Below are 57,671 nucleotides of genomic sequence, written 5' to 3'. Positions count from 1 at the left end.
CAAACAGGTACTGGTTATTGTGGCGCTGGGAATTATCACCGTGCTGGCAGCCTGCCTTGGCCATCCTTTTGTGTGAAGATAGCAAGTATCCCTGTCAAAAACTTGATTTTAAGCCCAAAGACCTTTATCGGGACTAGCGCCTGAGTGGCTTTGTAATACCATGGAATAACTGGCAAACGGTCTTTGCCGGACATGCACGAAGCCACCAGCAAGCTGAGCAACGACAGACCTAGTTCCGAGAGCATATTGACAGCCAAAACAACCGCCCGCCCCCGCAAGACGACAACTCGCAGCCGGAAAAAGGCGGCGGTTTCCGCCAGTTCAACTGCATTGGATGTGCAGGACGCCGAGGTGGAAAACACACCTCCCGCGGCCGGCGCTCCCGCCGAGGACAAACCCGCCCCCCAGAAACGCGCGCCCCGCCGCCGTACAGCCAAAGCCGAATCGGCTGCCGTGTCTGTAGCAGACACCCCTGCGGATGAAAGCACCTCCACGGAAGCCGGAGCCGAAGCTGCTCCAAAAAAAACCCGCGCACCAGCCAGACGGCGCACAAAAGCCGCCACACCCCCCAAAGCCGCCCCGGCGGCAGAGGCTGAAGCCCCGGTTGCCGTGGAACTGCTGGTTCCCGTCACACCAGCCCCTGTTGAGTCTGCGTCTGCTCCGGTGGCAGAGAGTGTCGTAGAAGAACCCACCCTGACCTTCGCCGACCTCGAACTCTCCAAACCCATTCTGCAAGCCATTGAGGAAATGGGGTACAAACACCCCACCCCCATTCAGGCACAGGCCATTCCCGCCGTGCTCATGGCGCGCGATGTGCTGGGAGTTGCCCAGACCGGCACCGGCAAAACGGCGTCCTTTACCCTGCCTATGCTGGAGATCCTGAGCGACTCCCGCGCCCGCGCCCGCATGCCACGCTCGCTCATTCTGGAACCCACGCGTGAACTGGCCCTCCAGGTCGCGGAAAACTTTGTGGAATACGGCAAGCACCTCAAACTCAACCACGCCCTGCTGATCGGTGGTGAGAGCATGGCCGACCAGAAGGAAGTGCTCAACCGCGGCGTGGATGTGCTGATTGCAACCCCCGGTCGGCTGCTTGATCTGTTCGAACGTGGCGGCCTGATGCTGAACCATACCAAAATTCTGGTCATTGATGAAGCTGACCGGATGCTGGACATGGGGTTCATTCCTGATATTGAAAAAATCGTCGGCCTGTTGCCTCCTTCCCGCCAGACGCTGTTCTTTTCGGCCACAATGGCGCCTCCCATCCGCAAACTGGCCGATGCGTTCCTGCACTCCCCCAAGGAAATCACGGTTGCACGCCAGTCTTCCGTGGCCACAACCATTACAGCCGGTCTGATTATTGTTGATGAGTTCAGCAAGAGCGAAACATTGCGTCTGCTGCTCAAGGACCCCGAACTCCACAACGCCATTGTGTTCTGTAACCGCAAGCGTGACGTGGATGTTCTGACCCAATCCCTGACCAAGCACGGTTTTTCCGTTGGCGCCCTGCACGGAGACCTGCCCCAGTCCGTGCGTTTTTCCACTCTGGAAAAATTCAAGAACAACGAACTCAAGGTTCTGGTCTGCTCGGACGTAGCCGCCCGTGGCATTGATATTGGCGGCCTGTCCCATGTGTTCAACTTTGATCTGCCGTTCCATGCTGAAGACTACGTCCATCGCATTGGCCGCACGGGTCGCGCCGGACGTGAAGGACATGCCTTCAGCATTGCCACGCCGTACGACAAGACTCTGGCCGAAGCCATTGAGCAGTTGACCGGCAAGCCCATTCCCCGCCTGTCTGTTGAGGGTATACAGCAGCTGGAATGGTCGGAAGAAAAACGTCCGCGCGGTGGCGGCCAGTCCCGCGGAGGCCAGAACCGCAAGGACAAACCGGCTCCACAGCGGGAGCGGGAGCCCAACCGCACGCGGGATGCAGCACCGCGCGAGCGTGAGCGCGACCCCACCCGTGAGCGCGAACAGCAGCGTCCTGCACAGGTTGCACAACCTGTGCCCAACAAGCCCCAGCCCCATAAGGGTGGACGTAACCAGCGTGATGAAATTCCACCCGCACCCGCAGGCGAATTTTCAGGATTTGGCGACCAGACGCCTGCCTTCATGCTGCTTCCCCGCCGCAATTCCTCGCGCCCGGCCACACCGGGAGCGCCAGAACATACAGAAACAGCGCAGGAAAGCCTCCACGTCTCTGACGTAGCATTCTGACTTAAGGAAAATTAGTGTCCGACATACTGGAAGTCACCATCTCCCATCTTGCTACTCAGGGAGATGGTGCCGCGCGGCTCCCTGACGGACATACCGTCTTTGTTGCAGGGACTCTCCCCGGTGAGCAGGTCCGTATCCGCATCCAACCCAATGGGCGCGGCCAACTGGTTGAGATTGTAACGCCCTCCCCCCATAGAACGACCCCGCTGTGCCCATTGTTCGAACGCTGCGGTGGCTGCACCTTGCAGTATATGGACCAGTCCTCCCTTCTGGCATGGAAGACCGGACTGGTCAGCCACGCACTGGAAAAAGCCGGGTTTGACATCCCACAGGACATAACCGGCTTTCAGGCCCCCCCGCACAGCCGCCGCCGGGCCGATCTGGCAGTACGCCGGACAGAACAGGGCATTGTGATTGGCCTGCATGCCAAGGGTAGTCAGGACGTCACGGACATGACCAGTTGCGAAGTGCTGCACCCGGCCATTGTATCCAGCCTGCCTGCGTTGCGCGCCACCTTGCGCACCCTGAACGCCGTACACAAAACGGCTGACCTGCACATTAATCTGCTGGATTCGGGGCTGGATATTCTACTCAGTACCGATTCTCCCCTCATCGCCACGGATCGGCAGCGCCTGACAGCGCTGGCAGAAGAGCTGGATATTCCCCGCATAAGCTGGCAGCGCCTGAAAGCAATAACCCCGTATGAAACGGCGGTACAGCGTGCCCCTGTTTACCAGACCATTGCCGGGCACCGGCTTACACCTCCTCCCGGTGCCTTTTTGCAGGCAACAGCCCAGAGCGAAACAGCCATTCAGCAAGCCGTGCTGGAGGCATTACCTGCACGCCTTGGCAAACGTGCCAGCCTGATTGAACTGTATGCCGGGTGCGGTACGCTCACCCTACCTTTGGGGGACCGATGCCAGGTACAGGCTTACGAAGGGTACGAACCCGCTCTGGCTGCTCTTAAAAGTGTCGGCAAATCCCGTATTACCCCCATCTGCCGCGACCTGAACCGCCAACCCATTATGGGCAAGGATCTGGGTAAGGCAGACGTGGTTGTGCTGGACCCGCCCCATGCGGGAGCAAAGCTGCAAATGCGCCAGATTACTCTGGGCAAGCCAGACTACGTCATTTACGTCAGTTGCAACCCGACCGCGTTAAGCAACGATACGAGCCTTCTGGCACAGGCCGGTTACAAGCTGGAGACGGTTTCGGTCATTGACCAGTTCTTGTGGTCGCCCGAAACCGAAGCCGTATGCCGTTTTAAACGTGAAAGCTCTCGCCGCAGCCGCAACGCCCTTTCTCATTAGGGTTGATGAACACAAACCCTTCCTCCAGATCGGTTTCACGGTAATCCATCTGTGTCCCGATCAGGAAGAGTGTGGCCTTGCGGTCCACCAGCAGAGTCAGGCCATGGTCTTTGACAACCTCGTCCCCCTCCCCGCTCTGTGTCACAAACTCCATGTCATAAGCTTTGCCCGAGCAGCCTTTGGTAGAAACAGAAATACGCAGCAACTCGCCCGCGTGAGCCGTGGCATACAGATACCGCAGACGTGAGGCTGCGGTATCTGTCAGTCGCATAAGAGGGGGCAGTTCCCTTCTGGTTGATGAAATGGCCTCAGTCTGGGACATAACACTCCATCCTTTCCGTTAGAACATATTCAGGGCCAGCCGGGCTTCATCGCTCATACGCGACATATCCCACGGCGGATCCCATACGACTTCCACTTCGGCCGATTGAACCCCGGGCACTTTTTCCACCGCATCCTTGACCTGAATGGGCAGTTCCTGTGCGCTAGGGCAATTTGGGGCGGTCAGTGTCATTTCAATCCGCACGCGCCCGTCGTCATACAGATCAATGGCGTAGATCAGCCCCAGTTCGTAGATATTAACCGGGATTTCCGGGTCATGCACGGTGGCTATGGCTTCTATGACCGCATCTTCGGATGCCGGACCTGCCACCTTGCTTTCCCCTTCCTGATGAATGGCTTCACCATCAGGGGTCCAGCCTTCCACCTTGGCGGTAGCGCCCGCGGCCTGATCGTGCTCCGCATGCAGAACAGTTTCTAGCGGCATATCCTGTGGCGGCGTTACTGCCGGTGTTTGCGCCTGAACGCCTTCTTCAACCATCGACATGAGAAAAAGCCTCCTTCAGCGCAATCCAGGGCAGTTCTGCGCAGCGTATTCTTGCTTTATGGGAGCGCAATGGAGCAAAAACCTCCAGCGTGCCCAACGGGTCTGGCTGGCCATCCACCACCGGAAGCGATGGTAGGCCTACCAGCATGGCCGTGAATCGGTCCGACACCTCAAGTGCCTGGGCCACAGTACCCCCGCGCACATGCTCGGCCATAAGGTCCGCAGCCGCAGCACAAATGGCGCATCCGCGCGTGTTGTGCCTGATTTCCTGAATATGATGCCCGTTGAGCGCAATATCCAGATGTGTTTTGTCCCCACATAATGGGTTGCGACCATCACCCTGCACGCATGGCGTGCTCAGCCGACCGGCATAAAGGGGAGCGCGGGCACGCTCCATGATCAGCCTGTCATACAGGGCATCGCGCTCTGCGGTAGTGGTGTTCACACAAAAAAGTCCCGTATCCGCACCAGTGTATCCGCCAGCACGTCTATTTCTTCCTTCTGGGTGTAAATGCCAAAACTTGCACGGGCCGTAGCACTCAGGCCCAGACGGCGCATCAGCGGCTCGGCGCAATGGTGTCCGGCACGTATGGCAATGCCGTTACGGTCGAGCAGTGTTGCAATATCGTGTGGGTGCACATCGGCCATGGTAAAGGACACAACCCCACCGCGCACACGCGGACGGCCCACAATGCTCAGCCCCGGTACGGTCTCAAGCCGCGCAAGCGCATGGGCGGTCAGTTCCGCTTCATGTGCGGCAATTGCCTCAAACCCGATCCTGCTCACCCAGTCTATGGCTGCGCCCAGGCCAATGGTTTCCACAATCGCCGGTGTTCCCGCCTCAAACTTGTGGGGACAATTGGCCCATGTGGAGCGTTCAAATGTAACGGTTGAGATCATATCCCCCCCACCAAGGAAGGGAGGCATCTGTTCCAGCAGGTCACGCCGCGCCCACAGAACACCTATGCCGGTCGGCCCGTACAGCTTGTGGCCGGTAAAAGTATAAAAATCTGCCCCCAGTTCCTGCACGTCCGTTTTATGGTGTACAACGGACTGACTGCCATCGAACAGCACCAGCGCACCAGCCGCATGGGCTATATCCGCTATCTGCTTTGCTGGCGTTATGGTGCCCAGCACGTTGGACATATGCGTAATGGACACAAGTGCAACCTTGCCATCTGCCAGCAGGGCCCTGTACGCGTCCATATCCAGATCACCCTCATCGGTGATCGGGGCGACACGCAGTTCAATGCCAGCCCGGTCACGGAGCATCTGCCAGGGCACGAGGTTGGCATGATGCTCCATCTGGGAGATCAGAACCGCCTGACCAGGTTTGAGCAGCGCGCCAAAGGAATGGGCCACCAGATTGATGGCCTCCGTGCTGTTACGGGTAAACACGATTTCCTCGCGCGAGGGCGCGTTGAGGAAGTCGGCCACCAGATCACGCACACCTTCATACGCCTCGGTCGTGCGTTCACTCATCCAGTGCAGGCCACGGTGGATGTTGGCGTACTGGTGCCGCATGGTATGCGCCATGCTGTCGATCACGGCATTGGGCTTCTGGGCCGAAGCCGCACTGTCGAGAAAAACCAGCGGGCGGTCATGCACCTTTTCCCCCAGAATGGGGAATTGCTGACGAATGGCGTGTACGTCCAACTGTGCTGCTGTGTGTGTCGCCGGGGTATGCGTGTTCATGCGCCTTCTCCCCTGCCAGCAAACCGCGCCGCCATAACCGCACGGCAGAAGGCCTGTGCCGTTGCATCTTCCACAAGGGCGATGGTTTCATCCAGAAAGGCGTCAATCAGCATCTGGCAGGCTTCATGCTTGGGTATGCCACGGCTGCGCAGATAAAAAAGCTGGTCATCATCCAGCGCACCAACGGTCGCCCCGTGGCTGCACCGCACGTCATCGGCATAGATTTCGAGTTCGGGCTTGGCATCTATCTCTGCATAGGGGGAGAGGAGCAGAGCCTGATTCATCTGGTAGCCATCGGTTTTCTGGGCGATACGCTCAACCAGCACCTTACCCTGAAAAACACCGCGCGCATGGCCGTCCAGCACATTGCGCACCGTCTGGCGCGATGTGCAGTCTGATGCCGCGTGGGTAATAATGCTGGTAATATCCCCCACCTGCTGCCCGGTCAGCCGCTGCGCGCCGTTCACATGCACAACACCACGGGTTGCCGCCAGACGGGCGTGTACCTCGTGCCGCACAAGCTGGCCACCCAGACCCAGCACAAAGCTGTCATACACGCTCTGGTGGCCAACATGGGCGTACAGGGTGCCAAGGCTAACGGCCTGCTCGCCTTCGGTCTGCAAGGTCAGATGCTCCAGCGTTGCGCCATCTTCCACCCGGATATCCATGACCGGGTTATGAAAATACGCGCCCTGCCCTGCCTGCACGCAGATCAGCCGCAGATGCGATTCCTTTTCCACAACAACCGTATGCCTTGGGTGGAAGGAAAGCGGGTCCGCCCCCCCAACGCCAAGGGAGACGAGCATGACATGCCCCGCATCCACCCCGGCAGGCACACGCAGCACCAGACCATCTTCGGCCAATGCGGTGTTCAGGGCTACCAGCGGATCCCGGTCGGGAGCCGCCTGCAGACCAAACCGGGGAGCTTCCGCGAAAAAAGACAGGTCAACATCATCAGGCAACGCACTATAGGCAGGAGCGTGCCGACCATTGACAAAGACCACCCGTGGCAGGGCCGCCATGGCGGGATGGGCTTGCAATACCCGCTCCAGCAGGGCGCGGACCGTACTGGCCTCCACCTGCATGGGGGGGGCGGCATAGTCCTGCTTGCCCAGAGCGCGCAGGGTTGTGTAGCGCCATGCCTCTACCTTACGGTCAGGCAGGCCTGTTCTGGCCAGAGCCCCGGCGGCAGATTGCCGCTCTGCCCCGACAAGGGTGTTCAGCCGGTTTGCAAAGAGCGCCAACGGGCCAGACATATCTTTGCTCAGTGCGTTCACGCCACCTCCGCCAGAAACTTGGTGTAGCCTTCCTGATCAATCTGACGAGCCAGTTCCGGCCCACCGGACAGGATGATCCGCCCACGGGCCATGACGTGAATACGGTCTGGCACCAGATAATCCAGCAGCTTCTGATGATGGGTAATCACCAGCGCCGAGAATGTGGGAGCCCGCAGGCGGTTCACACCTTCTGCCACAATACGCAGGGCATCCACATCCAGCCCGCTATCTGTTTCATCCAGAATGGCAAAGGTTGGCTGGAGCAGGGTCATCTGCAACACTTCGTTGCGTTTTTTCTCACCACCCGAAAAGCCGACATTCACGTTGCGCTTGAGCATGTCCGGCGCCATGGAAAGAGCTTTGGCTGCCTCGCGCGCCATCTTCAGGAACGCCACCGCATCCAGCTCGTCCAGCCCCCGTGCGCGCCGCACGGCATTAACCGCTGTACGCAGGAAGTTGGCGTTGTTAACACCGGGCAGTTCAATAGGAGACTGAAACGCCAGAAAAAGGCCCGCAGCCGCGCGTTCCTCTGGCTCCATGGCCAGTAAGTCCTGCCCGTGGAAGGTGGCTGTCCCTGCTGTTACCTCGTATTCCTCCCGCCCGGCCAGCACGTAGGAGAGCGTGGATTTACCCGAGCCGTTTGGCCCCATGATCACATGCACTTCACCTGGCGGGATGCTCAGATCCACACCCTGCAGAATCTGCTTTTTCTGCCCATCCGCATCAATCTGCGCGCACAGGCCGGAAATTTCCAAAAACTGGCTCATACTCTGCTCTCCCTTAACCCACGCTGCCTTCAAGGCTGATCTGCAACAGTTTTTGCGCTTCCACGGCAAATTCCATGGGCAGTTCCTTCAGAACGTCACGGCAGAAACCGTTTACGATCAGGCCGACGGCGTCTTCCTCGGACAGGCCACGCTGGCGGCAGTAAAACAGTTGGTCTTCTGAAATCTTGGACGTTGTTGCTTCGTGCTCGATGCGCGCATTCATGTTGCGGCTTTCAATGTAAGGCACGGTATGCGCCCCGCACTGGTCACCAATCAGCAGGCTGTCGCACTGGGTAAAATTGCGCGCGCCAGAAGCCTTGGGCTGCACCCGCACCAAACCGCGATATGTGCTGTCCGACTGACCGGCACTAATGGTCTTGGCAATAATGGTGGAGCGCGTGTTGCGGCCAAGATGGATCATTTTGGTGCCGGTATCGGCCTGCTGGTGGTTATTGGTCACCGCCACGGAATAAAACTCGCCTACCGAGCCTTCACCTTGCAGAATGCAGGAGGGATACTTCCACGTAATGGCCGAACCGGTTTCCACCTGTGTCCAGGAAATTTTGGAACGTGCGCCACGGCATATACCGCGTTTGGTCACAAAGTTATAAATTCCGCCCCGTCCGTTCTCATCCCCCGGGTACCAGTTCTGCACCGTGGAATACTTGATGGAGGCATCATCCATGGCCACGAGTTCGACCACAGCGGCATGGAGCTGGTTTTCATCACGCATGGGGGCCGTACAGCCCTCAAGGTAGGAAACGGAAGCCCCCTCCTCCACCACAATCAGTGTCCGTTCGAACTGCCCGGTGTTTTTGGCGTTGATCCGGAAGTAGGTGGACAGTTCCATAGGGCAGCGCACACCCTTGGGCACGTACACAAACGAACCATCCGTAAACACGGCGGAATTAAGGGCGGAAAAGAAGTTGTCCCCCGCAGGCACCACAGTACCCAGATACCTGCGCACCAGATCAGGGTGTTCCTTGACCGCCTCGGATATCGGGCAGAAAATCACCCCCGCTTCCTCCAGCGTCTTGCGGAAGGTCGTGGCAACGGAAACACTGTCAAACACCGCGTCCACGGCTACGGGCATGCGCTCGCCTTCGGGCACTTCCACCCCGGCCAGCAAAGCCTGTTCGTGCAGGGGAATACCCAGCTTTTCATACGTGCGCAGCAATTCGGGGTCCACCTCGTCCAAGGACTTGGGACCGGGCTTTTTACGCGGCGCCGCGTAGTAATGCGCATCCTGATAATCAATGGGAGGATAGGCGACCTTGGCCCATTTGGGCTCCTTCATGGCCTGCCACGTTTTATAGGCGGCCAGACGCCATTCCAGCATCCACTCCGGCTCCCCCTTGCGGCTGGAAATCAGACGGATAATGTCTTCATTCAGCCCTTTGGGAGCCATATCCATTTCTATATCGGTTTCAAAGCCCCATTTGTACGTGGACTGACCCAGCTTCTCTACGGCTTCGCGCGTTTGTGTAACTGCTGGCATTGTTCAGGCCCCTTCCCGTACTGTGTGGGTCGCGTTGAGCATGTTGATCTGGGGAGGAACCGGGGAGCATGCCTCCTTGGGGCGCATGCTTTCCAGAGAAATTCCCTCCAGTGTTGAGCGTATTGCCGTGTTGATAACATCCCAGCTACCACACAGACCGCAGGACAGGCCGGTATCGCACTCACGGCCGCCAACGCAGGCGGTCAGGGCAATCTGGCCATCAACGGCTGCAATCACACTGGCAACAGACATATCCGCCAAGGACCGGGCCAGACGATAGCCACCTTTTGCGCCACGCTGGGACAACACAAAACCATGCGCCGACAAAACCTTGAGCACCTTGGCAACCGTGGGTTCAGGTACGCCCGTAATGGCGGCAAGAGCTGGGGATGTCACCACACCGTCCTGCTCCCCCAGTTTAACAAGTATGACGATCGCATAGTCCGCCAGACGGGAAAGTTTCAGCATAATCCGGCTTTCACCTAATTAAAGACCTGAATGGTCCTGTTTCGGATACATGGCGACAAGCGCTGCCAACGTCAACCTAAAACGTCCTGTTACAGGCAGCCCGCTCCGAGCTTTCAACGCATATGTGATCTGCGGTTCTCCGCCGGACTGCCTTTAATCCGGACTTACGCCCATTCCCGCCGCACAAGCCCTTCCGTATCTGCTCAAGTGCCATGTGGCCAACCGTTGCCTCGCACGGGCCTCCTCACACAAAAAACTTACTGCGCGTTAATCCCGAATGTCAGCCGGAGAACTGCAAACAGTAACGCCCCGACCGCAAACCCGACCAGTGTGCCGTTAAAACGAATGAACTGCAGGTCCCTGCCCACACGCAACTCCAGCTTTTCTGCAATTTCCATCGCGTTCCAGCCGGATACAACACGGGCAATAAACTCTGCCATCTGGTCCCTTACAAACGGCAGGGCCTTGCCAATTGTGCCGTCAACACGTTCCACAATGCGCTGGCGCAGCACCTCGTCATTTCGCAACTGGCCCGCCATACGCGCCAGTGCATCCCGCAGCAGGCAGGCCGTGCGCCCCTGCGGGTCCTCCACATCCGCTTCCACCATGCGCCGGAAACGCAGCCAGATATCCCCCCACCAACCCACAACGCTTTCGTGCGACAGCACGGAGGTCACTGCCTGCGTAAACTCCCGCCCACGCTCGGGGTCTGTTTCTATCCGGTCGATCTGGAGTCTCACCCAGCTTGTAAAGCCTTCACGCAGGCTGGAATTTTCCGGATCGATTCGGTCCAGTTCCTGTGCTGCGGCACTCAACACCTTGGTGGCAATCGACCCCCCGATGGCCCAACCCAGAATACGCCCCCCCTGCTCCCGCACCCGGTCCTCGATCATATCGCGCAGAGCGCCTTCCTTGGCCTTCAGCCCATCCTTGAGCTGACTGAGGAAGTAGGACAGCACCTCCTGATGCCGGTCATCATCGACCAGGCTGCGCAATGCCTTGGCAATAACGGGGGACAGATCGCTCCCGCCCAGAAGGCCGGGCATAATCCGGCCTATGGCGTTACTGGCCCGGCCATCTTCCAGCCGGTCCAGCAGTTGTGGCATGGAGCGCGCCATAGCCCCCACCACTGCGTCCTGAGTTGCGGGGTCTTCCAGCAGATTGGCAATAAACCCGGGCACATCCACCTTGGCCAGAACACGCTCAACCTCTTTGGCGGTAAACACCTGACTGGCCACGAACCGCCCAAGTGCGCGGGCAAGACGGTCTTTTTGCGCGGGCAGAATGGCAGTGTGCGGAATAGGCAGCCCCAACGGGTGACGGAACAGGGCCACGACCGCAAACCAGTCCGCCACCCCCCCGACAACACCGGCGCGCGCACCAGCGCGGAACATTTCCAGAAAAAAACCATCCTTCACCCAGCCCGCAGCCGGGGCGGCATAACCCAGAGCGGTCATCCCCCCCATAACAACCAGCAACCCGGTGGCTGCATTCTGGTATCGCCGGAGTGTCTGCCGGGCGGCAATGTCTGCTTCCGTGTCAGTATGCGCTGTCATAAAACCATGAATAGCACTCCCCTACCGCCACCCCAAGTGTGCGTGAGGCAGTTGCGCGCAGAAAGCAGACATGAAAAGCTGATAAACAAACCGTTGCCCTAACGTTTTGTTTCTTTTCCGATTCAATCCGCAAGGATATAGAGCGCGCCATGATCACGGATTTTTCTGCCCTTCCCCCCCGCATCGGGAGCGTGCTCGCCTCCATTGCCAACATGTCCTCCACCGGCACCCCGGCGGAAGGCACCAACCCCGTTATGGGCACGGCCCTGCGACTCAGTGAGGCTCTGGAAAGTGAAGCCATCACGTTTGAGGATGTCACCCAGATGGTGCGCACCCTGCGTGATCAGGCTTTCTTAAGCCGCTCACGCCGCCTGCACCGTTATGTGGGAGGTGCTACGCTCGATACCGCACAGGACAAGCTGCGCCATGTTGCAGAGCAGCTTTGCGCCAGCCTGCCTGCGGCTTCCTTTGCGGCCTATAGCCAGCTTGTCTCCTCCATCCGTTTTGCCGCTGTGTTTACGGCTCACCCGACCTTTGCCCTGAGCAACCCGGTATACGAAGCACTGGCCCAGAGTGCTTCGCGCGATATTCCACCCGAAACCGCACCGTTTTTTGCAACGCACCGCCGCAGTGTTCATCCAACGCTGGAGGAAGAGTTCACGCTGGCCGTACAGGCCATTACCCGTGCGCGGGACGCCATAGACCAGCTTAACGCCGCCCTGCTCACCACAGCCAAAAACATCTGGCCACAGGAATGGACCACACTCTCCCCCCGCCCCGTCATTGCCACAAGCTGGGTGGGCTACGATACGGATGGCCGCACGGACATAGGCTGGTGGGATACACTGCGCCTGCGCCTGCGTATGAAGCTGTTCCAGCTCATGCGGCTTGAACACCAGATTGCCCACGAAGGGGTACTGGCCCCCGAACTGACAGAGACACTCCAAAAAGCCATAGACTGCGTAAAAGCCCAGATCAGCGCAGTCCCTAACGGTGCAACGGATGGGCAGGCCGTGGCCCGCTTTGCCGAACTGCTGGTGAATGGCCGCACAACGGCGCTGACCTGCGCATCTGACCTGAACACGCTGTTACAGACCGCCATTGAGAGCGCCCCCCCCTCCGCCCGGTTGCCACTGGCTGTGGCACGCGCCGGATTTATGGCCCATGGTCTTGGGCTGGCGCATACCCATGTTCGGCTGAACGCAAGCCAGATCCATAACTTTGTGCGCCAGAAGCTCAACCTGCTGGATGATCCGACCAACCCGGCCCAGCGCCGCGCCCTGCTTAACCGTGTGAACGAGGCGCTGGAAAGCGTAACCCCCGTCCCGGTAGATTTTGGAGCCCTGCTCAGCGATCCCTCATCGGCGGGGCGGCTGATGATGACAATTGCCCAGATTGTCAAATATGTGGATTCCGATACCCCCGTCCGCTTCCTGATTGCCGAGACCGAAACCGGCTACACCCTGCTGACCGCATTGTGGATAGCCACTTATTTCGGGGTTGCCGACCGCATTGAAATTTCGCCGCTGTTTGAAACAGAAAACGCGCTGGTCAAAGGTGAACATATTGTGGAGGAAGCGCTCCGCTCCCCCATATGGCGCGATTACGTACGCCGCGTTGGGCGGATATGCTTCCAGTTTGGGTATTCAGATTCCGGGCGTTATATCGGCCAGCTCGCCGCTTCCTACCAGATTGAGCGACTGCGGCTGCATATCCATGACCTGCTGGTACGCTGGGATCTGAGCGATGTTGAAGTCGTGTTCTTTGACACGCATGGCGAGAGCATAGGCCGGGGGGCGCACCCCTTCCGCATGGCAGACCGGCTGGACTATCTCTCCCCCGCCCATGTGCGCAAGCGCTTTGAAGGCTCCAGAATCCACTGCCGCGAGGAAACTGCTTTTCAGGGGGGAGATGGCTACCTGCTGTTTGGCAGCCCAGAACTGGCCACCGCCACCATAGCCACCATAGCAGAAAACCTGTTCCTCAGCGACCAGCAGAAAAGCGACCCCATTTACGATCACCCTGATTTTTCGGCGGATTTTTTTTCCAGCGTGATCGACAACATGAAAGAACTGGTCGCGGACCCCGGCTACGCGGCCCTGCTAGGCGCTTTTGGTCCATCCCTGATTGATCGCACCGGCTCCCGCCCGCCCGCGCGGCAAAGTGCGGAGGCCGCAACCCGGAGCCGGATCACACACCCAAGCCAGTTGCGGGCTATCCCCAACAACGCCATTCTCCAGCAGCTTGGCTGGTGCGCCAATACCCTGCAGGGGTTGGGGGCTGCCGCCCAGCGCCACCCGGAAACATTTGAAACACTCAACACCTCCAGCCCCCGCTTCCACCGTGCACTGGACTTTGCCCGCCACGCCCTTGCCTGCTCGGACGACAAGGTGCTCAAGAGCGTTGTGTGCATGCTGGACCCCGGATTCTGGCTGGACCGCGCAACGGAGGAAACATCTCCCAAGCGGCAGAAAGCCTTTCTGGCCCTTATGGGTGGGCTGGAAGGTCTGAACCTGTCTGCGGAACTGCATACCATGTTCCGCCGCATTCAGGCCGACCACCTGGCCCTGCGTGAAGCATGGCACCATGCCCCGCGCACGGAACCACGCATTCGCCTGCTTCACGCGGTCAGAATCATGCTGATCGAGCGCATCTGGCTACTGGCGTGCCGTATTCCCTTCTTTATGCCTCGTGGGGGCTTCAACCATGAGATGATGATGCAGCATATCCTGTGTCTGGATATTCCTACAGTTCTGAAGGAAATGAAATTCATCTTCCCCACAGGTACAGGACCGTCCGATCTGGACTTCCACGAACCACGCGGCCCGCGTGAAGAAGGGATTTATGTGCGTGAACACCGGGACATCTTTACCCCTATGGGCCAGATGTTCGAGCTCCTGCGCGAGATAAGCGTAGCGCTCATGCATGATATTGGTGAGTTTGGCTAACACCCCACACCAAGGCGGCAAACGCACTTCCCTTTGCCGCCAGTCCACCCGACCACTTCAGCCAGAACCATCCCCCCTCTTGAGAACTATCCCTCCCCCCTTGCCGGAGGGTCATGCAGCGTTCAGCAACAAAAAAGCCGCCTCCCCAAAGGGAGACGGCCTTGATGTTTTTCCAACCCGAAGGATGAAAAACTTAGCGGGACTGCGCCATGATTTCGTCTGCCACGTTACGCGGCACCGGATCATAGTGATGGAACTGCATGGTAAAGGATGCACGGCCCTTGGTCATGGAGCGCAGATGGGAAATGTAACCAAACATTTCCTTCAGCGGCACATGCGCACGCACCATAACCGTGGAACCCGAGGTTTCCTGGCTCTGGATCATGCCACGACGGCGGTTAAGATCGCCCACCACGTCACCAACGTGATCGTTCGGGGTGGTCACTTCCACATCCATGATCGGTTCCAGAATAACCGGACCAGCGCTCTTCATACCTTCACGGAAACAGGCCTTTGCAGCGATTTCAAACGCCAGCGCGGACGAGTCAACGTCATGGTATTTGCCGTCAAGCAGGGTGAACTTGAAGTCAACCGTGGGGAAGCCAGCCAGAACACCTGTGGAAGACTGCATGCGGATCCCTTTTTCCACCGCAGGAATGTATTCCTTCGGCACGGTACCACCGACAACCTTGTTCTCGAACGAAATACCTTCGTTCCGTTCAACCGGTTCAAAGGAAATCTTCACTTCAGCAAACTGGCCCGAACCACCAGACTGCTTCTTGTGGGTATAGGTTTCCGTGTGCGGCTTGGAGATGGTTTCGCGGTATGCAACCTGTGGTGCGCCCACGTTTGCCTCCACACCATATTCACGACGCAGACGGTCAATAATAATGTCCAGATGCAGCTCACCCATCCCGGACAGAATGATCTGACCCGTTTCCTGGTCGGTCTTGAGGTGCAGGGAAGGATCTTCACCAGCCAGCTTCTGCAGGGCCAGTGTCATTTTTTCCACTGCATCCTTGGTTTTCGGCTCAACGGAAATATCGATAACCGGAACCGGGAAGGACATACGTTCCAGCACAACCGGATCGGTAGGATCGGCCAGCGTGTCACCTGTCTGGGTGTCTTTCAGCCCCACGAACGCGGCAATATCACCGGCATGCACTTCGCTCAGTTCCACGCGCTTGTCAGCGTGCATCTGATAGATGCGGCCGATACGTTCCTTGTGGCCCTTGGTGGTGTTCAGAACGGTGTCACCGGTCTTGAGAACGCCACGATAGACGCGCACGAAGGTAAGCGTACCGTATTTGTCGTTGATGATCTTGAAGGCCAGACCAGCAAACTTGCCGTTGGGGTCAACCGGCAGAATGGGCTGGGATGCTTCGTCTTCGTCCTCACCTTCGGGGGGAGCGCACCGGATGCCTTCAACGTCGTTAGGAGCGGGCAGGTAGTCAACAATCCCGTCGAGCAGGGGCTGCACGCCCTTGTTCTTGAAGGCCGTACCACACAGAACCGGACGGAACTCACCCGAAATGGTGCCTTTTTTGATGCAGCGCTTCAGGGTTTCAACGGATACGTCACCCTTTTCGAAGTACTCTTCCATGGCTGTTTCATCAACAGCCAGAGCCGTATCCAGCAGGTTCTGGCGTGCTTCGGCAGCCTTTTCCTTCAGGTCGGCGGGAATTTCCTCGTCGTGGAACTTCGCACCCAGTTCACCACCTTCCCAGATGATGGCCTTCATTTCCACCAGATCGACAACGCCGAGGAACTGATCTTCCGCACCGATGGGCAGCTGAAGGGGGATGGCAACGATGTCCAGCTTTTCCTTCAGCGTGTCGAATGCACGGTAGAAGTCTGCGCCGGTACGGTCGAGCTTGTTGATGAAGATGATGCGCGGAACGTTGTAACGGTCAGCCAGACGCCAGTTGGTTTCGGACTGTGGCTGAACACCGGCAACACCTTCGATGATGAACACGGCACCATCAAGCACGCGCAGCGAGCGGTTCACTTCGATGTTGAAATCGATGTGTCCGGGGGTGTCAATGATGTTGATCCGGTGTTCTTGCCAGTCACAGGTCACGGCGGCGGAGGTGATGGTAATACCACGCTCACGTTCCTGGGCCATGTAGTCTGTGGTGGTGTTGCCTTCGTGCACTTCACCAATCTTGTGGGACACGCCGGTGTAGTACAGAATGCGTTCGGTCGTGGTTGTCTTACCCGCGTCAATGTGCGCGGTGATACCGATATTACGTATCTTGGACAGATCAGTTGTGGCGGACACGAAAACCTCCAGAAAACAGGTAAGGCGCGACAGGAACAAACCTTCGCGCCTGTGGCCGCCGAACGCCTTGAACGCCTCCCGAAAATTATTGCCTTCAGGAAGCTGGCTGCCGGACACCGGCCGATAGACAAAAGCGCCTGACAAGAAGTGGCAGGCGCCCGAACCGCAGAAACCGGGTTCTGTCACCCAAGTGGCAGACCCCGGTTCCCACGGAATAGACTAAAGCCCTGAATCAGACGCCTGTGGCAGCCTGCTTCTTGGCCTGCATACGCAGAACGCGACGCTTGATGACCTGTGCTTCCGTGGGGAGCTTGCGGTTAGGCGTACCCAGCAGGAAGGAATCCAGACCACCATTGTGTTCAATGGTGCGCAGGCCGCGTGCGCTGACACGCATACGGACAGCGGAGCCCAGAATTTCAGACGTCAGGGAAGCTTCCTGCAGGTTGGGCAGAAAGCGACGACGGGACTTGTTGTTGGCATGACTGACGTTGTTTCCGGTCAGCACGCCTTTGCCGGTGATCTGGCAACGACGGGACATTGTCTCATCCTTGTCTTAAACAAAAAAGGAACTAGAGGGCCGAGACAAATGCCCGGCGACCACATTCAGGATTGGCGCGGCTTATGACATTAGCCATCGCCTTCAGTCAAGGGTTGAAGCTCAGGCTTTCTCGCTTTCCTCACCACCATCGGCCAGAACGGAGGCGTGAACATCGCCCAGACGCACGCTTTGCGCGGCAGAGTCGAGAATGCGCAGAATGGTTTCCCTGTCCATGCTGCGGGCCATCACACCCAGCGATCCGCCAAGCAGCGCCGAGGCCACAGCCAGTGGCGGGAACTTCTCACTCCGCAAATGGTCAATGGCGTGTTCGATCACCATTGCGCAACGCGCAAGGTCCTCGGGCACTTCGGGGCGCTGCCCTGCGTGTGCTGCATTTTCCGCCTCTGTCGTGGCGTGTGCGTGGGTATCCGCCATGTCTTTTACTCCTTAACGTTCTTTGCAGCATCTGCCGGATTCGGCGTGATGGCAACACCCGACCGGTCAGCTCTCCCCCGTGGCCTGCGCAGCCCACATGGCTGCGTACTGGCCCTGCGCTGCCAGCAACTGCGCATGCGTGCCACGCTCCACCACCAGCCCCTGCCCCATGACCAGAATTTCGTCCGCATCCACAATAGTGGAAAGTCTATGCGCGATCACAAGGGTTGTCCGGTGGGCGGAAACGGTTTTAAGCGCTGCCTGAATTTCTTTTTCCGTATGTGTGTCCAATGCGCTGGTGGCCTCGTCAAGCACAAGAACGCGTGGGTCTTTCAAAATCGTGCGGGCTATGGCCACACGCTGCTTTTCCCCGCCTGAAAGCTTTAGTCCCCGCTCGCCCACATGTGTTTCGTACCCCTCGGGCAAGGTCATGATAAAATCATGGATCTGGGCCAGACGGGCGGCCTCCTCCACCTGCTCGGGAGTGGCCCCCAGACGCCCATAGGCAATGTTGTAGCCTATGCTGTCGTTGAACAGCACGGTGTCCTGCGGGACAACACCTATAGCCGCACGCAGGTCCGCCTGGCGGTACGCCCGCACGTCATGCCCATCCACCATAACTGTTCCGGACCACGTATCGTAAAAACGGAACAGCAGGCGGCTTATGGTGGATTTACCCGCCCCCGTGCTGCCGACAATGGCTACTTTTTGGCCGGGCTGCACGGCAAAGCTGACCCCGTGCAGGATCTCCCGCTCGGGGCGGTAGCCAAAATGCACATCATGGAACGCCACCTGTGCTGGGGCGGAGTCCGCCAGACGTGTGGCAATGGGGAGCGGACTGGCAGGGTCAGCCACTTCCACCACCTCTTCCGTCAGGCTCAGCATGTGTTCCAGATCGACCAGAGCGGTGCGGATACCCGAATACACGGACCCCAGAAAATTAAGCGGGCCATAAAGCTGGAGCAGATAGGTGTTGACCATGACGAACTCACCCACCGTAATGCGCCCTGTCTCCACATCATGCCCACCCAGCAGCATGATAGCGGCAAGAGATATGGCAATAATGGCCGCCTGACCGAAGTTGAGCACCCCGAGCGAATACTGGGTTTTCATGGCGGCTTTTTCGTAGCGGGCCTGTGCGTTGTCATAACGCCGGGCCTCGTGCGCCTCGTTGCCAAAATACTTCACGGTTTCGTAATTCAGCAGACTATCCAGCGCCCGGCCCGACGCTTCGGTGTTGGTGTCGTTCATCCGGCGGCGAATACCCAACCGCCAGGATGTAAAGCGGACCGTAAACACAATATAGGCCGTGATCATAAGCGCGATCATGAGCACATAGGTCCAGTTGAACAGGTGCCAGATCACCCCCATAACCAGCAGAGCCTGCAAAATGGTGGGCGAGAGGGACATGAGCATGCGCAAAAGCGTTTCCACCGCTTCCGTCCCACGCTCTATGGCGCGCGTAACGCCCCCTGTGCGCCTGTCCAGATGAAAACGCAGGGAAAGCCTGTGCATATGCGCAAAACTGCGATAGGCCGCCTGCCGCGCCACGCGGAAGCGCACGGGCGCAAACAGGGAATCCCGCAGGTTGGTCAATGCTCCGGACACCAGACGTACCAGCCCGTAACCCAGAATGAGCAATGCGGGCGCCATGGCCAGACTGTTGGGGTGCACAAACCTGTCCACCACCTTGCTATACACAATGGGCACAGACAGCGTGGCCAGTTCTCCAGCCACAAGGACCACCAGCACCAGCGCCATGCGCCAGCGTAACGTTCTGTTTTCCTGCGGCCACAGGTAGGGCAACAAACGGGCAAAAGTATAGGAAACCGGCCTATTAAGTGGGCCAGACACTGCTCTACGGGGGGACATGCTCCCGGATGTGGCACGTCAGGCAGTTTTTGCAACCCCCCCGCCACCTTGCCATGCCCCTTTTATGCCCCGATAACAGCATTCGTGTCTGGCACAGCAAGAACAGGACCTTTGCCCTTATGCCTTCCCATGCCAACCCGTTCCTCCGCCATCTGACGGACTGCAACACGGCTCCTCTTCCGGGCAGGCGCGTGCCCCTTGCCCTTGGCGGCACGCCTTCTGGCTGGCTGGCTCCCGAATTATTCGCCCGCATGGAGCAGGCGGGCTTTGGCACACCGGGCAAAGGGTTTGACATTCCCCACCCCGAAGGACTGGCAGCACTGGGAGAAGACCTTGCCAGAGAGGGATTTTACAAATCTCACCACGAACTATTTGACGTTTACCCCGACATGGACCAGCCCGTTGTTGGCCGCATAGACCGCGGGGCACTCCCCCTGTTCGGATTTGTGGCAACAGGCGTGCACATGAACGGCCTTGTCCGCAAGGCAGACGGGCTGCACCTGTGGACCGGACGACGGGCAGCCAACAAACGGCTGGACCCTTCCAAACTGGACCATCTGGTGGCTGGCGGCATGCCCGCAGGCCACACCCCGCGCGAAGCACTGGTCAAGGAAGCCGCTGAAGAGGCCAGCATACCCGGCCCACTGGCGGAGCAGGCCGTACAGGCAGGGCGGCTTGTCTATGCCCTGAACCGCCCGGAAGGGCTGCGGCGTGATATTTTATACTGCTACGACCTGTACCTGCCCGAGAGCTTTGAGCCAGCCGCCGCCGATGGGGAGGTGGAAAGCTTTGCCCTGCTTCCACTCAGCGAGGTTTACCGCATTGTGCGGGATACGGATGAGTTCAAGTTCAACGTCAATCTGGTGCTGATTGACCTGTTCCTGCGTACCGGGCTGATTGACCCTGCCAGCCCGCAGGGCATGGAGCTGCGTACCGGGCTGGACAAAGGGTTATCACCCGCCAGCCCGGGCCGGAGCGTGACTTCAGGCTGAGTAGCGGGCGTTAGCACAGGCGGACGCCTCGGCCTCCGCCTCCTTCAGCCCGGCCAGCAGCCGTTCACGGATTTCTTCCAGCCGCTTCCTGTCCGTAATCTTGAGACCGAACAGGTCCTTGACGTAAAACACGTCCACTGCCCGCACACCGTAGGTGGTAATATGGGCAGAGGCGATCTGAAGGTTCTCCCGGCTCATGGCTGCGGTAACGTCATGCAGCAGGCCGGGGCGGTCACGACCGTTGATCTCGATGACCGTATAGGTGTTGGACACACCGTTATCGACCACCACACGCGGGGGAACATGAATGGCCCGCATGCGCAGCGGCATATGGCCAAAGCCAGCTCTGGCAATTTCAGCCCCGATATCGAGCTGCCCGCTCAACCCCTGCTCGATCAGGGATGTCAGGCGAGCCAGACGGTGCGTTTCCTCATACGCCTGCCCCGATGTGTCCTGAATCCAGAACGTATCGAGCGCCATGCCGTGGGTCATGGTATGGATGCGCGCATCCACAATGGAGGCCCCGGCCAGCGCCAGCGCACCCGCGATCTTGGAGAACAGCCCCGGCACGTCCACCGTATAGACCGTAACCTCGGTCACACCCCGCGCAGGCAGAGGCAGAACCTCCACCGTAAGGGGCGCACCACGTGCATCCGCATCACGGATCAGGCGGGCATGACGGCTATGTGTCTCGTAATCGAACGACAGCCAGTACCCCGCGTAACCTAACCCCAGAAAGTGTTCGATATCGCGCTGGGGTACGCCCTCTTCGCCCAGAATTTCGGCGGTTACATCCTTGGCATGGCGCACACGCACATCGCGCTCGGTAGTGGACAGGCCTCCGGCCAGGACTTCCGCCACACGCAGGTACAGCTCCCGCAGCAATGTTGCCTTCCACGCATTCCACACGCGTGAGCTTACCGCGCGCATGTCCACAATGGTCAGCAGCAGCAGCAGACGCAGCCGCTCGGGAGACTGCACGATATCCGCAACGTCCAGAATGGTTTTGGGGTCGTCAATATCGCGCTGGAAGGCCGTATGGCTGAGCAGAAGGTGGTGCAGTACCAACCATGAAACAGTTTCCGTCTCTTCCCCCGACATGCCAAGACGGGGGCAGAGTTCGGCTGCGATTTCAGCCCCGATTTCCGAATGGTCCCCGCCGCGTCCCTTGGCCACATCATGCAGGAGTACGGCCATATACAGTGCGCGGCGCGAATGCAGGCCCCTGATCAGTTCATACGCAATGGGGATTTCGTCCGCCATGCGCCCGACGGCCACTTCGTCCAGAATGCGAATGGCTTCTACCGTATGCTCATCCACCGTGAACACATGGTAGGTATCAAACTGCATCTGCCCGACAATACGCGCCCAGTCGGGAATAAGACGCCCAAAAATCCCTGTCTCGTTCAGGATATGGAGCCAGTAGGAATGGCCCGATGGAGGATGGCTGCCATAAGCGGCGGAATAGACCGGTGAGTTTTCCTCCGTAGGGGCTGGAGGAGGCAGGGCACCCCCACGCCTGCGCGGGCGCTGTTCTTCTTCTGCCATGTCTCCACATAGCAGGTCGAGAAAGATGCGCGCGGCCTCGGGATTGTCACGCAGGGTAATGGCCCGGCGCTCCCACCGGATGAGCTGGTGCCGCGCCAACGGGTGCAGCGGGCGGCGTCGCAGACGTGCCCAGTCCAGAATCTGCATCATTTTAATGGGGTCCTGATTAAAGGACACACCACGATCGGGTAAAATCTGCCCGTCAAGCAGGGTAAAACCTGCCTCACGCATGGCGTCATCCGGTTTGGCGGCATTGGCCACCGGGCCTTGCGCCTGCCGCAGCACAGCGGGTTCGAGCACATGGGTCAGGCGCATGACTTCCCGCGCGGTCAGGAAGTAGTGGCGCATAAACCGCTCCACCCCGTTCTGGCGGCCGTGGCGGGTGTAGCCCATACGCGCGCCAATAACGGGCTGCATGTCAAACGTCAGACGTTCTTCGGCACGTCCAGCCACGTAATGCAGGTGCAGGCGCACGGTCCACAAAAAGTCCCACGACCGGCGGGCGCGGGCGGCTTCCTGCTCGGTCAGCAGGCCCATCCATATAAATTCGGGGGCCAGCAGATCGCGCACATGGCGGGTGCCAAAGGTATTGCGGCACATCCAGTACAGGGTTTGCAGGTCCCGCAGACCGCCCCGACCCTCCTTGATGTTGGGTTCGACCAGATAGGGGCTATCTCCAAATTTGCGATGCCGTTCCAGCCGTTCCCGCCGTTTGTCATGGATGAAACCCGCAGCCCCCGCCTCCACGCAGGAGAGGATGTAGCGAGCTTCGAACATGGCGAACAGAGCCATATCCCCTTCCAGCAGACGCGCGTCCAGCAGAGCGGTACGGACCGTTGTATCCTTGGCTGCCTCGGCAATACATTCATCTATCGTACGCGTGGCGTGGCCGACCTTGACCCCCAGATCCCATAAAAAATACAGAACATATTCCACAACGGGATGCGCACGCTCACCCGCGTCCTGCGCGATCAGGAACAGCAGGTCAATATCACTGAACGGGGCCAGCAGCCCGCGCCCGTAGCCCCCTGTTGCCGCAACGGCAAACCCCGAACGCCCCCCGACGGCGGATGGTGCATCCACCAGAGTGGCCCGCACGGCCAGATCCACAATGGCGCGCAGCATGACATCGGCAAAGGTGGCAAGGGTCTTGGCTGCTGCCGCCCCCTTGAGTTGGTACTGCTCAAAGCGCTTGCGGACATCCGCCTGATAACGCCCCAGATGCCGCCGGAAAATGGCCACGGCTTCATCCCGTGGCGGAATGGCCGCATCATCTGGTGTGGCGTCCCGCAACTCCCGCGTCAGGCATGCGGCAAGGGCTTCTGGCGTCAGGGTCGCCAGAACGGACATGTCGGTCTGCTGCCGGGCGGCAGCCTGTGCGGAAGAGGTGGGCATAGGGTTACGGGTTCAGCTCCTGAGGAGATCGGGGGTTGGATAGGATCAGCCGGTAACAGGTGTGTCTGTATCCTGCCCGGCCTGCCTGCGCAGATCGTACAGTATATCCAGCGCGGCCCTTGGGGTCAGACTGTCCGGGTCAATCTCCATCAATCGTTTCTTTAACGTATTTTCGCATGGTGGGGGTAATGTCTTCTGTGTGTCAAAAAGCGGTAACGGTTCGGGTATGGTATTTTCAGCACGTTCAAGTTCACGCAGCAGCCGCCCTGCCCGTTCCACCACGCCTACGGGCACGCCAGCCAGCCGCGCCACATGCACACCCCAGCTTTTTTTTGCTGATCCTGCAAGCACTTCGTGCAAAAAAACGATCTGCCCGCGCCACTCACGCACCGCCATTGTATGCAGGCATAAACGGGGCAATGTATCGACCAGCCGCGAGAGTTCGTGGAAGTGGGTTGCAAAAATTGCACGACAGCGCACCGTTGAATGCAGGGCCTCCAGAACCGACCAGGCAATGGCCAGCCCGTCCAGTGTTGCTGTCCCCCGCCCGATTTCATCCACCACCACAAGCGAACGTGGGCCAGCCTGATTGAGAATGGCGGCTGTTTCGGTCATTTCCACCATAAAGGTGGAACGTCCGCGCGCCAGATCATCCGATGCGCCAACGCGGGAAAACAACTGGTCCACAACCCCAATCCGCGCGGAATCCGCGGCTACGGGAAAACCACCCTGCGCCAGAATGACCGCCAGTGCCGTCTGCCGCAAAAAGGTGGACTTACCAGCCATGTTCGGCCCGGTCAGCAGCATGACGCGCCGTTCGGGCGCGAGTACGCACCCATTGGGGGTAAAGCGCGCCCCCCGTGGCAGGGCCGCCTCCACCACCGGGTGGCGGCAGCCTTGCAGGTCGAAGGCGGTATCCTCACGCACTTCGGGCCTGCACCATGTTCCACCCGAAGCCAGTGCGGCGCAGGACTGCAACACGTCCAGCACCGCCAGTGCCTGCGCCAGTCCGGGCAGTTCCCGTTCGGCCAGTACCTTGGCGGTCAGCTCCGCAAAAACCTGCTTTTCGCGCTGGGCGGCTTTTTCCGCCGCCTCCGTAATGCGCACGTTCAGGCTGGCCAGTTCCTCTGTTGCAAAACGCGCCGTGCTGGCCGTACCCTGCCGCAGAATAAGGTCCGGATGATCCTTGAGCCGCGCACTGGCTCCCACCGGCACTTCCATTACGTAGCCAAGCTGGGCGTGGTGGCGGATTTTAAGGTTGGAAACCCCAAAGCGGGTTGCGTACTCCGCCTGCAAGGCGGCAATCAGGCGGCGTGAATGATCGCGTAGCGCGCGGTGTTCATCCAGTTCCGGGTCATAGCCTGCGGCAATGACCCCGCCATCATCCAGCCGGGCGGGCAGTTCCTCCGCCAAAGCCGTGTGCAGCTCAGCCTCCAGCGCGCGTGCGGCACCCAGCCAGCCCATGGCATGAGCCAGAATCGCAGGCAGGGCGGGGTCCCCTCCTTCCTGCCCAGCCAGAATACGGGCGGCTTCGCGCGCGGCATGCAGCCCATCGCGTATGCCCGCCAGATCACGCGGCAGCCCCCGCCCGAGCGAGAGCCTGCCCAGCGCACGGGCAATATCGGGCGCTTTTTTCAGCGCATCGCGCAGTGCCGCACAACGGGCCGCATGGTCCTTGAGCCACCACCAGCCTTCCTGCCGGGCCGCAATAGCGGCTACCTCCGTGAGCGGAGAGGCCAGCCATTCCGCCAGCATACGCGCCCCAGCAGCGCTGACCGTGCGGTTGATGGCCGTGAACAGGGTATGCTCCACCCCGCCATCCCGCGCACGCAGAATGTCCAGACTGGCGCGGGTTGCCGGGTCTATACCCATTACGCCATTCTGGCTTTGTGCAATGGGGTGCGCCAGCCGGGGCAGCTTGCCCGCCTGCGAGCGGCGCACATAGTCCACCGCCATGGCAGCGGCCACGCTCTCTTCGTCCGAAAACGTACCAAAGGCTTCAATACTCGCCACATCAAAAGCCGCAGCCAGACGCTGGCGGGCACTACCGGGGGCAGGTAACGTGACCTCGGGAGCGCGCCGCGCCCCGTAATCCCCCAGTTCCACGGCGGCGCTGGCCAGAATTTCCGCCGGGTCCAAACGCCCCAGCAGGGTCGGCAAGGCGCTGGCGGGCAGGCTTGCGGTTTCAAACAGGCCGGTGGACACGTCAATCCACGCAGCGCCAAGCGGGCCTGCTCCCTCCGCTGGCGCATCCTTGCGGCGTTTGCCTTTGTCCGCCCCCAAGGGGCAGACAAGTGCGAGCAGCAGGTTGGAACGCCCCGCCTCCAGCAGTTCATCCTCCGTGAGCGTCCCTGGCGTTACCACCCGCACAATGCCACGCGCCAGCGGCCCCTTGCTGGCCGGTCGCCCCTTGCTCGGCACTTCGGTCTGCTCGGCCACAGCAACCCGGAACCCCCGGCGGATCAGGCGGGACAGATAGGCCGGAGCCGCAGCCACCGGCACACCGCACATGGCAATTGGCTCACCCCCATGGCTGCCGCGGGCGGTCAGGGCAATATCCAGCGCTGCGGCGGCTGCCGTGGCGTCATCAAAGAACAGTTCGTAAAAATCGCCCATCCGGAAAAACAGAAGGGCTTCAGGATTTTCCGCCTTGAGCGTGAACCACTGCGCCATGGCTGGCGTAGCGCCATCGGGAGAGATACGTGTCATACCTGCATCATAAAGTTACAATTCGTGGGAGCAACCGCCCTGCTCTTTCCGCCCGGCCAACTGCTCACTTCCCCTTCGGGAGCGGACTGGCTGGATAATCCGGACCAAAGCGTACCACATACTGCGCTCCAGCACACCGGGGAAGTCGGCATTCACACCGGCAGGGAAGGATAGAGCCCCCGGCGCGAGCAAAAGGGATTCGGCCAGATCGGCATCCCGCGCCAGACAGGACAGCGCCCTCCCAGCCGGACCCTGCGGGGCGTCCTGATCCGTTTTTTCCGCTCACATGGCCTGCCTCTTTAAATTTTGCAGCCAAACCCGACCTGAAAAATGGATATGCCCGATCAGATACATTTTGTTTGCGGGCATGATGCTGTAGCATCCCCCCATGAACAAAGCCTATCTTTCCCTCGAGCGCCATTTTGCACGTCTTTCCTCTCTCAATGATGCCCTTGGCATTTTAGGGTGGGATAAGGAAGTCATGATGCCATCGGGCGCTGCCGAGCGCCGGGCGGACAATCTGGCCATGCTGGAAGGGCTGCGCCACGAAATCCTGACCGCTCCGGTTGTAGCGGACCTGCTGGCCGAAGCCGATGCGGGGGATGATCTCTGGCGCGCTGCCAATCTGGAGCAGATGCGCAGGCAGCACACACAGGCCACCGCCCTGCCGGGAGAACTGGTGGAAGCCAGCACGCAGGCCACCGCACGGTGCGAAATGGCATGGCGTACCGCGCGCGAGGAAAGCGACTTTAAAAGCCTGGAGCCGCATCTGGCGGAAGTCCTGCGCCTGACGCGTGAAACTGCCGTAGCCACAGGCGAGGCCATGGGGCTGACTGGGTACGACGCCCTGCTCGACAATTTTGACCCTGGCACACGGCAGGCGGATATTGACCCTGTTTTTACGTCTCTGGCCACGGAACTGCCCGAACTGATCGGCTCCGTACTTGAGCAGCAGGCCAGCCTGCCTGCCCTTCAGCCCCCCACAGGCCCTTTCCCCATTGCAAGGCAGGAAGCCCTTGGCCGCCGCCTGATGCAACACATGGGGTTTGACGTAACACGTGGCAGGCTGGACGTGAGCGCACACCCGTTCTGCGGTGGTGCAACACATGACGTACGCCTGACCACCCGCTATGCAGAGGCAGATTTTATTCCCGCCATGATGGGCATACTGCACGAAACAGGCCACGCCCTGTACGAAATGGGGCTCCCTGCCGAATGGGCCAGCCAGCCTGTTGGCCAGTCCGGCGGCATGACCTTGCATGAAAGCCAGTCCCTGCTGATGGAAATGCAGTTCTGCCGCTCCCTCACCTTTGCAAACTGGCTGGCTCCACAGGTTTGCAGCAGTTTTGGCGTAGCTGACGACACCCCCGGATGGGACGCAGCCAGCCTGCACCGGCATCTGACGCATGTTGAACCCGGCTTTATTCGTGTGGATGCGGACGAGGTCACATACCCCGCCCATATTCTGGTCCGCTATGAGCTTGAAAAAGCCCTGATCTCGGGCGATCTGGCTCTGGCCGATCTGCCCGGAGCCTTTAATGACCGCCTGCACGCCCTGCTGGGCCTGCGTGTACCAGATGACCGGCGCGGCTGTTTGCAAGATATTCACTGGCCTGCGGGGCTGTTCGGCTATTTTCCATGCTATGCGCTTGGCGCCATGACCGCAGCCCAGCTACGCAACGCCGCCTGCAAAGCCAACCCTGCCATTCTGCCCGCCATTGGTCAGGGGGACTTTGCTCCCCTGCTGGCATGGCTGCGCCAGAATGTTCATGGCCGCGCGCGCAGTGCCACCATGCCCCGGATTATACAGGACGCCACCGGAAAACCACTGGATACCACGGCCTACCTGACCCATATCCGCCGCCGCTACCTTGAGCGCGCGCCTGATGCATAAACTGCCACACCTGCTGCGTGGGGCGGAAACTCCTGCCCACGTTTTTATGCCTAAATCTCCACCAACCGGGTGCCCGCGCGCATGACTGTTCCTTTCCCCCGCTCTTATTCCCCCATTCGTCGCGCAGTTTTTGGCGTGCTGGCAGCATGGCTTGCACTTCCACTGGCCAGCGCCCCGGCATGGGCGTTGCATATGCCCAAGGTGGCGGAACTACCCGCCAGTGCGCTCCAGCCCTTCATGCAGTCCAGCAGCCAGATATGGGATGCGGTTCTCCCCCTGCCTGATGGACGCATGCTGCTGGAAGCCCCGGCATGGGTTGGCAATACCGGTCCGCAGCTTTTCGTGCGTGATACAGATGGGCAACTGGCCGCATGGCCTAATGCCGCATGGAACGCGCCTGAAGGGGATGCGCAGAGCCGATTTGTTGGCCTGGGCGGGCTGACCAGAACAGCAGATGGCCACATATGGGTGCTCGACAGCGGTGTGACAAACCGCAAAAATCGGCCTGTAGCCGCCCCTAAACTGGTGGAGATCGACCCCGGCACCAATACCGTATTCCGCACGGTGCCTGTACAGGCCAGCGCCCTGCGGCCGGGGAGTATTCTGTCGGGCATTGCCGTACATGGCACAACGGCTTACGTGCCCGATTCAGGCGTTGCGGGCCTGCTGGTCATTGATATTGCCACCGCCACCGCCAGGCGCTTTTTAGACCACCACCCGGACCTTATCGCCAGCCGTCCGATTGTAACGCCCACCGGCCCGGTACGGGACAACACAGGCCGTTACGCAGCCGTGGACGCCAGCATGATTGCGGTCAGCCCCGATGGCACATGGATTGTGCTACAGGCTCCGGGGCAATACCTCTCCCGCGTGTCCACCAGCATTTTTACCGACCCCGACATAACTCCCGCCGCGTTTGAGGAAAGCGTGACCCAGTGGTTCAAAACCCCATCGCTTGGTGGTATGGCCATTGATAATGACGGTACCCTTTACTGGTCCGACATCACAACATCGAGCATTCTCAGCTACACCACCGGGCGGGTGCCACGCAGGCTGATCACGGACCCACGCCTGCAATGGCCCACCACACCGGGGCTGGACGGCCACGGACACCTGTATGTTTCCGCCAGCCAGCTCAACCACAGCAAGGCTTTTGGCGCGCCTTCGGCCACCATTGCATGGCCGGTCACCATTTATGAGCTGACCCTGCCCACCACCCCTCCGCCGGGCTAGGCCAGCACTCCATGCCTTGAGGGATATGACTGCCCCCGGACCTCCAGATCACAAGTCTGGCAAGTCCAATCCTCTGACCGTTCAAGCGTCATCTTTTACCTCAAGGAATGAGTCCTGAGCGCAGGCACGACCGAAATTATCGTACAAGCCACTTCGCGGCATCCGTCATTCAGGGTATAAACGCCTTCATGCGCTACATTTCCACACGCGGGAATGCTCCCGTTCTTTCTTTTTCCGATGTCCTGCTGAGTGGCCTTGCCGAAGATGGCGGGCTGTATCTGCCGCAGACATGGCCCGAATTTACGTCAGCCGACTGGCAGGCCATGCGTGCCCTGCCCTACCCGGAGCTGGCCGCGCGTATTCTGTCCTGTTTTACCGGCTCCGATATTGACGAAGATACGCTCAAAGCCCTGTGCGCCAAGGCGTATGCCGGTTTTGACCACCCCGCCATTGTGCCGCTGACACAGGTGGAGGACGGGCTGTTCGTGCAGGAGCTGTTCCACGGCCCGACTCTTGCCTTCAAGGACATGGCCATGCAGGTGCTCGGCCAGCTTTTCGAACATGTTCTGACCCAGCGTAACGAGCACGTCACCATTGTCGGTGCCACTTCGGGAGATACGGGGTCCGCCGCCATCGAGGCCTGCAGGGGCCGCAAGCGCCTGTCCGTGATCATCCTGCACCCCAAGGGTCGCACATCGGAAGTGCAGCGCAGGCAGATGACCACCGTGCGCGAACCCAACGTGACCAATCTGGCAGTTGAAGGTACGTTTGATGATTGTCAGGACCTGGTAAAAAGCCTGTTCGCGGATATTCCCTTCCGCCGGGAAATGCACCTTTCTGCCGTCAACTCCATCAACTGGGCGCGTATTGCCGCACAAATCCCGTACTATGTGCATGCAGCCCTTGCTTTGGGCGCGCCGGAGCGTGAAGTCTCCTTTGCTGTACCCACAGGCAACTTCGGCAATATTCTGGCGGCATGGGCCGCACGCAGGATGGGCCTGCCCATTCGCCAGCTTTGCGTTGGCTCCAACCGTAACGATATTCTCACCCGCTTCCTCAACACCAATGACATGACTATCAAAGGGGTGGTGCCCAGCCTCTCCCCCTCCATGGACATTCAGGTTTCCTCCAACTTTGAACGCCTGCTGTTTGAACTGCTCGGGCGCGATGCACAGGCCTGTGCCCGCATCATGACCGGTTTCCGCAGCACGGGTCATATGGACGTACCGCCAGAAGTCTGGAAGAACGCCCGCACCCTGTTCTCAGGTCTGGCGCTGGATGATGCCCAGACCGAGGCCGAAATCCGCACCCTGCATCAGCGATCCAGCTATATGGCCGACCCGCACTCGGCCATTGGCATTGCCGCTGGCCGCCGCTTCCGCCAGCCGGGTATTCCCATGGTGGCAGAGGCCACGGCCCACCCGGCCAAATTCCCCGATGCCATGGTCGCCGCCACGGGTATTCACCCCGCGCTCCCTGTACATCTGGCGGACCTGTTCGAGCGTGAAGAGCGTTACCGCACGGTCCCCGCGACCGAAGGCGCAATCAAGGATGCGGTCCGCGCGGCGGTCCTTTCCAACGCTGGCTAGTAAAACACCCTCCCCTATTGCAGGGCTGTCCACGCGGCAGCCCTGCTGTTTTTCAGGACAAGAATGACAGACCCCATCCAGCTCACCCGCCTGCCCTCCGGCCTGACCGTTGTAACCGAACGCATGGACCGTGTGGAAACCGTTTCCTTCGGAGCCTATATTTCCGCTGGCACCCGGAACGAAACCGCGGCGGAAAATGGCGTATCCCATTTTCTGGAACACATGGCCTTCAAAGGCACCACCAGCCGCTCTGCCCTGCGCATTGCCGAAGAAATTGAAAACGTGGGCGGGCACATCAATGCCTACACTGCCCGTGAGCAGACAGTTTTTTACGTCAAGCTCCTCAAGGAAAACCTTGGGCTGGGGATCGACATTATTGGCGATATTCTTACCCACTCCACATTCGATGCAGCCGAGCTTGAGCGCGAACGCGGCGTGATCTTGCAAGAAATCGGTCAGGCGAACGACACGCCGGATGACGTTGTTTTTGACCATTTTCAGGAAACCGCCTTTCCCGGTCAGCCCATGGGGCGCCCCATTCTGGGTACGGAGGCGCTGATCAAAGGCATGCAGCGCGATACGCTCACATCGTATATGCGCACGCACTACAACCCATCGAACATGATCGTAGCCGCTGCTGGCAACCTGGAACATCAGGCCGTCGTTGCGCAGGTAGAGCAGCATTTTGCCCACCTGCCCACCACACAAGCGCCAGCCATGGAAGCCGCACACTACGCCGGGGGCGAGTTCCGCCAGATCAAGGAGCTGGATCAGGCGCATATCGTGCTTGGCTTCCCCTCCACCGGGTACGATGACCCTGACTATTACGCCGCCCTACTCCTTTCCACCTTGCTTGGTGGAGGCATGTCCTCACGTCTTTTTCAGGAAATCCGGGAAAAGCGCGGACTGGTGTATTCGGTCTATTCCTTTAATGCCCCGTTTGAAGGGGGCGGCGTGTTTGGCATTTACGCTGGCACGGGGGAAAAGGAATGTGCCGAACTTATTCCCGTTACGCTGGAAGAACTCCGCAAGGTCCAGTTGAGTGTCAGCATGGACGAACTGGTGCGCGCACGCGCACAGCTCAAATCCTCCCTGCTCATGTCGCTTGAAAGCACAGGCAGCCGGTGTGAACAGATTGCACGGCAACTTCAGGTTTTCGGCCGCATCATTCCCACGCACGAAACGGTTGCCAAGATCGAGGCCGTCACGCGTGAGGATATCTGCCGTGCAGCAGCCCGCATTTTTGCAGGAACACCAACACTTGCAGCCCTTGGCCCCATCGGCCACATTCCTTCCCTGCAAAGCATCAAGGAGACACTGGCAGCATGACGCAACAGCCCCTCGACCTTATTGCCGATCTGGTTAAGCTTGCCCGCACCAGTGGGGCCGATGTCGCCGATGCCGTTTTTGTCAGCAGTACCGCCGTAGGCGCTGGTGTGCGCAACGGTGTGACAGAGGAACTGGAACGCTCGGAAACGACCGATCTGGGGTTGAGGGTTTTTGTTGGCAACAAAAACGCCATTGTCTCCACCACAACTCCGGACCGGGCCAGATTTGGCGCACTGGTCGAGCAGGCTCTGGCCATGGCCCGCGTCCTCCCCGACGACCAGTACGCCGGTCTGGCACCAGACGCCATGCAAGGCATATTCCGGACCAATACTCTGGAACTGGCGGACCCCGCCGAGCCCGATACAGCCGCCCTGCTCGCACGCGCCCGGACGGGGGAAGAAGCCGCTCTGGCCATAAACGGCGTGACCAACAGCGCGGGCAGCAGTGCATCATGGGGGCGCACCGACATTACTCTGGCAACTTCCGCCGGATTTGCAGGCACTTACAGCCGCACCAGCCATTCCAACTCAGTCTGTGTTCTGGCAGGAACGGGGGATGGCATGCAGCGCGATTACGACTACCATGGCACGGTCTGGCTGCATGACCTGAAGAACGCAGCAGAACTTGGCCACAATGCCGGGCAAAAAGCGGTTGCGCGCCTGAACCCGAGCCGCCCCAGAACAGGACGCTACCCTGTTGTGTTCGACCCACGGGTTTCTGGCAGTTTTCTGGGGCATTTTGTGGGTGCCATTACAGGCACCGCCATTGCCCGCGGCACATCCTTCCTTAAAGACAAGATGGGACAGGCCATTTTTGCCAGTACGGTTGGCATTACCGATGACCCGACCCGTATAAAGGGCCTGCGCTCCCGCCCATTTGATGGAGAAGGCATGGCGGTGGCCCCCCTCTCACTCATACAGGGCGGCGTTTTGCAAACCTGGGTGCTGGACAGTCGCAGCGCACGCCAGCTTGGTCTGCAAAGCAATGCACGCGCGGCCCGTGGCACGGCAAGCCCGCCCGGTCCTTCGGCGAGCAACCTGTTTTTTGAACCCGGCGCTCTTTCCCCCTCCGCCTTGATGGCCGATATCCGTGAAGGGCTGTACATTACGGAAATGATGGGCTCCTCCATTAACGGCCTGACCGGGGATTACAGCCGTGGTGCCTCGGGCTTTATGATCCGTGATGGCCAGATAGCCGAACCCGTGGCGGGCTTTACCCTTGCGGGAAATCTGCTGGAAATTTTTGCTTCCATCACATTAGCCGATGATCTGGTATTCCGTTTTGGCACTGATGCCCCCACATTACGTACGGATGTCCTGAATACTGCCGGGGCATAACTGTTAGCCGGAGACCAAAAACCAGTGAAATCACGTCTGCTGCGATCGGCCCTTCATGCATTGCTGGCTGCCAGCCTGCTGGCCGGACCATTGGCCATACAGGCCGAGGCACGGCCCGGTCAGGGTGGATCCATGGGAAGCCGTGGTAGCCGTACATGGAGCGCTCCCCCTGTTACGCGCACAACGCCTTACAGCACGGCTCCAATGGACCGTTCCATCACGCCACCCACCGCGCCAGCTCCCGGCTATGGCGCGCCACAGATGGGTGCGCCCTTTGCCCGTCCCATGGGCTACCCTAACCGCCACCCGTTCCTGACCGGTCTGGCAGGTGGATTTTTGGGAGCCGGACTGTTTGGCATGCTGAGCGGCCATGGTTTTATGGGCGGTATGCACGGCTTCTTCAGCTTTCTGGGGCTCCTGGTCCAGATCGGACTGGTAGTCATGCTTGTCATGTGGCTGATCCGCCGCTTTGGAGGTACCAGACCGGGGGCTAACGGGTCCGGCATGTCTCCACCCCGCGGTAGTATGCCCGGTGCGGTTCCTGCCTCCCCGACGCCATCCACAGGGGGCGCACCCGTGCAGATTTCCACGGCCGATTACCAGTCCTTCCAGCAGACGCTGATGGATATCCAGAGTGCATGGAACCAGCAGAACATTCCGGCCATGCAGCAGATGGCCACGCCGGAAATGGTCTCCTACTTCAACGAGCAACTGTCGACTCTGGCCAGTCAGGGCGCGCGCAACGTTGTCTCGGATGTGCGCTTCCTTCAGGGCGATCTGGCCGAAGCATGGCGTGAGAACAACATGGACTACGCAAGTGTCGCCATGCGTTACAGCCTGATCGACCTGACAACAAACGCCACCGGTCAGGTGATTGATGGCAGTTCCACCACGCCTGTAACCATTACCGAAGTCTGGACATTTGTCCGTCCTTCCCGTGGGGGGCGCTGGCTGCTTTCAGCTATTCAGCAGGCCCGCTAAACTGCACCCCAGTCTTGTGAACTACGGAAAACCCCGCCTTCCAACGGAATGGCGGGGTTTTTGTATGCGCTGACAGCAAAAAGCAACCGGGAAGCCCTCATACCGGGCACCACATTACGGGTGGAACAATGTCAGCCCGAACATAATGCCAGCCAGAACAAGCATGAATACAAGCATGCCGCGTACCCGCTGGCTTTGCCGCTTTTGCCGCTCAAGCTGTTCCGGGCTCCGCTCTATTGGAAGAGTGGTCATACTGAGTGCATCCATATCTGGAAGAAGTGGTCACCAAGAAGACCGCAGAACAGAAAAAACAGATAAGCCAGAGAAAACCGGAACGAGACCCGTGCAGCCTTGTCGCCCTTCTGGCTGACACCATTTTTATCCTGCGGCTCCATAAGCACACGCACGGCACATGCGACAAAACCAAGCCCCAGCACCACGGCCGTAACCGTGTAGATCATCCCGCTCTCACCGACAAAAGACGGGATAAGGGAGACGGCAAGCAAAACCAGTGTGTAGAAGAATATCTGCCACCGCGTATGGCGCATACCACGCACGACTGGCAGCATGGGAATACCCGCACGCCCGTAATCCTTACAGGCATAAAGTGCCAGAGACCAGAAATGCGGCGGAGTCCAGAAGAACACAATACCGAACATAACCACTGGCATAAGCGCCATATGGCCCGTACTGGCAGCCCAGCCGATCATGGGGGGAAACGCGCCAGCAGCACCACCGATAACAATATTCTGTGGCGTAGAGCGCTTGAGCCACATGGTGTAAATGACGGAGTAGAAGAAAATGGAAAACGCCAGGATAGCGGCAGCCAGCGTGTTGGTTGCAATCCACATAAGACAGACCGACAGGCAGGAAAGGCCAACCCCGTAAGCCAGAGCCTCGTTCTGGGGAATACGCCCCGCGGGTACCGGCCGTGTAATGGTCCGCTGCATGACCGCATCAATATCCCGGTCATACCACATGTTAATGGCCCCGGCAGCGCCAGAAGCCAGACAGATACAGAATATGGTTACCAGCCCAACAAGCGGATCAAGGTGTCCTGGCGCCATGAACATGCCCGCAGCACCCGTAAACACAACAAGCGAAATAACCCGGGGCTTGAGCAAAGCCAGCCAGTCGCGTGCCTGCGTGCCCACCTGCTCCGTTTTAAACCGTGGCCGTCTGGCCTGTGACCCGGAAAGACTGGCTTCGCTCACAGGGCTGGCCCTCCGGCAGTACCGACTGCCACACCTGCATGACCGGAAACCACGGGAATATCACGCTGGAAGCTGATAACTGCTGCCAGCACAAATACCAGTGCCGCCACGCCAAACAGAGCACAACCCAGCACCTGCATGCCAGAAACAAACAGACAGAGCGTTGCCGCCGCCGTTAGCACAAAATGCAGGCGAGCCAGTTTTTGTGGGTACCAGAACCCGCAAGCCTCGCCACGCCAGAGGTAAAAACCACCGCAAACGGCATAAAGAGCACCAAGCTGTAACGCAGAGTGCAAACCTGTACCCTGCACAAGCTGGACGACCCAGCCACCCGCCACAACTGCCAGAAAACCCATGCCCCACAGCAATGACGTCCGCAACGAAACCCGCGTCCTCCAGGTACCTGCAAGCCACAGACCGGCAAGGCACACGGCGGAAAGGGAGCATAGCGCCAGCAGGCTATTGCCAACCATCTGTGCCGTCTGGCTATCTACTCCATGCGCCAGACTGCTTTTAGCCCATGTCACAACACCCGAAGCAGCGGTAGCAGCCATAATATAGGCAACAGGACGTGTTTTAACGTGCCCGATGCGACCTGCCATTTCAAACACGATCCCGAACCCGGCCAGCAGCACAATCAACCCGATAGGGGCAGAAAAATATTCAGCACCGATCACAGGGTTGGTCGCAGGCCACAGCCATGTCCGCAGCATAGAAGCCGCAAAAACCGGCACGCTCAGCAGCAGCACGGCAGCAGACAGCATTTCCCCCCATACGAAGGGGGAAAAAGAGGTTTGTTCCAGACTATCCGCACAGCTGTCAAAAATGGTGCTCAACAGCACCATGGCGGACATGAGCGCACCCAGAGACCACAGGATATGGGCAATCCGCGCATCGGCCAGAGTGCAGGTCAGCACTGCGGCCACGGCAAACACACCAACGGCTGCCAGATTGAGACGCCCCAGCAGCATCCCCCGCCGCCCAAGAGCACGAGGTAACCAGAGTGTACCAAAACCGCTGACCAAAGCGGGGACAACAACATACAGGAGCATCAGGGCCGGATGGGCCTGTGCAACTCTGCTCCACAGCCCGGTTGCGGGCAGCATGCCCAGACCCGCCAGAACGGAAACGCCCCCCCCGACAAGAGCGGCAGAAGCAGCGAGCAGCAGATAGGCTGTTCCGGCCGCGGCATCCTGCCGTTGGCTGGCGGTTTTATCCACCGGAGCCGAATGCTGGTGAGACAGGCTGTGAGCCGAGATCATGCTCCATGTTCCATATTCTGTGCAGGCCCGTAATGGAGAATGGTGAACCCGCTAGACAAAAAACGACCATATTCTAGTGTTTTATGGCACAAAAGCGCTCTGCCAAGCCACGCATGTCTAGCGCCCCAGCCAAAACTGGAACGCACATGTTTATTAACCCGACAGATTTTCCAGTGTAACCAGCGTAAAAAGGCCAAAAGGCCGCACTGGCTGAATAGTAGCCCGCTCGATGTCTTCCTTCGGGAGGAGCGATTCCATCGCAAAATCAGGGTGCCAGCCCAGCGAGTGGGATGCGCGCGCCATGGCGTGTTCCACTGCGCCACGGATCCCGCCGGGGGCCAGAAAATGATTGATGAACAGAATATGGCCACCCGGACGCACAACACGCTTGAGTTCGCACAGCAGCTTGCGCGGGTGCGGCACAACGGATGCGACAAACATGGCGACTGCTGCATCAAACGAATTATCCTCGAACGTGGTGTCCTCGGCATCCATTTCCAGCAGGGCGTTCACATTGCTCAGATTATCGCGTTTAACACGCTCACGCGCCTTGGCCAGCATATCGGTCGAAAGGTCAATACCGGTAATGGCCTTGGTGCGGTTGTAATGCGGGAGCGCCAGCCCGGTCCCCACCCCCACTTCCAGTACATCCCTGCCTGGCAGGGCATTGATCGTGTCAACCGCCTTAAGGCGACCAAAACGCGAAATACCGCCGAATCCCAGATCATAGACATTGGCCCAACGCCGATAGGCCTGCTTGACGGCCTCCGCATCAAGCGCAGAACGTGAGGGAGGGGGTACGGGGCTTTCCCCTCCGCTGGAGGGGTATTCTTGGAGAACGTCACTCATGTTCTCTCTCTGCCCGCTGGCGGACATTTCTTCAAGAGCCACTATACTCTCTTCCTTCCTGCTTGCGGCACACACCACAAAAGTACCCTTGTGTGGCAGCCCGGCATGATACCGCCCAACAGGGTCTGACTGCTTTTATTGGACAGACAACTTACGTTCAATACAATCCCATATGCTGGCGGCACCATTTATGCCATCGAACCGTTCCAGCTCCTGCAAACCGGTGGGAGATGTCACATTGATTTCCGTCAGATACTGCCCAATAACATCAATGCCCACAAAAATCAGGCCATGTTCTTTAAGAAACGGTCCGATTGCTTCACAAATCTCGCGATCACGCGTGGTCAGCTCGACTTTGCAGGCCACCCCCCCCACATGCATGTTGGAGCGATGGTCATCCCCCGAAGGTACGCGGTTGATCGCGCCAACAGGCTGGCCATCCACCAGAATAATGCGTTTGTCCCCAGCAATGACGGCGGGTTCATAACGCTGGACCATGAGAGGTTCGCGCGAGCGGGCAAAATGCATTTCCAGCAGGGCGTTCAGGTTCTGGTCATCCGCTTTAATCCGGAACACGCCACTTCCGCCGTTACCAAACAGTGGTTTGACAATAATATCCTTCCATTTGGCGCGGAATGCCCGAATCTGCTCGATATCCCAGGTTACAAGTGTTGGCGGCATAAGCTGGGGGAAATGCGTAACCAGCAGTTTTTCCGGGCTGTCACGCACCCAGCGCGGATCATTGACCACCAGAGCGCGGTCGGGACCAACGCCGTGAATGTGATCCAGCATATGCGTGGCGGTAATATAAGCCATGTCAAACGGTGGATCCTGACGCATGAGCACCACATCCATCGTGCGCAGCGAGCGGCGCCCGGCATCACCGAATGTGGCATGCCGCCCCTTTTCCCGCCGGACGGTTACCGGGCGCAGCAGGGCTGTCACATCGGTACGGGTTGCGCCACGCGCTTCCTGCACGCCTTCATCCAGAGCCATGGACCCCACTTCATACACAAACAGGCTATGACCGCGTGCCTGTGCTTCGAGCATCAGGGCAAAGGTTGAATCCCCATCAATATTAACATGCTCAAGTGGGTCCATCTGGACCGCCACAAGCCGTGGAGAGGCCATAAACTCGGGTTCCTGTTTCTGCTGGCAAAGCGACTGCCTGCCATCCTGCCTTTTTTCACATCAACACGCAAACTTCGCCCGCTAGCGCGCGCCGCCAGAAAGCAGGGCTGCATCCTGCATCATTCCTGGCTTTGCACAGCGCAGCCGGACATGGAAGATGGAATACGTGTCTGCCACAACACCCCGGCGCGCGCGCACCTGTTCTGGCAACACGCCCAGCACCTCAAAAAACCGGGGGTCCGGTGGCCCCTGTCGCCGGTGACTAAAAACAAGATAGGCCTGCGCACCACAGGCAGGCCGGGGGAGCGCAAACAATGCCCAGCGCGGTTCAACCCCTGCAACAACACGCTCTGGCGCATAAAATGCCAGTTCGGACGCCAGAGCATACTCATCCGCAACAAGTGGAAAACCCTGCGGCACCTGCGCAGATACGGAACGGGCAAAAGCTGGCCACCCCCCAATCTGCCGCAAGGTTACATCCAGATGAGGGGACAGGCGGAGCGGCATAAACGCCGCCTGCACACATACGCCCCCCGTAAGCCCCAGCCCCAGAAAACCTGCTGCCTTCCACCACGGCCAGCACACCCACGCAGCCGCAAGAGCCATGGCGGGGTACAGCATTACAGGCCAGTTGGCCTGCACCCGCGCACCCAGCGCATGCTGCACAAACACAGCCACAGGCAGCACGATCATACACAACAGCAATACGGCAAAACCATCCCGTTTCTGCCAGAGCCGCCAGACACCGGCAGCAAAAAACAGAAAAATCAGAGGGCTTGCCAGCCCGACCTGCCCCCCCAGCAACTCGCCCACAAAGCCAAGGGCGCGCACGGGGTTCCAGTCTCCCAGCCGCCCGCCCTGCTTGAAAAAGCTGACCCAGCCATGCCCGGCATTCCACCAGACCACCGGAATGATACAGACAACCGCCACACAGGCCGCCCCAAACGGCCAGGGCGTACGCAGCCACTCCCGGCCCTGCCTGGTCACAAACAGCCACACAACAAGCCCGCCCGACGGGAGCAGCATGGTATATTTACTCTCAAACCCCAGCCCTGCTGCCAGCCCTACAACCAGCCACATCCAGCGCTGCTGCCCCACACAGGCATGCACCAGCCCCCAGAGCATCAGTGCTACAAACAGGAGCAGAGGCGTATCCGGGGTCATGACCAGAGTGCCCAAGCCGATGCCCAAAGTGCCGTTCAGCAAAACACCCGCACGAATGGCCCCAATGCGGGCCTGTTCCGGCGCAAGCTGCGTGCGTAACCAGCAAGACGCAGCCTGAACAACCAGCACCGTACCCAAACAGGCAGAAAGTGGCCCCATAAGGCGCACACCCAAAGGGGTATCCCCTGCAAGGAACATCCCCACACGCGCCCAAACGGCGACCATGGGGGGGTGGTCCAGATATCCACCCGCAGGGGCTAGCGCCCAGATGCGGTAATAAGCTTCATCCGGCGCAAGCGGGATGTACGCAGCCAGCACAAGGCGTATTACGGTAACAAGGCCCAGCCCCCATACCCAGTACCCGTATTGTGCCAGACGATCGCGCAATATTACCGGGTTCTCCAGACAATTGTGGAGGACATGGCGTAATTCCAGATCACGGCCAGCACGGCCCCAGCCAGACTGGCTTCGTTCACCCTGTAGCTTTGCGCATACATCAGATGCGCCACACCCACATCAGCCACGGCCCCGACGGAACAGACCAGCATAAACAGGATCAGCCCCCATACGCAGCGTCGACCATGCAGACGCCGGTCCCGGTAGGTGAAATTATTATCCAGCGAAAAATTCACAACCATGGCCGCAATGGTGCCAACGGCCTGCGCGGTGGAAAAATGTACCCCGCACAGCCAGACCAGATGCATAATCCCCAGATTGGTAACTATACCCGCCAGCCCCACAGCGCAGAAAGCGACAAAGCGCAAAGGCACCAACCCGTGCGACACTTTTTCTATCAGAAGGGCGGCAAACTGGAGCATGACCACGGCATCCAGCTTGCTCTCCCCCGCCACACGGGGCTTGAAGCCGCAATCTATCTCACGCACTCTGAGCGGCTTTTTAGATGAAAGCAGCAGATCAAGCAGAATTTTAAATCCTGCCCCCGACAGATGCGGCGCAATGGCTACAAAAGTCTCCCTGCGCAAGGCAAAAAAGCCGCTCATAGGGTCTGTCAGCCTTACCGGCAAAAACCGCTGCGCCAGCCATATGCCGCTATCCGACAAGGTATGCCGCCATGCATTGGCAAGCCCCGCATTGCTACCACCTTCAACATGGCGGCTGCCAACGGCAATATCACATGTGCTGGTGGCTACGGCGTCTATCAGAGGTATCAGACGACTTTCATCATGCTGCAGATCACCATCCATGACAGCCACAACCTGCGCTGAGGAGGACAGAACCCCTTCTATAACCGCAGAGGAAAGACCCCGCCGACCAATCCGGCAGATGCCTCGCACATAGCTTTTGCGCCTTGCCTGCGCGCATATTGTTTCCGTTGTACCATCGGGTGAATTGTCATCGACAAAAATGACTTCCCAGCGACGGCCCGCCATAACGGATTCCAGCAGGGCGACAAGGGGTGCCACGTTAGCGGATTCATTATAACACGGAATAATAATGCTGATTTGGGGACCACCTGTCATATCGCCTTCGGGCGTATCTGTGACTGGCATTACTCCGCTACTCCTTCCCGGGGGCCGGGCAATGGCACTCCCTTACGCTCCAGACTGGTCCGGATGGTCTGCAATGTCTGCACCCGAATAACGTGTGCGGCTTCGGTCAGCTGCCGGGTCAATGCGTTCTCGTGTGCTGCGTCACGCGCGATCAGACGAACCAGAAAATCCCCCCCGCCGCGAATCATGTGACACTCACGCACTTCGGGCCATTCGGCAAGCTGGCGCTCAAAGGCAGAAAGCACGGTCTCTTTCTGGCTATCCAGGCCGATCAGCGCAAAAAAAGTGATCGGCCAGCCAAGTGCTGCGGCATCCGGCTGGGCATGATAGCCACGGATAATGCCCTCCTCCTCCAGCCGCCGGACGCGGCGAAGGCAAGGAGGGGCGGAAATACCAACACGCCGCGCCAGTTCGACATTGGTCATGCGACCGTCATCCTGCAATTCGGCTACGATACGAAGATCAACAGTGTCCAGATCCGTCACCTTATCCGACCTAATCCTGTGCAAGATGCCACGCTCATGAAGAATGGGGAGTATATGCCACGCTCCCCGCCATGCCGCAAACTGATCCCTCAACACTTGCTCAACACCAAGTCAGCCGTCATATCCTTTTATCCAATCACATTCTGGACCATGCTTGCGCGGCGCAATTGCACCCGCATTTCTTGCTTTGGGGAACTCTTCTGGCATGACTGAGACCATCACAACCGACCTGCTTGTTATTGGCGCAGGCCCCGCAGGCTACACGGCGGCCATTTACGCCGCCCGCGCCAATCTCTCCCCCGTTCTGGTGGCGGGGCTGCAACCCGGCGGACAACTGACCATTACAACGGATGTGGAAAACTACCCCGGTTTCGCAAAGGCCGTGCAGGGGCCGTGGCTGATGGAGCAGATGGCCGAACAGGCCCTTAATGTTGGCACCCGCATTGAATACGACATTATTACACAGGTGGACTTCAGCACGGGTTCCCCCTTCCGTCTGGTTGGGGATTCCGGCACGGTCTATCATGCCAGAGCCGTTATTGTCGCAACAGGCGCACAGGCACGCTGGCTTGGCCTGCCGAGCGAAAAACGCCTGCAGGGTGGTGGCGTTTCCGCCTGCGCCACATGCGATGGATTTTTCTACCGGGGCAAAAAGGTTGCTGTGGTTGGTGGTGGCAATACCGCAGTGGAAGAAGCCCTGTACCTGACCCACCATGCAGCCCACGTTACCCTGATCCACCGCCGCGACTCCCTGCGGGCTGAAAAAATTCTTCAGGACCGGCTGTTCAGTCACCCCAAGATTTCGGTCATCTGGGAGAGTGAGGTGGAGGATATTCTATCCGCCGGAGCACCGGAGGTCGTCTGCGCTGTACGCCTGCGCAATCTTAAGGACCAGAGTGAAACCACGCTCGAAACCGACGGGCTGTTCATTGCCATTGGCCATGCCCCCACCACCGGAATTTTCAAGGGCCAACTCGCACTCGATACCGAAGGGTATATTCAGACCACACCCGGAACGACCCGCACATCCGTCCCCGGCGTGTTTGCTGCCGGAGATGTGCAGGACAAGATATACCGTCAGGCAGTTACGGCCGCAGGCACAGGCTGCATGGCAGCGCTGGATGCAGAACGGTATTTGGCAGAATTGCCCAAACCGTGACGCTGCCCATACCTTGACCACATGCGGTAATTACTGCACGTAGTAGCTTTGAAAGCATGGCATTGTGCTTTTGTAATTTCAGTCAATTGAGCAGGAGGCGTGCGTGGACTGGGACAAACTCCGGGTTTTCCATGCCGTAGCGGAAGCCGGTTCCTTTACCCACGCGGGGGATGTGCTTAACCTAAGCCAGTCTGCCGTATCCAGACAGATTTCTGCTCTGGAAGATGTTCTTCAGGTACCCCTATTCCATCGCCATGCGCGTGGATTGATCCTGACTGAGCAAGGGGAAACCTTGCATAAAACAGTACGGGAGGTGTTCTCCAAACTGGAGATGACACAGACCCTGCTGACGGAAAGCAAGGAAAAAGCCGCAGGTCGCCTACGGGTTACAACCACAACAGGCTTTGGCAACTGCTGGCTTATGCCACGACTCCATAAATTCATGGAAGCCAACCCTGAAATTGATATCTGCCTTATTCTGGAAGATAACGATCTGGATCTGGGCATGCGCGAAGCAGATGTGGCCGTACGGATGCACGCGCCGCGCCAGCCGGACCTGATCCAGAGGCATCTGGCGGACTTCAGCCTGCCGATTTTTGCTGCGTCGCAGTATATTGAACGCCATGGCACGCCTTCCTGCCTGGAAGACATCAAGAACCATCAACTGGTTCTGTTTGGCGAACACCACCCCCCTGTTACCCACATTAACTGGCTGGCAGAGGCCGGGCAGATGAGCAGCCACGCACGTCCCGCGCGGCTGGAGGTCAACAGCATGGCCGCCATGGCCTCGGCCATAGCCGCAGGACTGGGCCTTGGCTCCATTCCGTCTTACGCTGCAAGCAAGTTTCCTGATCTGGTACAGATTCTGCCAGAAATCACGACCCCAACGGTTGATGCCTATTTTGTCTATCCCGAGGAATTGCGCAGCTCCAAACGCGTTGCCGTATTCCGCGACTTTCTGATGAGTGAACTCGGCATACGTTAAAGCTGAATGCACGACTTTTAAAAATCCCGGCTTTTCCTGAACACGAAAGGCCGGTTTTTTTATTTTAAAATCAATAATGTTTATTGAAGCACCACAGATATTCCAAAAATGCAGTCCTTCTTTGTGAGGGGAAAATATTAAATAGCTGGAGCACCACTTTTTTACCGTCCACCCACCCTGAAAATACTCTCCTTATCAAAAATATTATAATATATTCAAGCAAACTTCATGAAAAACCAAGACAATCATCAGAACATGAACACGCCGTGGAGGCTCTCTGCCCATCTGTATAATCATTGAGTATTATTAAACAAAATATTACGAATAATTTATGCAAATTCCCTTAAATACTGAAAAAATCAACCGACCATTCCAACATTATATACCATTGTGGACTTATTTTTGCTTTTTTGTATATTAGCAGTTCACAAAGATTAAATAATTGACTATGGTTCTTATTATTCACACTGAATTTTTAATTAGGCCTGTCATGAGTGAGATCCAGAACTATTCGCCTCTCCTAGATCTTGTAGCCGAGATCGTGTCTGCACACGTCTCCAACAACCAGACGGACCCTGCTGTCATTCCGGTTTTGATCAAGGATGTTTTTCAGGCTCTCAAAACGGCTGACCTGCCGCAGAGCGAACCGGAAAAACTACAGCCAGCAGTACCCGTCAAACGATCGGTCTTCCCCGACTATATCGTTTGCCTTGAAGACGGCAAAAAACTGAAGATGCTCAAGCGTCATCTTCAGAGCGCATATGGTATGTCCCCCGAGCAGTACCGTGAACGCTGGAACCTGCCTGCGGACTACCCCATGGTTGCCCCCAACTATGCGGAACGCCGCTCCACTCTGGCGCGGGAAATCGGCCTTGGCCGCAAGATCCATGCAGCCGGGGATGAAGATGATACGTCTGGCCGTGCAAAACGCGCCAAAAAAACAACGACCGCCTAAGACTAGGCACATATGCCACGGCGGTCAGGCCCTATGCCTGACCGTCATGCATTTTTATCTTGACGCTTAGCCATAGAGAACGGAATGTTTGCATCTGTCTGGCACAGATCAGGTCAGACCTTACTTCTCTACCCTAATCGGCAGGGGGCTTAATGACGCGGTCTGAACTTATTGCCATTCTCATAGAGAAAAACCCGCACCTGCAGCTTAGAGAGGCGACGCTGCTGGTGAATACGGTTTTTGGTGGCATTACAAGTAGTCTGGCAGCAGGTAACCGCGTTGAACTCCGCGGATTTGGTGCTTTTTCTGTCAAGGAAAGAGAGCCACGTCTGGGCCGCAACCCCAAAACCGGGGAACAGGTCAAGGTCAGCAAAAAGCTGGTGCCTTTTTTCAAAACAGGCAAAGAGCTTCATCAGCGCCTTAATAAGGCCGATGCAGGCTAACTGCCTTTTTTTATGCCTGTTCTTGCATCATTACGTTGCGCCACGTAGCAGGCAGCCAGACGCAGATCCTCTACAAACTGAGCATATTCACGCTGTTTACTGTCCTCATCACGCAACCGTAGCAGATAGGACGGATGAACCGTTACCAAACCCTGTGTCTGACCTTCCAGAAGGAACAGGCGTGAACGGGTGCGCGAGATTGTAACCGGTTTTTGCAAAACACTCTGCGCAGCCGTGGCGCCCAGCATCACCAGTAACGCTGGCTGGACAAGCCGACGCTCTGCATTCAGCCACACATGGCAGGCAGCCACATGCTCCGTCTCCGGCTTGTGGTGCAGGCGGCGGGTACCGTTCCATGTGAAGTGGAAATGTTTGACCGCATTGGTCACATAAATCTGATCACGATGTAACCCGGCATCCTGCAAGGCGCGATCCAGGAGTTGGCCCGCAGGCCCCACAAAGGGCCGCCCCTGAAGATCTTCCTGATCCCCCGGCTGTTCCCCCACCAACATAATGGCGGCATGCTCCGGCCCTTCACCAAAAACCGTACGAGATGCGGGTTGCCACAGTGCGCAAGCCCTGCAGTCCATCGCACGGGCTGCCAGCAGAGCAAGGGTAGGAGCTGTGTCCACATCTTTACGCTGTGGGGGCAGAACACTCAGACCATATCCCCGCCAGATGCCCGTGCCATCTGCCTGCCACTGCACGGATGCGTCATCAGTTACCGTATCTGTTCCTTCAGCAAAACGTACACCACCAGCCCACTCCATCCGCCGATAAGGCGTTACAACCCGCCATGAGCGGACATTCCGCTCGATGCAGTAATGGGAACTGGCTTCCAGAATATAATGCTCTGGCACGTCATGCAGGACGTCCCCTACACCTTGCACGGTAAACGCCGAAAAAACCTCCCTAAAGCGCAGCGTATCTACTCTGACGGCAGCCACACTCTGCCGGAGCCACAAGAGGTCAGGGTCAGACGTATCCGTCAATGCCAGCCCGGCATGCGCCATGCGGTACACAATGCGGTAGAGTATTTGAAACCTGTCAGGATCATGCGCTTGCAATGCCTGCGCCAGCACGCCCACAAACCGGCGGGAAAGGTTCAGACCAGACGGAGCTGTTGGCAGATTTTGCGCAGCGTTGGCAGACCATGCAGCCTCCTGCCCTATGTCTGCCACCCGCCAGAATATGGATTCCGGCAACGTGCCAGCAAGCACAAAATGGCGGCTTGCCTTACGCCATGTTGCAAAATCGACCTGATGCGCAAGAACAACCTCTGGCATGCGCCGCTCCCCTGTTTACCCCAGCTTGCGCCGTAGTCGCCCCCGTATACGCACAGCCACATCAGACAGGTTGATTACTCCCAACCCGTGCAGGAGTGCTGCATAAAACGCTGCCCCCCCCACAACCATACCTGCCAGCCAGAGCGCTCTGGTGACGAAAATCGCTGGCAGGGCCAGAAGGCTCCCCATCCCCCACAGGCCCAGCCCCATCAGCAGAGCCGCAACACCCACACGCCCCATGTGGAATACGGTTGCTCCATACACCAGCAGCGCATCTTTACGCCGCAGCAGCACCACCAGAAAAGCGACATTCACGCAGGCGGTAACACTGCTGGCCAGCGGCGGCCCCATATGCGCCAGAGGTTTCATAAACAGCAGGTTGAGAATAAAATTGAGCACAAGCACCCCAACTCCAACGTAAACGGGGGTGCGGGTATCTCCGCGTGCAAAAAATGCGGGCGACAGTACTTTAACCAGAATAAAAGCAGGCAACCCCACAGCATAAGCCCGCAGGGACTGGGCTGATAACAGCGCATCATGCTCTGTAAAAGAGCCATGCCCGAACAGCACAATCATGATCGGACCAGCCAGAACCAGCAACCCGGCAACAGCAGGCAGGGTCAGCAGCACCACATATTCAATCGAACGATTCTGGGCTGTGTGCGCACCCTGTATATCCCCAGCACTCAGGTGCCTTGTCAGCACAGGTAAAAGCGTTGTCCCGGCCGCTGCCCCCAACACACCAAGCGGCAACTGGTTGATCCGGTCTGCAAAATACATGAGCGACACACTGCCCGCAGGCAGCAGGGTGCCAATAATGGTATCTACCGTTAAATTGATCTGGCCAACACCGCTCCCAATCAGACCCGGAATCATGCGGCGCAGCAAAAGGCGGATACGCGGCGTTAACATCGGCCAAAGCGGCATAAGACCAAACTGGGCTTTCTCACATGCCCATACCAGCAACCCCAACTGCACCACGCCAGAAACCGTAACCCCCCAGGCCGCAGCATAGGCTACACTGGGGAAAAAGGGAGAGGCGCCAACAATGGCCAGAATACCCACCACATTGAACGCCAGATAGGCAGCAGAGGCCGCGCCAAAGCGGTGCAGGCCATTAAGCACCCCAGCCAGCAATGCCGCAGCACAGATCATGACCAGATAGGGAAAAGTAATGCGGCTCAGACTGACCGCCAGATCATAGCGGTCTCCATTTTGCAGAAAACCCGGTGCTATAACGCGTAGAAGCTGCGGCATGAATACTTCGCCAAGCACACACAAAAACACCAGCCACGCCAGCATGACCCCAAGCGCACGGCGGGCGAACAGACGCGCCTCCTCCCGTCCGTCCTGCATCATAACCGTCGAGAACATGGGCACGAAAGCAGCGTTAAACGCGCCCTCTCCAAACAAACGACGAAACATGTTGGGCAGACGGAAAGCAACCTGGTAAGCGTCCTGCAACGGACCAGCCCCCATAAAGGCCGCCAGAAGCTGGTCGCGTATCAGTCCAAGAATGCGGCTGAGCATGGTCCAGCCACCAACCGTCAGAAAATTTCTGAGCATGGGGTATCCGCTTCAATGTGCAGGCAGGCAGCGGAACACTAGAGATAAATTCAGAAAAAGATACTGCCAATCCATCCTGCTTCAGGCTGAATGCATGCACTGTAGCCTCTCGTGCGCTGTATTATTCATCCACAACACAGTATGCTGCCACCAACACGGAAAAAGTATCCTGTATTAAGCAGAATTTTTGGAAAGACACATCGCGCATGCCCAATACGCCTCCCTCTTCGTTAGTGCCCGCTCACCAGCGTTGCGGCCTTATCAAGGCCAGCCAGCGCTCCAAGCGGGGACAGGAAGTGGCACGCAGTCTGCTTGCGCTCTTTATTGTCGCCGTCGCCCTTTACACCATACAGGGTTTTCTACCCGCTCTGGCCTGGGGCGGCGTGTTTGCCATTGCCACATGGCCCCTTTACAGCCGCGCATGCCGTATGTGGCCCCATGCCGCAAACGGTACTCTGTTACCTTTGCTGTTTACGGTCATTATGGCGCTGCTTTTTGTTATTCCGCTTACATTGATAACGCTTGAAGCCATTGGAGAAGCACAGAGTGCACTGGAATGGCTGGATCACGCCCGCAAATTTGGTGTTCCCGTGCCAGATGTTATCCAGCAATTACCTGTGGGAGCCACAAGCATTACGCATCTGTGGGAAACACATCTATCCAACCCGCGCGATGTTTCCGGCCTGCTGGGCGCTATGGACAGCAAGGGGGTCATGGTCACGCGCGCTCTTGGTAGCCAGATAGCACACCGGGGCACGCTGTTCTGTTTTTCCATTCTTACACTGTTTTTTCTGTACAAGGACGGGACTTCCGTCATTCGTCAGTGCCGTGTTGCGTCCTGCCGCGCCTTTGGCCGTAGGGGGGAAAGCATTGCGCGCCAGATTGTCGCCTCCATTCACGGCTCCGTACAAGGGCTTGTTCTGGTGGGTATTGGCGAGGGACTTCTAATGGGGCTTGTGTATCTTTTTACCCACGCGCCACACCCCGCCCTGTTCGGAGTTATTACAGCCGTAGCAGCCATGATCCCGTTTTGCGCCATGATCGCGATCGGGCTTGTTTCGCTCCTGATCCTGGTCTCAGGGGCATCCGTGGCCGCCATTGTCACATTCTGCATTGGAGCCACAGTTATTTTTGTGGCGGACCACTTTGTGCGCCCGACCCTGATTGGCGGCACAACGAAGCTTCCCTTCCTGTGGGTGCTTCTTGGTATTCTGGGCGGGGCGGAAATGTGGGGTCTGATCGGCCTGTTTATTGGGCCAGCCGTAATGGCCGCGCTCAACCTGATCTGGCGGCGCTGGGCATACGGAAACAATGCAGAAGTCTGAAAAGACTTTTGCATTTCACCCTCGGGTGGGGTTATTTAGCATTTTCATTTGAAAAAATATCGGGCAGGCGGGATTCGAACCCACGACCCCCAGTCCCCCAGACTGATGCGCTACCAGACTGCGCTACTGCCCGTTAAGTGTGAGTGGTGTTTAGCAATCCCTTGCGAGGAGCACAACCCACTCTACCCGTTATTTTTATCTTTTTTTTCAATCAGACCAGAATCTTGCGTCGAATAGCTTCCAGTTCAACCAGCACATCGGCCAGATCCGAGCGCAGACGCACATTTTGCCCCATAACCTGCACCAGCGCCTGCTCCAGCCCGGCCTCGACTGCCGCTGGCAACTCGGCCACAACAGCCTCTACCTGCTGGTAGTCCGCAACCAATGGCGCATCCTGTATTTGAAGGTCTTCCTGCAATGCGGCTTCGGTCATGCTGGCTTCGTCTGATATCGCATTCTCTACAGGCTGGGGGGCTGCCATCTGGAGCACATCTTTTTCCTGCAACAGACGCTGCACACCTTTTACGGTATAGCCCTGATTATACAGCAGGTCTGTAATCCGGGCGAGCAGGACCATATCCTCCGGCCTGTAATACCGGCGCCCCCCCCCTCTTTTCAAGGGACGGACCTGATGGAACTGCGTCTCCCACAGTCGCAGGGTATGCTGGGGCACATGCAGCTCATCCGCCACTTCACTAATCGTGCGAAAAGCATGCGGGCCTTTTTCAACAGAACCCGACTCCATGATATCCCTATCTACGTCAGACACGTCCTGTGCGGATTCACTGGGGGGGAATGTGCCATCAATCGTCATAATCGACTCCCGGCTCTGTCTCCTCATGGTTGACTTCCGCCCTCAGCAACTGGCTGGAGCGGAACACCAGAACGGAGCGGGGAAGAATAGGCACTTCCTCCCCCGTTTTGGGGTTACGCCCGCAGCGTTGCCCCTTTTTTCGGACTGAGAACGTGCCAAAACCACTGATTTTGACACTTTCGCCTCGTTCGAGCGCTTGCATGACTGTCTCCAGAACATCTTCTAGGAGCACAGACGACTCTTTACGAGACAACCCTACCTGCTGATAGATCTGCTCTATCAAAGATGCACGTGTGACAGTTTCCATGTGCAGAAAGGTAACACGCCTGTGCGGCGCGTCAATTCATTCACAATGATGTCACTTGTCTGTTATCCCCGGATCACAGACGGGCGAGCACCGAACCCCATGTCAACCCGCCCCCCAGTGCTTCCATCAGCACCAGTTCGCCTTTTTGAATACGGCCATCCCGCACGGCTTCATCAAGTGCGAGAGGGATGGAGGCGGCAGAGGTATTGGCGTGCCGGTCAACGGTCACAACTACGCGATCGGCTGGCAGTGCGAGTTTTTTGGCCACGCCTTCAATAATCCGAACATTGGCCTGATGCGGCACAAGCCAGTCTACATCCGCGTAAGTCAGCCCTTCTGCCTCCAGAGCCTCGTCCACGGAGGCGGACAGTTTGGCCACGGCATGGCGGAACACATCACGCCCGTCCATTTTCAGATGCCCGGTTTTATCGGGCTGCCCAACGGCACCATCCACATACAGCAGGTCCCCTGTTGTACCGTCGGAATGCAGATGAGTGGACAGGATTCCGCGTGTATCGGATTCGCTCTCTGATGCAGACAGCACAACAGCCCCGGCACCGTCGCCAAAAAGCACACATGTCCCCCTGTCTTCCCAATCCACAATACGGGAATAAACCTCGCTCCCGATCACCAGGGCATGACGGACCTGCCCGGAACGGATGAAGGAATCCGCAGTAGCCAGCGCAAAAATAAAACCGGAGCAGGCTGCCGCAATATCAAAACCAAACCCGTGAGTCATACCCAGAGCGGCCTGAATCCGAACCGCCGTTGCGGGAAAAGCCTGATCAGGGGTGGATGTCGCCACCAGAACAACATCAATGTCGTCAGCACTCAGGCCTGCATAATCCAGCGCCTTGCGTGCCGCTTCCGCCCCCATGCTGGTTGCGCTGTCATCGGGGCCAGCTATGTGGCGGCGGGTAATACCGGTGCGGGTTCTGATCCAGTCATCCGAGGTAGCAAGCCGGGTCGCCAGCTCTTCGTTCGTGACAACTCTTTCTGGCAGAAATCCGCCAAAACCCACCAGAAGCGAACGTTTCGCCATGACCGTTCTTTCATTATCCGCCAGCGCAGGCAGCCCAAAGGCTTGCATACGCAATACATTCGTCCCGTTTACTCAGGTCACCGGGAGGGCTGGTTCACATTCCTCCTCCGTCTGCGGGCGCATTAACAGCGCCCCCATATGAGAAAGACGCTCACGAATGCTTTCGTTAAAACCATGCGTGACCATATCCATGGCCACATCGACTGCGGCGGCAAAGCCCTCGGCATCTGTGCCGCCATGAGACTTCACCACCACACCATTCAGGCCCACAAAAACAGCACCATTATAACGGCGGGGGTCCAGCCATTCCTTCATCCGCTCCAGCCCGGGGCGAACAAGTAGATAGCCAAGGCGGGAGATGATCCCACGCTGGAAAACACGGCGCAAAAGAGTTGTGGCCATTTTAAGCACACCCTCGCCGGTTTTAAGCGCAACATTTCCGGTAAACCCGTCAGTTACAACCACATCCGTGGTGCCTGCGGTAATATCATGCCCTTCCACAAAACCGTGGAACTGGGCCGCCAGAGGACTCTCGCGCAGGGTTTCAGCCGCCACACGCAGTTTTTCATCCCCTTTGAGTTCTTCCGCGCCGATATTGAGCAGGCCAATGGTTGGTGCGGGCAGCCCCAGAACAGACTTGGCGAAAGCTTCGCCCATAACGGCAAATTCGACCAGATTACGCCAGTCGCACGCAACATTGGCGCCAAGGTCAAGCATAACCACATCGCCCTTGATGGTAGGGCTGATGGCCGCCATGGCCGGGCGGGAAATACCCGGCAGCGTTTTGACCACAATTTTGGCCAGAGCCAGCATGGCACCACTGTTACCGGCGGACACAACCCCCTGAGCGCGTCCACTGGCTACGGCGTCCATGGCAAGCCGCATGGAGGACTGACGCATCCGCAGAGCGGATGTTGGCTTCATGTCCATGGAAACAGACACATCCGTATGCCACACCGTGCATATGGACGCAGCCTTGGGATACTTCGCCAGCAAAGGTAGCAGGCGCGCCTCATCCCCGATCAGCAGCACCTTGATATTGCGGTGCCGTTCGGCAGCAATGGCAAGCCCGGCAACAACCACTTCTGGAGCCCCATCGCCCCCCATTCCGTCCACAGCGAGATTGAACACCTCGTTAGGATCGGAAGGAAAACTTTCTGGAATCTCGGTCTTGCTCATGCCTGCTTCTCTGCCATGCCGCAGATGCCTTACCCCCATTACCCCGTGCGCTACGATTGCAGCGCACGTTCTCGCGCCTGAAAAATCAGGCGCGAACGGCGACCTTGAGTGCCTTGCCTGCAGCAATCACTTCACGACCATCGTAATGACCGCAATGGCTGCAGACATTGTGAGGACGCTTCAGTTCGCCACAGTTGGAGCATTCAGCATGAGCTTCTGCGCGCAGAGCTTCATGGCTGCGACGCATGCCACGACGTGAAGGCGAGGTTTTCTTTTTGGGTACAGCCATAAGCCCAGCCCCTTCTCATAAATAACGGTTAGAACAACACGCCCGGTCACGCGTTAACGCAGCCAGACGCCATAACAGGTTTATCACCAGCACTGAGCCGCGGCCTCTAGCAGACAGCAAGCATATTCGCAAGCAATCCTGCAAGAAAACCCCACACCCGCACTTGGGCAATTACGCGTTTCCGCCCCGCCAGCGGGCAAGACCCGCAAAAGGATTGGCCTTTTTTTCGGGCTCTTCCTCAAGATCGCGCTGTTCAGCCTCTTCCTCATCCATGAGCAGGCCGGGAGGGAGAGCAACGTCCGGCGCATGCGGATACGGCTCCAGATCCAGCGCAAACTGTTCAACAACAGCCTCACCCAGATCAACGTCCTGCCCCTCATACGGAATTTCATCAATCGCGTCCATATCCGGCGCGTCGCCTTCCACAAACTGGCTGGCAGGAACAAAGCGGACAACGAACGATCCCGCCATCATATCCTCAAACGCCTCCATGCTCACAACACAGGTCTGCGTAAAACGGACAGCCAGAGCCCCTTCAGCCGTAACAACACCGCGCCCGTCATCCCGGAGCCGGTAGCGGCAGCGCAGCAGGCTCACATCTTGCAGGCCCAGACGCCTGGCCACTTTTTTACACTCGTCCGGCGTGGCCTCCACGGTCATATCCGTTCCCAGCATTCCGATTCGGCGCACGGCCAGAGGGCGAGAAAATTCTGGCTTTTCGGTCATGGAAGTCTCCTGAAGTAACGCTGAAACAAGCAGGCGGGACACGCTCGGGACAAAGCTTTCTGGCCACCGCCTGAACAATCTACCACACAAGCGGAACTTTATGGAGTAATGTCCGGGAAGTGAGGCACATAAAGCGTGCCCTTTTTGCCATTCAGCAATTGACGCCCCGCGAGTGTTGGGGCATCGGACAGACATGGCCGTTGCCAGTTGGATGACGATCATGGATCACAATCTTACGCTTGGGACACCCTGACCAGATGACGCCGCCACGCAAGAACAGGATATCGCGCCTTAAAAGTGCCTGTGGGGCACTCGCCACGGTTCTTGTCCTATCAGGCTGTCAGACTTTTGGCCCCAGCCCCACGCCCAGAGGCTCCCTGCTTGAGCCCGAAGAATACAGCCAGCTTGAACCCGGCACCAGCACCCGCGCAGACGCCATTGATCTGATGGGCTCCCCCACTACCAAAGGCGCGTTTGATGATAATATCTGGATCTATATTTCCATGACCACCCATCTGGTACCCATGGATTTCCCCGGTGTATTGAAGCAGAATCTGGTTGTACTCAAGTTCAACAATGCCGGTACGCTGGAAAGCATGCGTACGCTGGACATCAAAGACGCCAGACATGTGGCCATGATCAACGAGATCACACCAACACCGGGCACCAAGATTAACGCTCTCCAGCAGATTCTGGGCAATGTAGGCCGTTATAACCCCATGCAGAACATGATGGGGTCCGGCGCTGCGGGTGGGCAGGGCGGAATGTTCAACAACAGCTCTGGCCCCGGTCACTTCGGCTCGGGTAACTCGCTGTAATATTCTCCCCCGATGGCGAGGCTTCGTTAGTTTGGCAGATACAGCCTTACGCGCAGCCCGCCCTCTGGTGCGCGTTCCAATGTCATGTCTCCTCCGTGGGCGCGAATAATATCGCGCGCAATGGTCAGTCCCAGCCCCGTGCCACCATCCTGCCCACTTTCAAACGCACGCAGCACATGGGCCCGGCGGTCTGGCGGAATACCCGGTCCATCATCATCCACCAGAATGCTGACCCCCCCACCTGCGCGACGGGCGCTCAGCACAACGCTTGCATCATGTCTGCGGGCATTATCAAACAGATTGCCTAAAGCGCGACGCATGGCATCGGGGCGCATATGCGCGCGCAGGCCCGGCTCCACCACAAGTGCGCGAATATGCACACTCGCACGCCGGGCGGCTGCCACCACATCTTCCAGAAACGGCTGCATCTCGACCTGCTGAACACTCTCCGAGCCTTCCCCCCGTGCGAAGGAAAGATAGCTGTCGATCATGTGTTCCATTTCGGCGATGTCACCGACCATTTCATCAATGTCTTCGGTCATAACCTTGGCACATATAGTGCCTTCACGCGGCATCATGGCCAATGAAAGGCGCAGGCGGGTCAGGGGGGTGCGCAGATCATGCGAAACACCCGCCAGAACGCCGGTACGTTGTGCTACAAAGCGGGTTATCCTGTCCTGCATGCGGTTGAAGGCCACAGCCGCCTTACGCACCTCCTGCGCGCCTACAGGGTGGATGGGACCAATATCACGCCCCAGACCAAACTGCTCCGCAGCCTGAGCAAGCTGGCGGATGGCGCGCACCTGATTGCGCATAAACAGTCCTGCAATGATGAAGAGCAGAAACGTGCTGCCCACGGTCCATGCGACAAACAGCCAGATCTGCCCCATATCCAGCCGTTTGCGAGGTGTATCGATTTCCAGCACGCCATCAGGAAGCTGGATGTAAATACGCACCACGTGATGAAAATGCCGCCATTTGACAAAAAACGGGTAATCAATGGCCTCATGCAGGGCATGCACAAGGTCATCATCCATAGGCCCCAGCACATGGGTGGACCCCACGCGGGTCAGCTTTTCCCCCGGTCGCCAGATTTCTACGAGCTGGAGCTGATCGCGGGCCTGCGCAATAAACCACGCCTTGTCCGCCGGGTTTTTAAGCCGCTCCAGCGCATTGAGAGAAAGAACAATTTCCGCCGTGACAGACCCGGTCAGCCGCCGCGACACCACTTTGAGAAAATTGCCGTAATAAAGCTCAAGCGCGATTCCCTGCGTAATCAGCAGCGGGAACAGAACAATCAGCAGGGAACGCCCCAGCAATGAGCGCGGCAGCACGCGCCTGACCGATTTTTCCACCTTGAGCGCGGACCATCCCGCACGCGGAAAGAGGCGGAAGCCCTTGCGGCCCATCATACGCCCTAAAGCCCGGGCTTGAGCACATACCCCCGCCCGCGCACCGTATGCAAAAAGCGCGGCTCACGCGGGTCAGGCTCTATGCAACGACGCAGGCGTGTAACCTGCACATCAACCGCGCGCTCGCCAATTTCGGTCATGTCCATGGCTTTGGCAATATCCTCACGCGTGAAGGTCTCGTTCGGCCTACGGGCCAGAACGCACAGCAGGGCGGCTTCCCCCCCGGTCAGGTGGATATTGCCATCGGGCCCGCTGAGCAGAAGCCTGACCGGATCGAACTCCTTGTCTCCCAGCCTGACAATCCGCAGGTTGTCCGTTGGCGGCGGAGGCTGGTGCCGTCTGAGATGTGCCTTGAGCCGCAACAAAAGTTCGCGCGGCTCAAAGGGTTTGCCCAGATAATCGTCCGCACCGGCTTCCAGTCCGGTAATACGGTCCTCCGGCGCACCCCGTGCGGTCAGGAGCAGAATGGGCAGGTCCTGCCCGGCATGACGCAGGGAGCGGGTTAATTCCAGCCCGTTCTCCCCCGGCATGGTCACATCCAGCACCAGAGCGTCGGGCTGAATACCCTCCAGCGTATGCCGCGCCTCGGTCGCATTGGCCGCAACACTTACACGGAACCCATGCTCAAACAGATAGCGCTGCAACAGGCGGCGCAGGCGCGGGTCGTCATCCACCACCATCACATGGGAGGCCACATCGCCTTCGGGGGTTGTTATCTGCTCAGACATGTTAACGCCCTTCTCTTCGCCCTGCGCTCTCTTCACTCAGCAAAGCACGACTATGCTCGGACAGCATACCATTGATAACACGCCGGAACCCCTCCACCGCAGCGCCTCCGGCCTCACGGTAGGCAGCAACCAGCCTTTGGCGGATCACGGCAAACAGGCGGGCCTCCGCAGCTTTGCCGGTCGGGCTTAAAAACAGCAGCTTCTGCCGCCTGTCCTGCCGCCCTGCCCGGCTTTGCAGATACGCCCTCGTATCCAGCTCATGCAGCGTGCGCCCAAGGCTTTGCTTGGTCACACCCAGAATGTCCTGCAACCGGCTGACGGGA

At 58.4% G+C, this 57,671-nt stretch carries 51 protein-coding genes and 1 tRNA gene (2 of these 52 only partly in view); 17 read left to right on the top strand and 35 right to left on the bottom strand.

The window, feature by feature from the left end; translation table 11 throughout:
- The 3 genes from PY793_RS05375 to rlmD form a co-directional block, all read left to right on the top strand.
- Nucleotides 1-76, top strand: the final stretch of a protein-coding gene (locus PY793_RS05375; protein WP_275177057.1) for a hypothetical protein. Its footprint begins 380 nt before the window's first position; the window shows 76 of its 456 coding nt (coding positions 381-456); the start codon falls outside the window, past its left edge; it ends in the stop codon at nucleotides 74-76.
- 170 nt (nucleotides 77-246) lie between these two features.
- The gene (locus tag PY793_RS05370; RefSeq protein ID WP_275177125.1) at nucleotides 247-2,220 is read left to right on the top strand and encodes a DEAD/DEAH box helicase; all 1,974 of its coding nucleotides are present in this window, start codon (nucleotides 247-249) and stop codon (nucleotides 2,218-2,220) included.
- Between the two features lie 14 nt (nucleotides 2,221-2,234).
- Nucleotides 2,235-3,530 carry a 23S rRNA (uracil(1939)-C(5))-methyltransferase RlmD gene (gene rlmD / locus PY793_RS05365; protein ID WP_275177056.1) on the top strand — a complete coding sequence of 432 codons (1,296 nt, stop codon included), beginning with the start codon at nucleotides 2,235-2,237 and terminating at the stop codon, nucleotides 3,528-3,530.
- On the opposite strand, the gene PY793_RS05360 is transcribed toward rlmD, so the two are convergent.
- From PY793_RS05360 to PY793_RS05320, 9 genes are all read right to left on the bottom strand, one after another.
- Nucleotides 3,484-3,852: a HesB/IscA family protein gene (locus PY793_RS05360; protein WP_275177055.1), complete on the bottom strand. Its 369-nt coding sequence runs from the start codon at nucleotides 3,850-3,852 to the stop codon at nucleotides 3,484-3,486. The two genes, rlmD and PY793_RS05360, sit on opposite strands and share 47 nt — an antisense overlap.
- 18 nt (nucleotides 3,853-3,870) lie before the next feature.
- Nucleotides 3,871-4,296, bottom strand: a complete 426-nt coding sequence (locus PY793_RS05355; RefSeq protein WP_275177124.1) for an SUF system Fe-S cluster assembly protein — start codon at nucleotides 4,294-4,296, stop codon at nucleotides 3,871-3,873.
- A 46-nt stretch (nucleotides 4,297-4,342) separates the two neighbouring features.
- The gene (gene sufU, locus PY793_RS05350) at nucleotides 4,343-4,801 is read right to left on the bottom strand and encodes a Fe-S cluster assembly sulfur transfer protein SufU (RefSeq protein WP_275177054.1); all 459 of its coding nucleotides are present in this window, start codon (nucleotides 4,799-4,801) and stop codon (nucleotides 4,343-4,345) included.
- Nucleotides 4,798-6,051, bottom strand: coding sequence for a cysteine desulfurase (locus PY793_RS05345; protein ID WP_275177053.1), 1,254 nt, complete (start codon nucleotides 6,049-6,051; stop codon nucleotides 4,798-4,800). The genes sufU and PY793_RS05345 overlap by 4 nt, the downstream gene beginning before the upstream one ends.
- Nucleotides 6,048-7,307, bottom strand: a complete 1,260-nt coding sequence (gene sufD / locus PY793_RS05340) for a Fe-S cluster assembly protein SufD (protein WP_408744668.1) — start codon at nucleotides 7,305-7,307, stop codon at nucleotides 6,048-6,050. Before sufD ends, PY793_RS05345 begins: the two co-directional genes overlap by 4 nt.
- Before the next feature lie 17 nt (nucleotides 7,308-7,324).
- Nucleotides 7,325-8,095, bottom strand: a complete 771-nt coding sequence (gene sufC / locus PY793_RS05335; protein ID WP_275177051.1) for a Fe-S cluster assembly ATPase SufC — start codon at nucleotides 8,093-8,095, stop codon at nucleotides 7,325-7,327.
- Between the two features lie 13 nt (nucleotides 8,096-8,108).
- Nucleotides 8,109-9,593 carry a Fe-S cluster assembly protein SufB gene (gene sufB / locus PY793_RS05330; RefSeq protein ID WP_275177050.1) on the bottom strand — a complete coding sequence of 495 codons (1,485 nt, stop codon included), beginning with the start codon at nucleotides 9,591-9,593 and terminating at the stop codon, nucleotides 8,109-8,111.
- Nucleotides 9,594-9,596: 3 nt separating this feature from the next.
- Entirely contained in the window at nucleotides 9,597-10,061 is a 465-nt protein-coding gene (locus PY793_RS05325; protein ID WP_275177049.1) for an SUF system Fe-S cluster assembly regulator, read from the bottom strand.
- Between the two features lie 257 nt (nucleotides 10,062-10,318).
- Nucleotides 10,319-11,617 (bottom strand): DUF445 domain-containing protein, encoded by a 1,299-nt coding sequence (locus PY793_RS05320; protein ID WP_275177048.1) that lies wholly within the window; start codon nucleotides 11,615-11,617, stop codon nucleotides 10,319-10,321.
- A gap of 149 nt (nucleotides 11,618-11,766) precedes the next feature.
- On the opposite strand from PY793_RS05320, the gene PY793_RS05315 reads away from it, so the two are divergent.
- On the top strand, nucleotides 11,767-14,565 hold the full coding sequence (locus tag PY793_RS05315; RefSeq protein WP_275177047.1) for a phosphoenolpyruvate carboxylase: 2,799 nt from the start codon (nucleotides 11,767-11,769) through the stop codon (nucleotides 14,563-14,565).
- 193 nt (nucleotides 14,566-14,758) lie between these two features.
- Here PY793_RS05315 and fusA read toward each other — a convergent pair whose 3' ends face one another.
- From fusA to PY793_RS05295, 4 genes are all read right to left on the bottom strand, one after another.
- Nucleotides 14,759-16,846: an elongation factor G gene (fusA, locus tag PY793_RS05310; protein ID WP_275177123.1), complete on the bottom strand. Its 2,088-nt coding sequence runs from the start codon at nucleotides 16,844-16,846 to the stop codon at nucleotides 14,759-14,761.
- Between the two features lie 232 nt (nucleotides 16,847-17,078).
- Nucleotides 17,079-17,384, bottom strand: a complete 306-nt coding sequence (rpmB, locus tag PY793_RS05305; RefSeq protein ID WP_275177046.1) for a 50S ribosomal protein L28 — start codon at nucleotides 17,382-17,384, stop codon at nucleotides 17,079-17,081.
- A gap of 120 nt (nucleotides 17,385-17,504) precedes the next feature.
- Nucleotides 17,505-17,819, bottom strand: coding sequence for a hypothetical protein (locus tag PY793_RS05300; protein WP_275177045.1), 315 nt, complete (start codon nucleotides 17,817-17,819; stop codon nucleotides 17,505-17,507).
- Between the two features lie 66 nt (nucleotides 17,820-17,885).
- On the bottom strand, nucleotides 17,886-19,628 hold the full coding sequence (locus PY793_RS05295) for an ABCB family ABC transporter ATP-binding protein/permease (protein ID WP_275177122.1): 1,743 nt from the start codon (nucleotides 19,626-19,628) through the stop codon (nucleotides 17,886-17,888).
- Between the two features lie 182 nt (nucleotides 19,629-19,810).
- Between PY793_RS05295 and PY793_RS05290 the strand changes: the two genes are divergently transcribed.
- On the top strand, nucleotides 19,811-20,683 hold the full coding sequence (locus tag PY793_RS05290; RefSeq protein WP_275177044.1) for an NUDIX hydrolase: 873 nt from the start codon (nucleotides 19,811-19,813) through the stop codon (nucleotides 20,681-20,683).
- Here PY793_RS05290 and PY793_RS05285 read toward each other — a convergent pair.
- On the bottom strand, nucleotides 20,675-23,626 hold the full coding sequence (locus tag PY793_RS05285; protein ID WP_275177043.1) for a [protein-PII] uridylyltransferase: 2,952 nt from the start codon (nucleotides 23,624-23,626) through the stop codon (nucleotides 20,675-20,677). The two genes, PY793_RS05290 and PY793_RS05285, sit on opposite strands and share 9 nt — an antisense overlap.
- A gap of 45 nt (nucleotides 23,627-23,671) precedes the next feature.
- Nucleotides 23,672-26,335 (bottom strand): DNA mismatch repair protein MutS, encoded by a 2,664-nt coding sequence (gene mutS, locus PY793_RS05280; RefSeq protein WP_275177042.1) that lies wholly within the window; start codon nucleotides 26,333-26,335, stop codon nucleotides 23,672-23,674.
- A gap of 388 nt (nucleotides 26,336-26,723) precedes the next feature.
- Between mutS and PY793_RS05275 the strand changes: the two genes are divergently transcribed.
- The 6 genes from PY793_RS05275 (at nucleotide 26,724) to PY793_RS05250 (ending at nucleotide 34,698) form a co-directional block, all read left to right on the top strand.
- Nucleotides 26,724-28,229 (top strand): carboxypeptidase M32, encoded by a 1,506-nt coding sequence (locus PY793_RS05275; RefSeq protein ID WP_275177041.1) that lies wholly within the window; start codon nucleotides 26,724-26,726, stop codon nucleotides 28,227-28,229.
- Between the two features lie 81 nt (nucleotides 28,230-28,310).
- Nucleotides 28,311-29,462, top strand: a complete 1,152-nt coding sequence (locus PY793_RS05270; RefSeq protein WP_275177040.1) for an L-dopachrome tautomerase-related protein — start codon at nucleotides 28,311-28,313, stop codon at nucleotides 29,460-29,462.
- A gap of 188 nt (nucleotides 29,463-29,650) precedes the next feature.
- Nucleotides 29,651-31,051, top strand: a complete 1,401-nt coding sequence (thrC, locus tag PY793_RS05265; RefSeq protein WP_275177039.1) for a threonine synthase — start codon at nucleotides 29,651-29,653, stop codon at nucleotides 31,049-31,051.
- A gap of 63 nt (nucleotides 31,052-31,114) precedes the next feature.
- On the top strand, nucleotides 31,115-32,380 hold the full coding sequence (locus PY793_RS05260; RefSeq protein ID WP_275177038.1) for a M16 family metallopeptidase: 1,266 nt from the start codon (nucleotides 31,115-31,117) through the stop codon (nucleotides 32,378-32,380).
- The gene (locus PY793_RS05255) at nucleotides 32,377-33,717 is read left to right on the top strand and encodes a TldD/PmbA family protein (protein ID WP_275177037.1); all 1,341 of its coding nucleotides are present in this window, start codon (nucleotides 32,377-32,379) and stop codon (nucleotides 33,715-33,717) included. The genes PY793_RS05260 and PY793_RS05255 overlap by 4 nt, the downstream gene beginning before the upstream one ends.
- Before the next feature lie 24 nt (nucleotides 33,718-33,741).
- A complete protein-coding gene (locus PY793_RS05250; RefSeq protein WP_275177035.1) occupies nucleotides 33,742-34,698 on the top strand; it encodes a Tim44 domain-containing protein in 957 nt (318 codons plus the stop codon).
- A 114-nt stretch (nucleotides 34,699-34,812) separates the two neighbouring features.
- Here the strand turns inward: PY793_RS05250 and PY793_RS05245 are convergent, their stop codons facing one another.
- The 8 genes from PY793_RS05245 to PY793_RS05210 all read right to left on the bottom strand — a co-directional run bounded on the left by PY793_RS05245 (nucleotide 34,813) and on the right by PY793_RS05210 (nucleotide 42,314).
- A complete protein-coding gene (locus tag PY793_RS05245) occupies nucleotides 34,813-34,950 on the bottom strand; it encodes a hypothetical protein (protein ID WP_275177034.1) in 138 nt (45 codons plus the stop codon).
- Nucleotides 34,947-35,912, bottom strand: coding sequence for a heme o synthase (locus PY793_RS05240; protein WP_275177033.1), 966 nt, complete (start codon nucleotides 35,910-35,912; stop codon nucleotides 34,947-34,949). Before PY793_RS05240 ends, PY793_RS05245 begins: the two co-directional genes overlap by 4 nt.
- Entirely contained in the window at nucleotides 35,909-37,174 is a 1,266-nt protein-coding gene (locus PY793_RS05235; RefSeq protein ID WP_275177032.1) for a cbb3-type cytochrome c oxidase subunit I, read from the bottom strand. Before PY793_RS05235 ends, PY793_RS05240 begins: the two co-directional genes overlap by 4 nt.
- A gap of 153 nt (nucleotides 37,175-37,327) precedes the next feature.
- Nucleotides 37,328-38,023: a class I SAM-dependent methyltransferase gene (locus tag PY793_RS05230; protein WP_408744665.1), complete on the bottom strand. Its 696-nt coding sequence runs from the start codon at nucleotides 38,021-38,023 to the stop codon at nucleotides 37,328-37,330.
- 135 nt (nucleotides 38,024-38,158) lie between these two features.
- The gene (gene gshB / locus PY793_RS05225) at nucleotides 38,159-39,154 is read right to left on the bottom strand and encodes a glutathione synthase (RefSeq protein WP_275177031.1); all 996 of its coding nucleotides are present in this window, start codon (nucleotides 39,152-39,154) and stop codon (nucleotides 38,159-38,161) included.
- Nucleotides 39,155-39,235: 81 nt separating this feature from the next.
- Nucleotides 39,236-40,705, bottom strand: coding sequence for an ArnT family glycosyltransferase (locus tag PY793_RS05220; RefSeq protein WP_275177030.1), 1,470 nt, complete (start codon nucleotides 40,703-40,705; stop codon nucleotides 39,236-39,238).
- A gap of 2 nt (nucleotides 40,706-40,707) precedes the next feature.
- Entirely contained in the window at nucleotides 40,708-41,829 is a 1,122-nt protein-coding gene (locus PY793_RS05215; protein WP_275177029.1) for a glycosyltransferase family 2 protein, read from the bottom strand.
- Nucleotides 41,829-42,314: an Lrp/AsnC family transcriptional regulator gene (locus PY793_RS05210; protein ID WP_275177028.1), complete on the bottom strand. Its 486-nt coding sequence runs from the start codon at nucleotides 42,312-42,314 to the stop codon at nucleotides 41,829-41,831. Before PY793_RS05210 ends, PY793_RS05215 begins: the two co-directional genes overlap by 1 nt.
- A 205-nt stretch (nucleotides 42,315-42,519) precedes the next feature.
- Here PY793_RS05210 and trxB point away from each other — a divergent pair, with 205 nt between their 5' ends.
- The 4 genes from trxB to PY793_RS05190 all read left to right on the top strand — a co-directional run bounded on the left by trxB (nucleotide 42,520) and on the right by PY793_RS05190 (nucleotide 45,856).
- The gene (trxB, locus tag PY793_RS05205) at nucleotides 42,520-43,473 is read left to right on the top strand and encodes a thioredoxin-disulfide reductase (protein ID WP_275177027.1); all 954 of its coding nucleotides are present in this window, start codon (nucleotides 42,520-42,522) and stop codon (nucleotides 43,471-43,473) included.
- A gap of 103 nt (nucleotides 43,474-43,576) precedes the next feature.
- Nucleotides 43,577-44,458, top strand: a complete 882-nt coding sequence (locus PY793_RS05200; protein ID WP_275177026.1) for a LysR family transcriptional regulator — start codon at nucleotides 43,577-43,579, stop codon at nucleotides 44,456-44,458.
- Between the two features lie 490 nt (nucleotides 44,459-44,948).
- Nucleotides 44,949-45,413 carry a Ros/MucR family transcriptional regulator gene (locus tag PY793_RS05195; RefSeq protein ID WP_275177025.1) on the top strand — a complete coding sequence of 155 codons (465 nt, stop codon included), beginning with the start codon at nucleotides 44,949-44,951 and terminating at the stop codon, nucleotides 45,411-45,413.
- 152 nt (nucleotides 45,414-45,565) lie between these two features.
- Nucleotides 45,566-45,856 (top strand): integration host factor subunit beta, encoded by a 291-nt coding sequence (locus PY793_RS05190; protein WP_086645467.1) that lies wholly within the window; start codon nucleotides 45,566-45,568, stop codon nucleotides 45,854-45,856.
- Here the strand turns inward: PY793_RS05190 and PY793_RS05185 are convergent.
- Nucleotides 45,853-47,142 (bottom strand): UdgX family uracil-DNA binding protein, encoded by a 1,290-nt coding sequence (locus tag PY793_RS05185; protein ID WP_275177024.1) that lies wholly within the window; start codon nucleotides 47,140-47,142, stop codon nucleotides 45,853-45,855. The genes PY793_RS05190 and PY793_RS05185 overlap by 4 nt on opposite strands.
- Nucleotides 47,143-47,157: 15 nt before the next feature.
- Nucleotides 47,158-48,708 (bottom strand): murein biosynthesis integral membrane protein MurJ, encoded by a 1,551-nt coding sequence (gene murJ / locus PY793_RS05180; protein ID WP_275177023.1) that lies wholly within the window; start codon nucleotides 48,706-48,708, stop codon nucleotides 47,158-47,160.
- 206 nt (nucleotides 48,709-48,914) lie between these two features.
- Here murJ and PY793_RS05175 point away from each other — a divergent pair, with 206 nt between their 5' ends.
- On the top strand, nucleotides 48,915-50,033 hold the full coding sequence (locus PY793_RS05175; RefSeq protein ID WP_275177022.1) for an AI-2E family transporter: 1,119 nt from the start codon (nucleotides 48,915-48,917) through the stop codon (nucleotides 50,031-50,033).
- A gap of 59 nt (nucleotides 50,034-50,092) precedes the next feature.
- On the opposite strand, the gene PY793_RS05170 is transcribed toward PY793_RS05175, so the two are convergent.
- The 7 genes from PY793_RS05170 to PY793_RS05140 all read right to left on the bottom strand — a co-directional run bounded on the left by PY793_RS05170 (nucleotide 50,093) and on the right by PY793_RS05140 (nucleotide 54,390).
- Nucleotides 50,093-50,166: transfer RNA gene (locus PY793_RS05170), tRNA-Pro, on the bottom strand.
- Between the two features lie 78 nt (nucleotides 50,167-50,244).
- On the bottom strand, nucleotides 50,245-50,778 hold the full coding sequence (locus PY793_RS05165) for a MerR family transcriptional regulator (RefSeq protein ID WP_408744667.1): 534 nt from the start codon (nucleotides 50,776-50,778) through the stop codon (nucleotides 50,245-50,247).
- Nucleotides 50,779-50,836: 58 nt separating this feature from the next.
- The gene (locus tag PY793_RS05160) at nucleotides 50,837-51,160 is read right to left on the bottom strand and encodes an integration host factor subunit alpha (protein WP_475638941.1); all 324 of its coding nucleotides are present in this window, start codon (nucleotides 51,158-51,160) and stop codon (nucleotides 50,837-50,839) included.
- A 67-nt stretch (nucleotides 51,161-51,227) separates the two neighbouring features.
- Nucleotides 51,228-52,196, bottom strand: coding sequence for a beta-ketoacyl-ACP synthase III (locus tag PY793_RS05155; protein ID WP_275177020.1), 969 nt, complete (start codon nucleotides 52,194-52,196; stop codon nucleotides 51,228-51,230).
- A gap of 72 nt (nucleotides 52,197-52,268) precedes the next feature.
- On the bottom strand, nucleotides 52,269-53,375 hold the full coding sequence (gene plsX, locus PY793_RS05150) for a phosphate acyltransferase PlsX (RefSeq protein ID WP_086645672.1): 1,107 nt from the start codon (nucleotides 53,373-53,375) through the stop codon (nucleotides 52,269-52,271).
- Between the two features lie 85 nt (nucleotides 53,376-53,460).
- Nucleotides 53,461-53,664: a 50S ribosomal protein L32 gene (rpmF, locus tag PY793_RS05145; protein WP_048852785.1), complete on the bottom strand. Its 204-nt coding sequence runs from the start codon at nucleotides 53,662-53,664 to the stop codon at nucleotides 53,461-53,463.
- A 171-nt stretch (nucleotides 53,665-53,835) separates the two neighbouring features.
- Nucleotides 53,836-54,390, bottom strand: a complete 555-nt coding sequence (locus tag PY793_RS05140) for a DUF177 domain-containing protein (RefSeq protein WP_275177019.1) — start codon at nucleotides 54,388-54,390, stop codon at nucleotides 53,836-53,838.
- 257 nt (nucleotides 54,391-54,647) lie between these two features.
- Between PY793_RS05140 and PY793_RS05135 the strand changes: the two genes are divergently transcribed.
- A complete protein-coding gene (locus PY793_RS05135) occupies nucleotides 54,648-55,208 on the top strand; it encodes an outer membrane protein assembly factor BamE (RefSeq protein WP_275177118.1) in 561 nt (186 codons plus the stop codon).
- A 26-nt stretch (nucleotides 55,209-55,234) separates the two neighbouring features.
- Here PY793_RS05135 and PY793_RS05130 read toward each other — a convergent pair whose 3' ends face one another.
- The 3 genes in view from PY793_RS05130 to PY793_RS05120 are tightly spaced (at most 8 nt apart) and all read right to left on the bottom strand, a layout consistent with a single transcriptional unit that may run on beyond the window.
- Nucleotides 55,235-56,617, bottom strand: coding sequence for an ATP-binding protein (locus PY793_RS05130; RefSeq protein WP_275177117.1), 1,383 nt, complete (start codon nucleotides 56,615-56,617; stop codon nucleotides 55,235-55,237).
- Between the two features lie 8 nt (nucleotides 56,618-56,625).
- On the bottom strand, nucleotides 56,626-57,348 hold the full coding sequence (locus tag PY793_RS05125) for a response regulator transcription factor (RefSeq protein WP_275177018.1): 723 nt from the start codon (nucleotides 57,346-57,348) through the stop codon (nucleotides 56,626-56,628).
- Nucleotide 57,349: 1 nt separating this feature from the next.
- Nucleotides 57,350-57,671: the 3' portion of a MarR family winged helix-turn-helix transcriptional regulator gene (locus PY793_RS05120; protein ID WP_275177116.1), read on the bottom strand. It continues 191 nt past the right edge of the window; the window shows 322 of its 513 coding nt (coding positions 192-513); its start codon lies off the right edge, out of view; the stop codon is at nucleotides 57,350-57,352.

The organism is Acetobacter fabarum, from assembly GCF_029069195.1.
In the GTDB taxonomy this organism is placed as follows: domain Bacteria; phylum Pseudomonadota; class Alphaproteobacteria; order Acetobacterales; family Acetobacteraceae; genus Acetobacter; species Acetobacter fabarum_A.
The sequence above is the reverse complement of the archived record's forward strand: the minus strand, read 5'-3'. Positions and strand labels throughout refer to the sequence as shown.

Excerpts from the sequence above, each read along its gene's own strand:
- mutS (WP_275177042.1), bottom strand. The coding sequence starts at position 26,335 with ATGACACGTATCTCTCCCGATGGCGCTACGCCAGCCATGGCGCAGTGG.
- PY793_RS05155 (WP_275177020.1), bottom strand. The coding sequence starts at position 52,196 with ATGGCGAAACGTTCGCTTCTGGTGGGTTTTGGCGGATTTCTGCCAGAA.
- PY793_RS05245 (WP_275177034.1), bottom strand. The coding sequence starts at position 34,950 with ATGACCACTCTTCCAATAGAGCGGAGCCCGGAACAGCTTGAGCGGCAA.
- PY793_RS05325 (WP_275177049.1), bottom strand. The coding sequence starts at position 10,061 with ATGCTGAAACTTTCCCGTCTGGCGGACTATGCGATCGTCATACTTGTT.
- PY793_RS05290 (WP_275177044.1), top strand. The coding sequence starts at position 19,811 with ATGCCTTCCCATGCCAACCCGTTCCTCCGCCATCTGACGGACTGCAAC.
- PY793_RS05215 (WP_275177029.1), bottom strand. The coding sequence starts at position 41,829 with ATGCCAGTCACAGATACGCCCGAAGGCGATATGACAGGTGGTCCCCAA.
- PY793_RS05355 (WP_275177124.1), bottom strand. The coding sequence starts at position 4,296 with ATGCCGCTAGAAACTGTTCTGCATGCGGAGCACGATCAGGCCGCGGGC.
- PY793_RS05255 (WP_275177037.1), top strand. The coding sequence starts at position 32,377 with ATGACGCAACAGCCCCTCGACCTTATTGCCGATCTGGTTAAGCTTGCC.
- gshB (WP_275177031.1), bottom strand. The coding sequence starts at position 39,154 with ATGGCCTCTCCACGGCTTGTGGCGGTCCAGATGGACCCACTTGAGCAT.
- PY793_RS05185 (WP_275177024.1), bottom strand. The coding sequence starts at position 47,142 with ATGCCAGAGGTTGTTCTTGCGCATCAGGTCGATTTTGCAACATGGCGT.
- PY793_RS05345 (WP_275177053.1), bottom strand. The coding sequence starts at position 6,051 with ATGAACACGCATACCCCGGCGACACACACAGCAGCACAGTTGGACGTA.
- thrC (WP_275177039.1), top strand. The coding sequence starts at position 29,651 with ATGCGCTACATTTCCACACGCGGGAATGCTCCCGTTCTTTCTTTTTCC.
- PY793_RS05235 (WP_275177032.1), bottom strand. The coding sequence starts at position 37,174 with ATGATCTCGGCTCACAGCCTGTCTCACCAGCATTCGGCTCCGGTGGAT.
- PY793_RS05130 (WP_275177117.1), bottom strand. The coding sequence starts at position 56,617 with ATGGGCCGCAAGGGCTTCCGCCTCTTTCCGCGTGCGGGATGGTCCGCG.
- PY793_RS05300 (WP_275177045.1), bottom strand. The coding sequence starts at position 17,819 with ATGGCGGATACCCACGCACACGCCACGACAGAGGCGGAAAATGCAGCA.
- PY793_RS05285 (WP_275177043.1), bottom strand. The coding sequence starts at position 23,626 with ATGCCCACCTCTTCCGCACAGGCTGCCGCCCGGCAGCAGACCGACATG.
- PY793_RS05125 (WP_275177018.1), bottom strand. The coding sequence starts at position 57,348 with ATGTCTGAGCAGATAACAACCCCCGAAGGCGATGTGGCCTCCCATGTG.
- rpmB (WP_275177046.1), bottom strand. The coding sequence starts at position 17,384 with ATGTCCCGTCGTTGCCAGATCACCGGCAAAGGCGTGCTGACCGGAAAC.
- sufB (WP_275177050.1), bottom strand. The coding sequence starts at position 9,593 with ATGCCAGCAGTTACACAAACGCGCGAAGCCGTAGAGAAGCTGGGTCAG.
- PY793_RS05230 (WP_408744665.1), bottom strand. The coding sequence starts at position 38,023 with ATGAGTGACGTTCTCCAAGAATACCCCTCCAGCGGAGGGGAAAGCCCC.
- PY793_RS05175 (WP_275177022.1), top strand. The coding sequence starts at position 48,915 with ATGCCCAATACGCCTCCCTCTTCGTTAGTGCCCGCTCACCAGCGTTGC.
- PY793_RS05135 (WP_275177118.1), top strand. The coding sequence starts at position 54,648 with ATGACGCCGCCACGCAAGAACAGGATATCGCGCCTTAAAAGTGCCTGT.
- PY793_RS05260 (WP_275177038.1), top strand. The coding sequence starts at position 31,115 with ATGACAGACCCCATCCAGCTCACCCGCCTGCCCTCCGGCCTGACCGTT.
- sufD (WP_408744668.1), bottom strand. The coding sequence starts at position 7,307 with ATGTCTGGCCCGTTGGCGCTCTTTGCAAACCGGCTGAACACCCTTGTC.
- sufC (WP_275177051.1), bottom strand. The coding sequence starts at position 8,095 with ATGAGCCAGTTTTTGGAAATTTCCGGCCTGTGCGCGCAGATTGATGCG.
- trxB (WP_275177027.1), top strand. The coding sequence starts at position 42,520 with ATGACTGAGACCATCACAACCGACCTGCTTGTTATTGGCGCAGGCCCC.
- murJ (WP_275177023.1), bottom strand. The coding sequence starts at position 48,708 with ATGCTCAGAAATTTTCTGACGGTTGGTGGCTGGACCATGCTCAGCCGC.
- PY793_RS05140 (WP_275177019.1), bottom strand. The coding sequence starts at position 54,390 with ATGACCGAAAAGCCAGAATTTTCTCGCCCTCTGGCCGTGCGCCGAATC.
- PY793_RS05270 (WP_275177040.1), top strand. The coding sequence starts at position 28,311 with ATGACTGTTCCTTTCCCCCGCTCTTATTCCCCCATTCGTCGCGCAGTT.
- PY793_RS05195 (WP_275177025.1), top strand. The coding sequence starts at position 44,949 with ATGAGTGAGATCCAGAACTATTCGCCTCTCCTAGATCTTGTAGCCGAG.
- PY793_RS05165 (WP_408744667.1), bottom strand. The coding sequence starts at position 50,778 with ATGGAGTCGGGTTCTGTTGAAAAAGGCCCGCATGCTTTTCGCACGATT.
- PY793_RS05320 (WP_275177048.1), bottom strand. The coding sequence starts at position 11,617 with ATGACAGCGCATACTGACACGGAAGCAGACATTGCCGCCCGGCAGACA.
- PY793_RS05315 (WP_275177047.1), top strand. The coding sequence starts at position 11,767 with ATGATCACGGATTTTTCTGCCCTTCCCCCCCGCATCGGGAGCGTGCTC.
- rpmF (WP_048852785.1), bottom strand. The coding sequence starts at position 53,664 with ATGGCTGTACCCAAAAAGAAAACCTCGCCTTCACGTCGTGGCATGCGT.
- plsX (WP_086645672.1), bottom strand. The coding sequence starts at position 53,375 with ATGAGCAAGACCGAGATTCCAGAAAGTTTTCCTTCCGATCCTAACGAG.
- PY793_RS05275 (WP_275177041.1), top strand. The coding sequence starts at position 26,724 with ATGAACAAAGCCTATCTTTCCCTCGAGCGCCATTTTGCACGTCTTTCC.
- PY793_RS05360 (WP_275177055.1), bottom strand. The coding sequence starts at position 3,852 with ATGTCCCAGACTGAGGCCATTTCATCAACCAGAAGGGAACTGCCCCCT.
- PY793_RS05190 (WP_086645467.1), top strand. The coding sequence starts at position 45,566 with ATGACGCGGTCTGAACTTATTGCCATTCTCATAGAGAAAAACCCGCAC.